Consider the following 49,826-nt stretch of genomic DNA (forward strand, 5'->3'; position numbering starts at 1 on the left):
GTCGCCGGTCGTCAGGGAGAGACTGGCGGCATGAACCTTAAATGGTGTCCAAGAATACTTGACCAGTTCAGCTTGCCAGCGATAGCGGTGTATCAGTCGACGCATGTGTTAACTGACAGACCGCTATCGCCGGCAAGCCGGCTCCTACAGGGGGGGCGGTTAGATGACGAAGCGCGCCACCATCGCGTTCAGGTCCACCGCCAAACGCGACAGCTCATGGCTGGCCGCGCTGGTCTGGTTGGCGCCCGCCGCCGACTGGGTCGCCAGGTCGCGGATGTTGACCAGGTTGCGGTCCACTTCACGGGACACTTGCGCTTGCTCTTCAGACGCGCTGGCAATCACCAGGTTGCGTTCGTTGATCAGGCTGATGGACTGGGTGATCTGCTCCAAGGCCACACCGGCGGCGCGGGCCATTTCCAGGGTGGTCTGGGTGCGCTGGTTGCTCTGCTGCATCGATTGCACGGCTTCACCGGTGCCGTTCTGGATGCCGGCGACCATCTTTTCGATTTCCTGGGTCGACTGCGCCGTACGGTGGGCCAGGGCCCGCACTTCGTCTGCCACCACGGCAAAACCGCGCCCCGCTTCACCGGCACGCGCCGCTTCGATGGCGGCGTTGAGCGCCAGCAGATTGGTCTGCTCGGCAATCGCGCGGATCACGTCGAGCACTTTGCCGATGTCACGGCCTTGGGTGGCCAGGCCTTCGATCATTGCGGCGGTGTTTTGCACGTCCTGAGTCATGGTCTGGATCGCGCCGACGGTTTCCACCACGCGGTCGCGACCTTCGCGGGCGGCCTGGTTGGACTGGCTGGACGCTTCGGAAGTGGACACGGCGTTGCGCGCCACTTCTTCCACGGCAGCGGTCATTTCATTGACGGCGGTGGCCGCCTGGTCGATTTCATTGTTCTGTTGCTGCAGGCCTTTAGAAGCCTCTTCGGTAACGGCGCTCAACTCCTCCGCCGCCGACGCTAGCTGGGTGGCCGAGCCGGCGATGTGCTGGATGGTCTGGCGCAGGTTGGCTTGCATCGACGCCAGGGCGCTGAGCAGGCGGGCCGGTTCATCTTTGCCGTCGTCTTCGATGGCCTTGCTCAGGTTGCCACCGGCAATCGTCTCGGCCACTTCCACCGCTTTGCGCAAAGGGGTGACGATACTGCGGGTCAACAACCAGGCCAGCAACACCGTGAGCAGTGCAGCAGCAACTGACACGGCGATCACCCCGGTAATGGCCCCCTCGTAACTCTGCCCCGCTTCAGCGTCGGCTTCCTTGGCATCGGCCGCGTTGATGGCGATCAGCTTGTTCAACTGCTCGCCCATCAGGTCGGTGCCGTCCTTGATGCGGGTGTTGATCAGCGTGCGCATCTCTTCGACTTTGCCCTGCTTGGACAGGGCTAGCATCTCGGCCTGGGCAGTGAAGTAGTTGTTCAGGGTGGTGACGAACGTCTTGTACAGCGCCGCCTCCTCCGTACCGGCCGGCAACGCCGCGTAGCCGGCCTGGGCTGTTTTCACCTTGTCGGCCAACACAGCCATGCGGGTTTCAGCTTCCTGCAAGCCAGCCGGCTCACGGTTGACCAGCACGCGGAACGACAGGATGCGCAGGCGCAGTACGTTTTCGGTGATGTTGCCAAGGTAGGTCACGCTGGGCAGTTGGGTGGCGCTCATGTCCACCGACGACTGACGGATCTGCGTCATGCGGTTGACCGCAAACACCCCCAGTAAAACCACTAGCAACGCAATGAACGCGAAACCGAGAAATGCGCGTGGGGCGATATTCAGATGACGGAGGGACATAGGGGGTGCTCTCAGAAGTAGTGTTTGCGAGCGTCCCTGCCGCGAAACGATCAGTCGGTGTCAACGCGCCGCTCTGACCTTTGGTCACCACTGTTATCGTTAGTATGTGGGCCTATACGAGGTATCGGCAGGGCTTGCGGTTTCCCGCAGGGCCTTCATAAATATTTTTTTACACTTCTGACGACCGGCAGTTTCTGGCATTCTTCGCCTCCATTTTCTGACCCGAGCCCGCATTTTGTCTGACGCTCAAGCCCCCCGCCCCCGCTATAAATCCGACCTGATCTACGGCCTGGAAGACCGCCCGCACTTCACCGCAGCAATCTTTGCCGCGCTGCAGCACGTGCTGGCGAGTTTCGTCGGCATCATCACCCCGACCCTGATCGTGGGCGGTGTGCTGGGCCTGGAAAGCGAAGTGCCGTACCTGGTGAGCATGGCGTTATTCGTGTCGGGGCTTGGCACCTTTGTGCAAGCGCGCACGTTCGGCCCGGTGGGCTCGGGGCTGCTGTGCCTGCAAGGCACCAGCTTTTCGTTTATCAGCGTGATCCTCAGCGCGGGCTTCATGGTCAAGGCTCGAGGTGGCGGCACCGACGAGATCCTGTCGACCATTTTCGGCATCTGCTTTTTTGCCGCTTTTATTGAAGTGGTGCTCAGCCAGTTCATCGGCAAGCTGCGCAAGCTGATCACCCCGGTGGTGACCGGCACCATCATCACCTTGATGGGCCTGTCGCTGATCAAAGTCGCGGTCACCGACATGGCCGGTGGCTTTGGCGCCAGCGACCTGGGTGCCGCTGGCAATATGGGCCTGGCCGCGCTGGTGCTGCTGACCATCGTGGTACTCAACCGCTTCAGCAACCCGTTCCTGCGCCTGGGTTCGATCGTGATCGGCCTGACCCTGGGCTTTGTGGTGGCCTGGTGGATGGGCCGCGTCGACATGGCCGCCCTGCCCCATGTGCCGTTGATCAGCGTGCCAGTGCCGTTCAAATACGGGTTCTCGTTCGACTGGGTGGCGTTTATCCCGGTGGCGGTGATCTTCCTGATTTCCCCGCTGGAAGCGGCCGGTGACCTGACCGCCAACTCGATGATTTCCCAACAGCCGGTCAAGGGCCCGCTGTACATCAAGCGCATCAAGTCGGGCCTGCTGGCCGACGGCTTGAACTCGGCGATGGCCGCGACCTTCAACAGCCTGCCGATGGTGACCTTCGCCCAGAACAATGGGGTGATTCAGTTGACTGGCGTGGCCAGCCGCTACGTGGCGTACTTCATCGCCGGCCTGCTGGTGCTGCTGGGGCTGTTTCCGATGATCGGCGCGGTACTGCAGTTGATGCCCAAGCCGGTGCTGGGCGGCGCTACCTTGATCATGTTCGGCACCGTGGCCGTGGCCGGTATCAAGATCCTCGCCGAAGCCGGGCTGCATCGACGCAACGTGTTGATCGTGGCAATCTCCCTCGGCATGGGCCTGGGTGTCGCCGCCGTGCCAGAAGTGCTGCGCGACCTGCCCAAGGCGCTGCACAACATCTTCGAATCGCCGATCACCGTGGGCGCGTTCTGTGCAATCCTGCTGAACATTTTCCTGCCGGAAGAGTTCATAGAACTGGAAGAAGATGAATTTGATCCGGAGTCCTCTACCCTCAAGGTGATGCAAGACCCGGACGTCACGAAATAGGGAGCACTGTTAATGCGCAAGCTCATGGTTGTATCGCTGTTACTGCTGACCTTGAGCGCCTGCGCCCTGTTCCCCAACCGCGACCCGGTGAATATCACCGTGGTCGGCATTGAGCCGCTGCAAAGCCAGGACCTGGAAGTGCGTTTCGCCGTGAAGTTGCGGGTGCAAAACCCCAATGAAACGGCGATCGACTACAACGGCGTGGCCCTGGACCTGGACGTCAACGGCCGGCCGCTGGCCTCGGGGGTGAGTGACCAGAGCGGTTCCATCCCGCGTTTTTCCGAGACGGTTTTGATGGTCCCGGTGAGTGTTTCGGCGTTTTCTGTGTTGCGCCAGACGTTGGGCCTGAGCCAGACCCAGAGCCTGAACAACCTGCCCTACGTGCTACGCGGCAAGCTGGCGGGTGGGCTGTTTGGCACCATGCGTTTTGTCGACCGTGGCACGCTCGACCTGCCCAACACGGCCACGTGGTGATCGCCATGCAACCGACGCTCTATACCGAACGCCTGATCCTGCGCCCACTGACCCTGGACCATGCCGACGCGATCCAGCAGATATTCCCCCATTGGGAAGTGGTGCGTTACCTCAACGATGAGGTGCCCTGGCCTTACCCGGCGGATGGTGCGCGCAGCTTCCTGGAGAACGTGGCCTTGCCTGGTATGGCGCGGGGCGAGGAATGGTGCTGGTCGATCTTCCTGAAGGACTCACCTGACACGTTGGTCGGCAACATCAGCCTGTTCGATACCGAAGACGACAACCGTGGCTTTTGGCTCGGCCAGCCATGGCACGGCCAAGGGTTGATGACCGAGGCCTGCGCGGTGGTCACCGACTACTGGTTCAACGTGCTCGAACGCCCGGTATTGCGCGCCCCCAAGGCAGCGCCCAACCAGGGATCGCGGCGGATCTCCGAGCGGGGCGGCATGCGCTTGGTCAAGACGGTAGAAGGTCACTTTGTCGAAGGCACCTTTCCCCGGGAAATCTGGGAAATTACCCGCGAGGAATGGCTGAATTTCCAAAAATCGACACCCACCCTGTAGGAGCCGGCTTGCCGGCGATGGCGGCCTCCCTGCCAATAAATTGAGTGACTGATAGACCGCTATCGCCGGCAAGCCGGCTCCTACAGGTTTAACCGGTGGTGAAGCGAACGCCCGGTTTGGCGCGCTCATCCACGCTCAATTCGAACACATCCGGCCGCGCATAGTGCCCCACAACGTCATAGTCATACCGCGCCCGCACCAAGTCATCGGGGTCGATCTGCGCCGTCAACAGTCCTGCTTCCCCCACCAATGGCCCGGCCAGGATGTCGCCCATGGGCCCGACAATCACGCTGCCTCCGGCGATCAAGGGACGGTCTGACGGCCAGTTGGCCACCTCCACCCCCAACGCCGCCGGCGAGGCCTGTACCTGGCAGGCGCTCACCACAAAGCAGCGGCCTTCATGGGCCACATGGCGCATGCTCACTTGCCACATTTCACGCTCATCCACGGTGGGTGCGCACCAGATGTCCACGCCCTTGGCGTACATGGCCGTGCGCAGCAGCGGCATCATGTTTTCCCAGCACACGGCACCGCCGATACGCCCCACCGCCGCGTCGATCACTGGCAGAGTAGAGCCGTCGCCCTTGCCCCAGATCAACCGCTCGGTGCCGGTGGGCATCAACTTGCGGTGCTTGGCCACCCACCCGCCCGTAGGCTCGAAATACAGCACCGTGCAATACAGGGTGTTGCCACTGCGCTCGATCACACCCACCACCAGGCTGGCGCCGGTGCGCGCCGACAGGCTGGCCAGGGCGTCGGTCTCGACGCCGGGTACATCGACCGCATTGGCAAAGTAGCGGGCGAAGGCTTCGCGACCTTCCGGCAGGCGGTAGCCCAATTGAGTACCGAAGGCTTCACCTTTGGGATAGCCGCCCAGCAGCGCCTCGGGCATCACCACCAGTTGCGCGCCGCTGCGGATGATTGCGTCCTCGTAGCCAAGGATTTGCGCCAGGGTCTCGCCTTTGCCGCCCGGCAAGGATCCGATTTGCAGGGCCGCCACAGTAGAAACAGGCATCACGATCACTCCAGAGTCAGGGGGGTTGCCCATTCTCCGGCCAGCCATGATCATGAATAAAGCCCACCCCAATGCTGAATGATATGAACCAAATGAATATCGCCCAGGTTGACCTCAATCTGCTGAAAACCTTTGAAGCCCTGCATGACGAGTCCAGCGCCAGCCGCGCCGCCGTGCGCCTGGGCGTGACGCAGTCGGCCATCAGTGCGGGGTTGCGGCGTTTGCGCGAAGTGTATGGCGACCCATTGTTCGTGCGCACCGGGCGCGGCCTGGCGCCGACATTGCGTGCCAATCAGTTGAAACCGGTGATCAGCGAGGCGCTGGAGCGCTGCCGGCAAAGCCTGGCCATGGTCAACCCGGATAACCAGCAGTATCAGGGACGCTCCGTGGTGCTGGGGTTGTCGGATGATTTCGAGATTGCCTACGGCCGGCGCCTGATGGAAGCAATCGCCCGGCGCGCGCCGAAACTGCGGGTGATCTTTCGCCAGACCCACAGCCAGATCGTCGCCGGTGCCCTGCTCGACCGTACCCTGGACCTGGCAATCACGGCGGGCGGCTTTGCCCACGGCCGGCTCAGTCGGCAAGTGTTGGGAGAAGGTGATTACCGCTGCCTGGTGGATTCAGACCAGGCCAGCATCAGCCTGGACGAGTTCGTCGCCCGTGAACACGTGCTGGTGTCATCCGGTGGGTTTATCGGGATTACCGATGAGGGTTTGGCGGCACAGGGGTTGAGCCGCCAAGTGTGTGCCTCCACCAGCCACTTCGCGGCGCTGCCGTTTTTGCTCAAGGGCAGCCAGGCGGTGGCGACCATTCCCGGGCACGCGGCGCAGGCTATTGCCGACATGACCGGCCTGCACGTACTGCCCTGCCCGCTGGCGTTGCCGCGCTACCCGGTGGAGTTGGGCTGGCGGACCCAGGCGCAGCTGGACCCGATGTTGCTGAAGGTGCGTGAAGCGATTGTGGCGAGCTTTATTTAGCCGCCGCCATCAACTTGTTGACCTCACTGCGCACCATGTTGGAGAACTCGGGCGGCGACATGCCGTCCAGCTCGGCGCGGACCCACTCGGCCCACTTGCCCTTGCGTTTGGCGCGCTCGCCGAATAACCGTGCCGCTTCGCCCTTGGCCTTGCCCAGGTTGGTTTGCCACAGGTCGTAGAGGCGGGACTTTTCATCTTCCAGCTCGGCGCGTTCGGCGAGGGTCTTGTTGGCCAGATTGAAGCTCATGTTGAATTACCTGCTGCACAAATAGACGACATCTTACACTGTAGGTCGAAATTTCCTGATTCGGATTTTGCCCAGTCGTTGGCAGGCGCAAAAAAACTGCAACTTTTGCCGCTGCCCGGCACTCCATTGTTCACTGTCACATTCACTCGCAAGGAGTCACACAATGGCCCGCAAAACCGCTGCCCAAGCCGTCGAAGACCAAATCAAGGACCAAGCCTTCAGCGAACTGACCGCGCTGATCGAAGAATCGGACAAGCTGCTCAAAAGCAGTGCATCCCTGGTGGGCGAAGAAGGTGAAACCCTGCGCGAGCAGGTCGCCATCAAGCTCAAGCAAGCCCTGGACTCGGTGTCCAATGTACGCGAGCGCAGTAAGCCCGTAGTAGACGCCACCGAAACCTACATCGGTGGCCACCCGTGGCAGACCGTGGCGATTTCCGCAGGTTTCGGCCTGGTGGTAGGCCTGCTGCTGGGCCGCCGCAACTGATACATGAAGGCTGCGCCGGATACGGCGCAGCCTGTTTTATTGCTCGGCCAGCACGCGCAGCCGCGCCAATTCCTCTGCATCAACCTCGATACCCTGCTGGTCCGACCGCGCCCGCGTGCGATGACGTCGGTCCCCTGGCAAACGCCGCAACCCCGCCGCATGCATCTGCCGCACCAGTTCCTGGCTGCGCTCGGCGAAGCTTTGCCCGGCGGTCTTGCTCGGGTCGATCAGAATGAGCAGTTGGCCGGTCCACGGCGTGCGGGCGCCCGGGTGATCGGCCCAGTTGAATTCGAAGGAGAAATTGCCGCCCGTCAGGGCCGCTGCCAACAGCTCGACCATCATCGACAGCGCCGAACCCTTGTGCCCGCCAAACGGCAACAGTGCGCCGCCTTCCAGCACGGCCTTTGGGTCCTGGGTGGGCTGGCCCAGGCTGTCCACGCCCATGCCCGGTGGCAGGCGCTCGCCCTTGCGGGCAGCGATCTGCACATCACCGTGGGCGATGGCGCTGGTGGCCAGGTCGAACACGATGGGCAAGCCATCGGCACGCGGTGCAGCGAAGGCAATAGGGTTGGTGCCAAACAGCGGGCGGTCCGCCCCGTGGGGCACCACGCAGGTCATGCTGTTGACCACGCTCAGGGCCACCAGACCTTGCTCGGCAAACGGCTCGACATCCGGCCATAACGCGGCAAAGTGATGGGAGTTGTGGATGGCCAGCAAGGCGATCCCGGCACTGCGGGCTTTCTCTACCAACAAGCTGCGAGCGGCCTCCAGGGCCGGCTGGGCGAAACCGTTGCCGGCGTCCACTCGTACAAAACCGGAAGCCACGTCGGTGACCACAGGCACTGCCTTGCCATTCACCCAGCCACTGGCCAGGGTGCTGAGGTAACCGGGAATACGAAAAATACCGTGGCTGTGGGCGCCATCCCGTTCGGCGCTGGCGCAATTGTGCGCGAGGATGGCGGCCACTTCAGGTGAAGTGCCGTGACGGACAAAGATGGCGTGGAGCAAGGCCACCAGCTTGGAGAAACCGATGGTGGCACTGGAACTGTCAACAACCGTGGGCTGGGCAGACATCTGAAGCTCCGATTTTATGATTGGAGGGGGCATACAGCGTGAAATCCAGACCTGTGATTAAACAACGCCGCCTGCGGCTACTGTCAATGGCGTTTACGGCAAATATGTAGCCCCATTAGGCAACACCACCGCCCTAGCCTGCTGGCCCGCCCCGAATGCCACAGAGAAAGGTTGATGGTACAGCTCACTCCACCGTATTTTTTTGATGAATTCCTGCGCCCGATCCGTCGCAAACACCCTTCAGAACGGGAACGCGCGCTGGGCTTGACGTTGAACGATCTCGACTGGCTGATGACGATCTACACCGCAACCGATGCCGGGCGCCAAGCGTGTGAGTTTCCGATGATCGTCGAATCGCTGGTGATCGAGAGGTCCGGAGAACCTGCAACAACGCTGGCTGGCGTCTTCATGATGAGCCCGACTCCTGATGCGAGGAAGGCCCTGCTGTACAGCCCCTATGGAGGAATCGAAGTATTCGACAACCGCGCTGTGGCCCTTGCCGCCATCAGAGAACGCCTTAGAAACAAAACGCTACATATTGATTTAATTAGCTTTTTATCCATAAAAGAGCGTCAGGATTTTGCTTTCGACAGCTTATTCGCCCTGACCACTGCACCGGTTGAAGGCATTGTGTTTGTGGAGCAGGAACAGGCGATTGAGGCAAGCCAGCAGCAGAACGTGCAACGTGCCCTGGATGAATTACGCACGACGCCGAGCCTCACCTCAATGCTCGACACGCTGTTGAACATCATGGCGCGCTCTTATTTTCCCACCCTCGATCAACGCTATACGTTGGTAAACACGTTCCTGGTTTCAGCAGGAGATAACGCTGTTGACCGATGGTTAGCCTCGACGCCCCTCAGTGAAACCCTGTTGCAGTACTACCTGAAACCGGAGTGGCCGCCCAACCGTACGCGCACCTTCACCCACCCCAGGCACGATAGAAGCGCCATGACAGAGGAAAGGCTCAAACAGGATTTCGAACGCTGGGAGCGCGTTGTGGAACACACCGCTGGCGTGCTGTCCTCTCTGTTGAGCAGCCGGTTGCAGACGTGGTGGAATGAAACTGTTGACGGCGATCAATCGCGCATGGATCTGTTTGCTCAACTGATGAGTGACAAATTTCGCGCCGACCTGCTGTTCAAGCACCAAAACGGGATTCTTTCATCCGAAGAAGCGCATCGACTGCGCGCGGTTTTCCTTCCCGACAAGGCATCACGCCGCGACTGGCATGCGACCTTGAATATCGAAAAGATCAGCCTCCATGCGCCCTATCAACATTATGTGGAACTGGCCGCGACGCTGTTGATCAGCGGCCAGCATGCCTACCTCTATACCCAATCCCGCGGGCTGCAAGTCTTGAAGGACCTTGAGGACCTGAAAGATGTCCTGCTGAGCATGCTCAAGGCGGCCGGCCATCAGGACGAACTGTTGAACTTCCTGTCCCTGGACGAGCGCAGCCTGTACCTGGCAATGGATGGGGTGCAAGTCAGCGGACTGCCCGTGGGGGGCAGCGTTTTCGCCGGAATGGTCCAAGACATTGCGCGCAAGCAATCGAGCAACGTGGAGCACGCACTCGCGCTGTTTCGCCGCAGCGATGGCGAAGCCGACCTGGCTGCGCTGCTCGACTGCGCACTGGACCTGCGCCACATGCTCGACAGTCGGCTGCTGGCACTGGAAGCCGGAGGGCGGTGGAGCCTGCACCCGGCCAGCAGCGGCAATGGCCGTCCCTCGACGGTACAGGCAGAACGCGCCAAACAACATCTGGTCGCGCTGCGTGCAGCTGAAGCAGCCTTGAAGGCACAACGGCAGAAGCACCCCACGTTGCGCAGCCTGGCCGCGCATGCCCTGAAGCAGGAGTTGAACCTGCGTTTGCTGGACCTGGACCCCACGGATGTGTTTGCCAATACCTACGCCACTGAGGCGCAACAACAAGAGGATCGGGACCCTGTGTCTTCACGAAACATGGTCGATCACCTTGTAGAACGTTTAGCAAACGCAGCAACACCTATCGACGGCTCACCACGCACTGGCCTGTACAACGCTCGCCGTGCCGGGACAGCCACGCGCTGGAATAACCTGGACAGCCTTGGCTTCAATCAGATCATAGAGCGGGCCATGCCACTTTTTGTTGAGCAGGACTTACGCGCACTGCCGCGCGCGTTCCTGGAAAGCCATCGCGCCGACATGAGCGCGGCCTTGATGCAGGGGCTACGCAGCGAGGCTCAATTGCGTCTGCTCAACAAGACGTTGAGCCCCCACCATCACGCCATACTCGATACGGTCCTGCGCCCAGACAGCATGACCCGCGACAAGCGTCATGGGCTTGAAGGTTTCCTGCCCGATGCCTATAGCTTGACACTGACCCTCGGCGATGACGAAACACCCCGCGCCCTGGCCAACTGTTTCGTGTTGACACAGCGCGGTGGGACCGACCCTGACCTTTCAGGTGAAGTCGTCCTCTGGACTCCGCAACAGGGCCACGAGCCCTTTGCCTCACTGAAGGTTTTGCGTCAGGCACTTCAACAGCGCCTGGCATTGCCTGATCGATACCTGCTGCAGAACCTGCCCATCAGTCTTCGCGCGCCCCATCAGGTCTATCGCCTCGGTCCCTTGCAGCGCATTGACGAACACTTCCTGAACAACCGCCAGCAGAGCTACCTGGACTACCACCTGGATACGCTCGACTATTGGCTTGCCATGCCATTGAAGCCCACACGGCTGCAAGACCGTCTGGACGATGAAATGCAACGGCTGGCACCGTCGAATCTGCCGCGCGCCCGTGCAATCGCAGAAGCGATCGTTCACCAGCAGACGCTGCCGGTGTGGCTGGGCATGGCGTCCGCCGAAGAGCAATTGCTCCACGCCGAACTGCTTGAGCAATACCGGCTCAGTGCGCCGGACAATCAGGATTACCTGCATGGGTTGCCCCCCCTGCGCGAGCACGTCGCCAGTGCCTTGACGAACCTGATTAAGGCACGTTATCCGGATGCCGCGCTGGACCCTGAAGCGATCTTGATACCTGCACGCGTGGCGCTCGACGGCCATACTCAAACCCTGACCGATTTTGCCTTGCGCCACCTCCCCGACCTGCTGCCCGACAACCTCACCCCCAGCGCCCTGGGGCTCACGCCGCTGCCAGCGAGCCTGGACGGCATGGCGGTGGTGCAGTTGGTACGCCAACTGGACATTGCCAAAACCTATCGCGAACTGATCACCACCCACCTCAGCGCCGACACCGACGATGCCCGCAAGCGACGTGACCTGTTTTGCCGGCAACTGCCATGGCAACTGTTGCGCCACGCCCATGAGGAAAAACTTGAAGAACGCATCAGCCCCTCGGCCTGGGGCGTTATTCAGCAAATCTTTGACATGCCGGATGCTGTGGCGCGGGATAAAGTCAGCGGCGCCACTGCAATGATTCGCCCTCTGCAAATAATCGCGACTGCCGGGGCGCTACCGGTGACGGTGCCTTGTGTCTACGTCATCGGTCCCCGGGCGCCGGCAACTGGCCCGCTTGTGCTCTATGCGCCGTATGCGCCACTGCGTGTGCTCACCGAATACGCCAACGAAGACGAACTGCTCAGTGAGATTAATCGAGCCGGTGCCCTTCAGGATTGGATCATCCTGCAACTGGGCGATCCCGACCAAGCGATATGGCGCAACCTGCTCAAACAACCAACCCGTCAGGGCAAAAGCGACGCCCGCCTGGCGTCGAATCCGATCAGGCACAATATTTTACTGCGGCTATTCAGTGATAACGTCGCACAACTGCTCAAGATGCTCGCCTGCCAATTCACCCGCGACGGCAAGGATCAATGGGACGGAATCACCAGCCTGTTGCGCAAAGGCATTCCCATGGCGCTGCACTTCATTGCGGGCAAGCTCGAATACCCACTGGTGGTCTGGCGCAGCTACAAACTGTTCAAAGCCTCGGCCGAGGCGCTGCAAGAACAGCATTTCGGGGAGGGACTGCGCACTTTCATCCAGGGCGTAGCGACACTGGCCTCCCTGCGCAAGGAGCTTGATGCATTGATGACGATTGTCACGCCCTCACCTCCCACCGATCTGCCAGCAGACTCACCAGCGCCCGCCATGACCATCGAAGGCCTGGATATCACCGACCCTACACGCACGCGGATGCGCCGCTTTGAAGATGTCGGCGCGTCCCTCGCGGATCTGCAGGAAAGCTCCGCCAACCACCTGTTCACCGACCCGACCCGGAACCGGACGTACGCGCCGGTAGCCGGACGTGTGTACCCGGTCCAAAGGGTGGGTGAACGTTGGCGAGTAAGCCTTGCCCAGGCACTGGGGCCCTACCTCGAACGCAACTCGCAGGGCCAATGGGTGCTTGATCTATCCGAGCGGGAGCCGCGCTTCGGTCCTGCACTGTCGCGCGTCAGAAACCGTACCATTACCCGCAGAACCGAGCGTGATTCGATCAATATTGAAGCGGTAGGAATGCCAGCAATCCGGTCGGCGGCCCCCGCAAGAGCGGCCTGCATTGATGGGGCACTCAATGTTGCGGTTTTCTACACATTCAGATGCGCACGCAATCTGGCGCTATTTGCACTGCAAAGCGATCCCGACTCCCCATGCGGACGTTTCTTGACGGAGATGTTCGGCATACTCAACATTACCCCGGGCCAGTTGCTCAAGATTCAAACGCGCGTCGCAGAAATCTTCAATGGGCTGACCCAGCAAGATTTGATCAGCCTCAACTCACCCCGATTTGTCACTGGCTCCGCCCGGTGGTCGCCCACCCAAACCTATGCTTTTGTGATTCCTGAAGACGCGGATCGAAAAATCTACTTGCTGGAACACTTTTTCAATACACGAATGAGCACCTATCAACCGCATCTCATGGTGCCGTTCGACCTTGACGACCATGCCCGTGCAGCGACGTTGATTCACGAGATGAGTCACTTGGTCTCCGATACTGAAGACATCGCGTATATGGACACGATGCGTCCCTTTCTCGATATCATCAATCGTGGAACCGCTGACGGCCTGCGTAAATACACGGCCCTGTCCAATTTGCAAAGCACCTCGCTGTCTGTATTGACACCGGCAACCATGCTATTCAAAAGCTGGGATGACTTGGCAGAGCGTTGGGAGGACTTCGGCAGCGTCGGCTCGACCAAACTGCGCAATAAAGTGCTGCATCTCACGGGCACGAGGACGCTGGACGACGCCCGGCAAACGTTCATGAGTGATCCAGATCGGCGGCTGGACATCATTCTGGCCAACGCAGATTCGGTGACGTATCTGATCACGCACCTGGGCCGCAGATTGGATCCGGGGGCCTGAGCGGCCCCCGGTGGTGGGTATCAATCTTTCTGGTCGCGCAGGATATTGCCCGACGCACCGTCAATGCGTGCTTCGTACACAGTGCCATCGGACTTGCGCCCCTTGACTTCCCAATAGCCGTTGTCGTCAGCCTCGGCCTGGTAGACCTCGACATACCCGGCCTTGGTCTTGGCGACTTCAATGGCCTTTTCAATGGTGATCCAGCCCGCGCCCGGCTTGTCAGCCAGGGCTGAACCGGCGCCCAGCAAGGCAGAAGTGGCACACAGGGCGATTAACGTTTTCTTGAGCATCTTCGTTCTCCATCAAGGGAATATCGGACTCATGTCCTGAATGTTTTAGGTGTTTCCAAACGAGAATAAGTTCCAATTGATGTGCAATCGCCATGATGGCTGTTCTCGTGGTCCACCCGGGGAGGTTAGAATGTGGGAAATCAGGATGAGTTAATGAGCGAAAAGTCCCTTTCAGAAGCCGAATACGACGCTATCACCGACGCCGCCGCGCATTGGTGCATGCGCCTGCATGCCAGTGATTGCACCGCAGACGAACGTCAGGCTTTTGAGCAATGGCACGATGCTCATCCGCTGCACGCCTTCGAATACGCGGCCATGCTGGAGATCTGGGACGTCGCCGATCACCTCCCGCGCACTGAACCCGCGCCGACCGTGGTGCCGTTCAAGCCTCGCAGCCGCCTGCGCACTTACGCCGTGGCGGCTGCCGTCTGCCTCGCCGCCCTGCCTATTGCGGCCTTTACCGGCTGGGAGGCAGGCTGGTTACCCAGCTCGTACGAACACTTCGAAGCGGCCAATGGCCTGCGCAAAGTCACCCTGGGAGATGGCAGCCAGGTGGAATTGAACCTCGGCACGGAGCTGGTCTATAGCAACTACAAGGACCAACGCCGGGTCACGCTGAAAAAGGGCGAGGCTTTTTTCAAAGTCACCCATGACAGCAGCCACCCGTTTATCGTGCGTGCCGGCGAAGGCCAGGTACGGGTGACGGGCACACAGTTCAACGTCTGGAAATACGAAGACCAGGTGCGGGTGATGCTGCTCGAAGGCTCAGTGCAAATCGCGAGTGACACCGTGCACGGCAGCGTGCCGCTGACCCCAGGGATGCAGGCCAGCTACCAGCATGGTGACTTCACCCCTCGCGTGAATGCATTCAACCCCAATGACACCGCACTTGCCTGGCGCCAGGGCAAACTGGTGCTAGACAACCTGGCACTGGCCGACGCATTGCCGCTGATCAATCGCTACTTGAACAAACCCGTGATGCTGGCGGACGCCAATACCGGTGCAATCCGCATCGGCGGCATCTACAACATTAATGAGGTCAACAACCTCGTCCCCTCCCTGCCCAAGGTCTTGCCGGTCTACCTGACACAGAACCTGGACGGCAACCCTGTACTCAATTCAATCCCGCGTAAAGCCCCGAAAGGCTGAGCCGTACCTGCACGTCTTGGGCGCTCTCGCGCCTGCAGTGTCCATTTTTGAAACACCCTCCTCCCCTGAACCGCCCGCCCTGAGCGGATTCATCGTTTTGTCATACGCACTGTTCCATCGCTGATACAGCCCGGCGAATGCAACGCGGCGTGCCTGCGTATATCCGGCGCAACAATGGCTGTCTCACGGCTGAAACAGCCTCTCGAAGGAATTTTCATAGACCGACCACAACCCATTGAATACATGAGGAAAACAAAAAGCGGCACGCGTTCTGCTCTATCCCTGACAGCGCTGTTTAGGGTCAGCGCGAAGAATAAGGAACACTGCCATGGACACTCACAATCCAGGCTCACTGAGCCTCCTGCTGATCAGCTGTGCACTGAGTGCCAGCGTGAGCATTCCGGTGCTGGCTGCCGGGGATGGCGAGATCATTATCCAGCGCACTGTTCAAGGCCACATGGCTGGCCGCTCTCCGGGTGTTGACCCGAATCCCGTTACCGCCAACGCCAATCCTTCATCCCAAGTCTTCCGCGCCATGAACGGCGAGCTCAGCGATAGCGACATCGCGGGGATCAGCAGCGGCACCAGCATCAACCGTACCCTCATGCCGGGCGGCAACCTCTCGGGTTTGAACACCCTTACCGCCAATGGCACTGGCCTCGGTTCAAGCATGGCTGCCGGGCACGGTGGCGGCAGCAGCGTCTCCGGAACCGTAAACGGCGCGATCTCCCAAGGCCTGCAGCCTCTGAATAACCTCGGCAGCATGGTAGGGGGACGCTGACATGAATCACTCCTTGATCCTGCTTGCGATGCTGGCCTGCTCATCGGCGATGGCCGACAGCAATGACAACGCCACCATCGACAACTCGGGCAAGCAATACAGCGGCGTCGTCACGCTCAACCAGGCCGCAGGCGACCAACAACAGTTGAGCAACAACGTCGCCATCACCATGGGCCACAACGTCCAGGCCAACATCAACGTCACCCAGAAAATCAGCGGCGCACCCGCCGACCGGTCCCTGAACGCCAAGGCGTCGATCCAGGGCAACTCTTTCAGCAATGGCAACGGCGTACTGAGCGTCAATCAGTCGGCCGGGGCCCAGAACCAGATGATCAATGCCGTGCGTATCAGCGTCAACGCTGGCCCGCAGAGCATCGACGACAGTGTCATGTCGCAACAGAACGTTGCGCTTGCAACAGACTCGGGATTGACCTCTACCACTGGCAGCCGCCAGGTCGTTACCAGCGACCAGGCCTTCACCGGTAGCCGTGGAGTGGTACAGGTCAACCAGAGCGCCGGGGTGGGGAACCGAGTGGCTAACACCCTGAATTTACGACTCAACTGATGGAGCTGGGTCGATAGCTAGACCGTACCAACACTTAACCAACTAATAGAAGCAAGGAGATACACCATGAAAACTACAATGGCCCTCAAACCACTGGCTTTCGCTCTCGCTGCTCTCATGGCTGTTGCTGCTCAAGCGGGTCAACCCCATCATCCACAGCCTGCTCCAACCACCAGCGCCAGCGCGACCTCCAATGATGGTCAAAGCAACCATGGCAACGTGGTGATCAATGACAAAACCAAAAATAATGCCTCGGCCAACGACTCGTATAACCACGACAGCGGCGTAACAAACGGCAACGTACTCAGCGGTGCCAACAACCAAGGCAAAAACGATGTCATCGTGCAAAACGCCGATGCTGACTTCGTGTTCGCCACCGTGAACTCGGCACAATCGAACACCGGCAACTTCGTGCTCAACAGCGGCACCAAAAACAACGCATCGCTCAACGACAGCGGCAACAACGCCTCGGGCATCATTCAGTTGAACGCCGCAGCCGGCAACTCCAACCAAGGCAGCAACAGCACCGTTGTTCAGGCTAACAAAGACGGTACTGGTGGTGCTGCAACCATCAACGGCGTGCAGGACGTGTCCGGCAACCTGGTGCTCAACCTGAGCAGCGGCCATGGCTGGAACACCAAACCTGTGGTCAACAACGCCAGCGTGAACAACTCGATGAACTACGGCTCCGGGGTGTCGAACTCCAACGTACTGTCGGGTAGCAACAACCAAGGTCAGAACAACGTAGTCGTGCAATCCACCACTCGCTTCTGATCCAGATAGGGCCTTGGCAACAAGGCCCTTTTTCATTCCAGTGTCCAACAGGTCATACGATCATGCGCCTCGTTGCCTTCCTCCTCCTGTTATCACTCACCGGCCCGACCTGGGCAGGGCAAATGGCCGTGGTCATGCCCGGTGGTGGGCTGATCTACAAAAAGGTTGAGAGCATCCGCGAGCGCAAGTTCGCCAACCTGGTGGAACAGAAAACCGATTTCAGCTGTGGTGCTGCCGCGCTCGCGACCATTTTGCGCCAAGCCTATTGGATGGACGTGGATGAAGACCACGTGATCAAAGGCATGCTGGTCAACGCCGACCAGGACCTGGTGCGTACCCAGGGCTTCTCGATGCTCGACATGAAGCGCTACCTGGAAAGCATCGGCATGCGTGCCAAGGGCTACCGGATCACACCAGAAGTGTTGCTCACGGTGAAAGTGCCCGTTGTGGTGCTGCTGGAAATACGCGGCTACAAGCACTTCGTGGTCATGCAGCGGGCCGATAAGGATTGGGTGTACATCGGCGACCCGGTACTGGGCCACAAACGGTACGCGAAGGACGACTTCGTCAAAGGCTGGAACGGCATCGTGTTCGCTGTGCTGGGCCAAGGCTACGACAAGACCAACGCCCTGCTCGACCCACCCACACCGCTGACCGCCAAGAACAAGCTGAACGAATTCGCCCCAGTGCGGGACAGCGAATTGAAGGACTTCGGTTTCATCCAGAGCGACTTTTTCTAAAAGCGCCACACGGGGCAGGACGCTCCAGGAGCAGACGATGAACACTTACCGTTGGCTGACGGTCATGTGCCTGGCAGCCTCAATGCCCGTTTATGCGTCATCGGCGTTCAAGCCGATCGAACTCAAGGATTCAGAAATGGCCGACCTGCGTGGGCGCTACGTAATGCCCGGGCGGATCATCAGTTTTGGCATTGTCATGAGCAGCACCTGGACCAACGCTGCCGGTGACAGCATCACCGCCAATGCCAGCATGCAGGTCAACTCCTCCACCGTCACACCGCAATTTTATGTCACCACCACCAGCACCGTCGGCAACGGCTCGACACCCAACACGGGCACAGGCACCGTCATCGGCGGCTCCGGCCTGGGCAGCGGCCAGGGTGTGACCCAGAGCGTGCGGGCGGCCGGCGATGGCAATACCGCCAACAATGGCGTTGACATCAATGTGACCCAGAACGGTCTGGCACCGGCCAACATCGTGCAGTCCGGGCAAGCCCTGGTTGCTGGCCAGACCATCACCGGGCAAAGCGGCGCCGGCCAGGTCAGCGTTTCGGCCAAGAATGGCGGGTTGCAAATGGCGATCCTGGCCAACAATAACCAGGGCAATGTGGTCCAGCAGATTGGTGGCGGCAACGTCCTGCAGGGCACGGTTATTCAGGGCAACAGCAACTTTGTGAACAACCTGACTCAGCTCAATGTAGTGCTGGGCAACAACGGTTTGAACAATTTCGCGCAGAACCTCAATTTGAATCAACTCAAGGGCCTACGCACTCCCGGTTATTGAACTACGCTGAGCCTCGACACTTACGCATTAGAAAGGGACGGCTGACTTCATGCATCGATCTTTATCGCTACGTGCCGTGGTTTGTTTGAGTACGCTCCTGCCGGCATCGATGTTGTATGCCGCGCCAGACGCCGATATTGAAACGCTGAAACAGGAACTGCTGGAACTCAAGCAACGCTATGAAGTTCAGCAGAAAGCACTGGCGGTATTGGAGCAACGGGTTCGGCAGGTCGAGGATCAGCCAGCGGCACCACCGCCCAAACGCCTGGCCAAGTCGCCAGCCGACTTCCAGAAAGGTGGCACCACCGTGGCTGGCAATACGCCGGGGGTTGGCGCAGCCGCAGCCTCGGGAGGGGCTGGCGGCGGTGCATCCTATGGCCAATCGCTCAAGGACGACTCGGCGCCCGCGCAGAGCGTGAGCAACTTGTACAACGAAGCCAGCGGTTTCTTCGGCAACGGCAAGTTCAGCTTTGAAACCGGGGTGACCTATTCTCGCTACGATGCCCGTCAGTTGACGCTGAACGGTTTTCTGGCGCTCGATTCGATCTTCCTCGGCAACATCAACCTGGACCGGATCAAGTCGGATAACTGGACGCTGGACCTCACCGGTCGCTACAACCTGGATAACCGTTGGCAGTTCGACGTGAACGTGCCGGTGGTTTACCGCGAGTCGACGTATCAGTCGGGCGGCGCCAACGGTGGCAGCGGCACCGCCACCTCCGAACAGTCGGTGACCCGTGACCCAACCATTGGTGACGTCAACTTTGGCATTGCCTACAAGTTCCTCGACGAAAGCGTCAACCTGCCGGATGCGGTGGTATCGGTGCGGGTGAAAGCGCCTACCGGCGAGGATCCATTTGGTATCAAGCTGGTCCAGTCGCCGACCAACACCAACCTGTATGTCCCGGAAAACCTGCCGACCGGCAACGGTGTGTGGTCGATCACGCCGGGGATCTCCCTGGTCAAGACCTTCGATCCGGCGGTGCTGTTCGGCTCGCTGTCCTATACCCACAATTTGGAAGACTCGTTCAGCGACATCAGCTCCAACGTCGGCCAGAAAGTGCCGGGCAAGGTCAAACTGGGTGACAGCTTCCAGATCGGTGCAGGCGTGGCCTTTGCACTCAACGAGAAGATGAGTATGTCGTTCTCGGTGTCGGACCTGGTGCAACGCAAGAGCCAGCTCAAGCCGGATGGCGGCGATTGGCAGTCGGTGGTTTCCAGCGATGCCAACGCCGGCTATTTCAACGTCGGCATGACGATCGCGGCCACCGACAACCTGACGATCGTGCCGAACTTGGCCATCGGGATTACACCGGACGCGCCGTCGTTCAGCTTTAGCCTGAAGTTCCCTTACTACTTCTAGTGGCGTGATTTAGGGCCTCATCGCCGGCAAGCCGGCTCCTACAGGGGAACGCATTCAAACTGTAGGAGCCGGCTTGCCGGCGATGGCTGCCTAATGGTCGCAATTAACGGCAGCAAAAAGGAAAAGCCCCGCAACGATAAGGGTCGTTGCGGGGCTTTTCGGTTTACCCGCCCTAGCGGATCTGGTGTTTGTGCAGCAACCGGTAGAACGTCGGCCGGGAAACCCCCAGCACCCGGGCGGCGACACTCAGGTTGTCGCTGTGCCGGTTGAGCACGTCGCACAGTGCCTGACGCTCGGCACGGTGCTTGTAATCCTCCAGTGTAGCCATCGGTGGCGCAATTGCCTGTTCACCCTGCAATCCCAGATCAACGGCTTCGATTTGTCGCCCTTCGGCCAATACCAAACCACGACGAACACGGTTGGCCAGTTCGCGCACATTGCCCGGCCACGGGTGTTGCCCCATGGCCACCAGGGCATCTTCACTGAAACTGCGGGGGCGGCGGCCGGTTTCCTGGCTGTAGAAGCGTGAAAAGTGATTGGCCAGCATGGCCACATCGCCATGGCGCTCACGCAGGGGTGCGGTGATCACTTGCAGTACATTGAGCCGGTAGTACAAGTCTTCGCGAAAAGTGCCCTTGGCCACGGCGGCCTCCAGGTCGACGTGGGTGGCGGCCAGCACCCGCACGTCCACGGGAATGGGCTGGCTGCCGCCGACACGTTCGATCTGTTTTTCCTGGAGAAAACGCAACAGGTTGGCTTGCAACTCCATCGGCAAATCACCGATTTCATCGAGGAACAGCGTGCCACCGTGAGCCGCTTCGATACGCCCGACTTTGCGCTGATGGGCGCCGGTGAACGCGCCTTTTTCGTGGCCAAACAGTTCGGACTGGATCAGGTGCTCGGGAATGGCGCCGCAATTAATCGCGACAAATGGCTTGGCATGGCGCTGAGACTGGCGATGCAGGGTTTTGGCCACCAGCTCTTTACCGGTGCCACTGTCGCCGCGAATCAACACCGGGGATTCCGTCGGTGCGAGCTTGGAAAGCAATTTACGCAATTCGCGAATCGGTCGGCTATCGCCCAGCAGTTCATGTTCAGGCTCGTCAACCTGGGCAAAACCCTTGCCCCGCAGGCGTGCCATGCCGAACGCGCGCCCCAGGGTAACCTGCACCCGGGCCACGTCGAACGGCAAAGTGTGGAAGTCGAAAAACCATTCGCAGACAAAATCGCCGACATTCTGCAGACGCAGCACGTCCTGGCTGAGCACGGCGATCCACTCGGTACCACTGCGCCCGATCAACTCCTTGACGGCTTCCGGGCGTTCCAGGTGCGAGGGCTGCAGGCGCAACAGACCGACATCACAGGAACGGTCACCGACGGAGGCCAGGGTGCAACTGTCCACTTCCCACCCGGCGGTGCGCAGGCCTGGCAATAGTTCATGGCAGTCGTCACAAGGATCGACCACAAGCAGACGGCGCTGCACAGGTGTAACAACCATGACTATTCCTTGGCGCCAAAATTGTTAAAGTTATTTAGAAACAACGGTTTGTGGCGCCTGTCGCTAACACTAGCAAGGTCTTGACGCTTTCCTTGTACCGTTTCGCTATAAGTGTTGGCAAAAAGCCACACCCCTGCACTCTCACACAAAAAAGTTAGGGATCGGCGAAACTTTCATTCAGCTTTCAAAACAGGCGCTTACATGACATCAGTCACGGAAAGTCGAAATTTCTTACACTAACATGTGACCCGTACCCTGCCTTCGTGCATCAGTACAAGTAACCCGCCGCACGGTCAGCCCAACCGACGGCACTCACTTGAATGGGCAATGAGAGAGAACCCAACATGAACGCCCCGCTCCGCATCAACGAAGCTCTTTTGATCGCAGACCGTGCCTTCCAGCCCTTTCAGTGCGTGGCCTGGCACGATGGCCATGGCGCCCTCAGCCTGAGCGTTATCGACCGTACCAATACCCGTATCGGCAGCAAACAGCTGTCTTCGAGCGACTATACCGACCCGGCTCAACTGGAAGGTTTGTTGTTGCAGGCGCGCGCTGAACTCGACAAAGATGGCTATCAGTTGCAGTCCTGGGCCATGCCGAAGTAATACCGCACTGTAACTTCCGCCCGTGGATTAAACGGGCGAAAGTTCAGTGTTAGTGCGTAAGGATTTTATTGCGCAGTGAGAATAAAACGCTCGATGGCCTCTGCCGCGCCGTCCTCGACGTTACTGCCGGTCACAACATTGGCTTGGCGTTTAACCGTTTCTTCGGCTTGGCCCATGGCAATCGACAATCCGGCCACATGAAACATCGCCGGGTCATTGCCGCCATCACCAATTGCCATGGTTTGCTCAAGCGGCACGCCAAGGTGCGCCGCCAATGTCTTCAGCGCCTCCCCCTTGTTGGCCAGCATGGCGGTCACGTCCAGATATACCGGCTGTGAACGCGACACCTGCGCCAGGCCTTGCACCTTGGGTTGCAACTGCGCTTCGAGTTCGACCAGCAACTGGGTGTTGTTGCTGGCCGCGACGATCTTGTCGACGCGGTCCAGGTACGGCTCGAAACTCTCGACCACGCGCGGCCCGTATCCCAGGCCGTCCGCTTCGCGCTTGACCATCGGACCAGGCGGATCACGGCGCAGCCATTCCCCATCAGCAAACAGCCAGACTTCCACATCGGATTCCGGTGTAAACAGCGCCAACGTCACCAACGCCGCTTCTGCCGGCAGGTAATGGGCGACGAGCACGCTGCCGTCGGGGTTGATCAGGGTGCCGCCATTGAAACCCGCCACCGGCACATCGATGCCAAACGCCTCGACCATCTGCAACATGGCACGCGGCGGTCGCCCGCTGGCCAGGCTGAAGAACACCCCGGCGTCGCGCAGGGCGCGCACCGTGTCGAGGGTGCGCTGGCTGGGCGTGTGATCGGGGTGCAACAGGGTGCCGTCCATGTCACTCAGCACCAACCGGATGGGATGGATCGCTGCGTCACTCATCCGAGGCTGTGCCAGGTACGGCCATCGCGGGCCAGCAACGCATCAGCGGCCGCCGGGCCATCCTCACCCGCCTTGTAGGCCTGGATACCGTCGTCTTCCTTCCACACATCGAGGAACGGCTGCACCGCACGCCAGCCGTTTTCGATGTTGTCGGCACGCTGGAACAAGGTCTGGTCGCCGGTCATGCAGTCGTAGATCAGGGTTTCGTACCCTGTCGACGGTTGCATCTCGAAGAAGTCCTTGTAGTCAAAACCCAACTCGATATTGGCCATTTCCAGGGTCGGCCCAGGCTTTTTCGCCAGCAGGTCGAACCACATGCCTTCATTGGGCTGGATCTGGATTTTCAGGTAGGTGGGCTTGAGCTCGTCCACATCGGTATCGCGAAACTGTGCGTACGGCGCGGGCTTGAAGCAAATCACGATTTCGGTGTCGCGGATGCTCATGCGCTTGCCGGTGCGCAGGTAGAACGGCACGCCGACCCAACGCCAGTTGTCGATCATCACCTTGAGCGCCACGAACGTCTCAGTGCTGCTGTCCGGCGCCACGTTGGCTTCTTCGCGGTAACCGGGCAGTTGCTTGCCACCGATTTCACCCGCGGTGTACTGGCCGCGCACCGAGTTCGCCCGGGCGTCTTCCAGCGACCATGGCCGGATCGCACCGACTACCTTGGCCTTTTCACCGCGCACCGCATCGGCACCAAAGGCCGCAGGCGGCTCCATGGCCACCATTGCGAGCAGTTGGAATAGGTGGTTTGGCACCATGTCCCGCAGCGTGCCGGTCTTCTCGAAGAAATTGCCCCGGGTTTCCACGCCGACGGTTTCGGCGGCGGTGATCTGCACGTGATCGATGTAATGGTTGTTCCAGAACGCTTCGAACAACACGTTGGAGAAACGGCTGATCAGGATGTTCTGCACCGTCTCCTTGCCCAGGTAATGGTCGATCCGGTAGATCTGCTTCTCGCTCATCACCTTGAGCAGGCAGGCGTTGAGCGCCTCTGCGGTGGCCAGGTCGGAACCGAAGGGTTTTTCGATGACCACGCGGCGAAAGCCGTCTTCGGTTTCCGCCAGCAAGCCAGCGCTGCCCAAGCGCTGCACCACTTCACTGAAGAAGCGCGGTGCAGTGGCCAGGTAGAACACGGCATTGCCGGTACCGCTGTCGGCGATTTTCTTGCCGATGTCGACATAGGTGCTGTCGTCGAGGAAATCACCCTCGACGTAGCTGATGCCTTTGGCCAACTGCGCCCATATTTCCGGGTCCAGGGCGTTCTCGGCATTGCCGCGCACCTTGCTCGCGGCCTCAGTGCGAATGAAGTCTTCGAGCTTCTTGGCGAAGTCGGCATCGCTGATGGCGTTGTGATCAACGCCAACAATGCGCAGGCCATCGCCCAGCAGCCCGTCACGGCTGAGGTTGTACAGCGCCGGCATGAGCAGGCGCTTTACAAGATCACCATGGGCACCAAACAGAAACAGTGTGGTGGGCGGAGCAGGTTCGGCCTCTGGTTTCTTGCCGTTGGCGGTCATTTTTTGGAAGTCTCCACATGGCCGCCAAAGCCGAAGCGCATGGCAGAAAGCATTTTGTCGCCGTAGGTGCTCTGCTGGCGCGAACGGAAACGGGCAAACAGCGAGGTGGACAGCACCGGTACCGGCACCGCTTGCTCCATCGCCGCTTCGATGGTCCAGCGACCTTCACCGCTGTCAGCCACGGAGCCGGAGTAACCGTCGAGTTTCGGATCGGTGGCCAGGGCGTCGGCGGTCAGGTCCAGCAGCCAGGACGACACCACGCTGCCACGGCGCCACACTTCGGCGATGTCGGCCACGTTAAGGTCAAAGCGCTGGTCTTCCGGCAGGTTGTCCGAGTTCTTGGTCTTGAGGATGTCGAAGCCTTCGGCGAACGCCTGCATCATCCCGTACTCGATGCCGTTGTGGATCATCTTGACGAAGTGCCCGGAACCGGCTGGGCCAGCATGGATGTAGCCTTGCTCGGCACGCGGGTCGGCGCTGGCGGAACGGTCCTTGGTGCGCGGGATGTTACCCAGGCCTGGTGCCAGGCTCTTGAAGATCGGGTCGAGGCGCTGCACGGTCTCGGTGTCGCCACCGATCATCATGCAGTAGCCACGCTCCAGGCCCCACACGCCGCCGGAAGTGCCGACGTCGACATAGTGCAGGCCCTTTTGCGCCAGGGCTTTGCCGCGACGTACGTCATCCTTATAGTTGGTGTTGCCGCCGTCGATGATCACGTCACCGTCTTCCAGCAGCTCGCTCAGTTCATTGATGGTGTCTTCGGTGGGTGCGCCAGCGGGCAGCATGACCCAGACAGCGCGAGGCTTTTGCAGCCCGGCGACCAGGGCTTTCAGGTCGGAAACGCCGGTGGCGCCCTCTTCGCTCAAGCCTTTCACAAACGCTTCGTTACGGTCGTATACAACGGTGGTATGCCCATTGAGCATCAGGCGCCGCGCAATGTTACCGCCCATGCGGCCTAGTCCGATAATCCCCAGTTGCATGTGCTGATGCTCCTAACTACCAAATAAATGTGTGACATAGTTTATAGCGCAATGAGGCTAATGAGGGTTAGTCCAGAGCGGATACGTGGAGTTTCATGACAAAAAAGTTGCCATCGTTTCACCATCACTGCATCAAAAGTCACACGACCATCAAAAATAAAAAAGTTCCATTGCCACACAAAAGAATTCAGAATTGCTTCCGACTGCTGCCGAGAACCTCGACTCAAGCGTTCTGGCACACCGCGACACACCGGCTATTTGCGAGGTAAGCAATGACCACTGCACAGATGACCCGTCCGCCACAGACCCTCTACGTCACTATCCGTCGCGATGAGTTGCGCCAGTTGAAAGACGAGCGCGATCAGCTGCAGCAGGAAGTCATGCGCCTGCGCTCATACCTGCAAGCCCAGCTCGAACAGCCTTCCGGTTCGCAGCCTGCACTCTGCTAAACCCCGCCGTCAGAGGTTTGTAAGGTAATCACCACATAAATCTCACGAAGTTTTCACACCCCTGTCACGATACTCCTGCCCGAAGGGCCACCCCATGCAAGGGTGGCCTCTGTTGCGTGCACCCTTGCGCGTCAGCTGAGAATTTTTGGGTTGGAGCGCTGGATGGCGATGTTCAAACGCAGCACCACGTCTGCGAAAGGTTTTGATTGGGCCGGCCTCGGCTGGATGTTCCTGTTCTTCTGGTACTTCTCGGGTATTACCCAACTGCTTATCCAACTGACCGGCACTTCCGGCTTCAGTGGTTTTCGCCAAGCATTCTTCATGAGCGCGTTGTGGCTGGCGCCGATGCTGTTGTTCCCGCGCCGCACCCGTTTGCTCGCCGCCTTGATCGGCATGGTGCTGTGGGCCTGCTCCATGGCCAGCCTGGGTTATTTCTTTATCTACCAGCAGGAATTTTCGCAAAGCGTCATCTTCATCATGTTCGAGTCGAACATCTCTGAAGCCGGCGAGTACGCGACTCAATATTTTGCCTGGTGGATCGTCCTGGCGTTCATCGCCCATACCGCCATGGCGGTGTTCCTGTGGAGCCGCTTGCGCCCGGTGTACTTGCCGCGCGGCCAGTCTATGCTCGCGGCGGCAGCGATTGTTTTGGCCGTGGTGGGTTACCCGCTGGTCAAGCAGATCGCTACCAGCGACACCATGGAACAGGCCATCGACCGCTTCGAAACCCGCATCGAACCTGCCGTGCCTTGGCAGATGATCGTTGCCTACCGCCGCTACACCGAACAGTTGGACAACATGCAAGGCATGCTGACCAGCGCCAGCCAGATCCCGCCTCTGAAGAACCTCAAAGACACCATGGCCGGCCAGCCGTCGACCCTGGTGCTGGTGATCGGCGAATCCACCAACCGCCAGCGCATGAGCCTTTACGGCTACCCACGTAACACCACGCCGGAACTGGACAAGCTGCGCGACCAACTGGCGGTGTTCGACAACGTCATCACCCCGCGCCCCTACACCATTGAGGCGCTGCAACAGGTGTTGACCTTCGCCGACGAAGAAAACCCGGACCTGTACCTCAAGACGCCGTCGATCGTCAGCGTAATGAAGCAGGCCGGCTACAAGACGTTCTGGATCACCAACCAGCAGACCATGACCAAGCGCAACACCATGCTCACGACCTTTTCCGAACAGGCTGACGAGCAGGTGTACCTCAACAACAACCGCAACCAGAACGCGCGCCAATACGATGGCGATGTCATCGAGCCGTTCTCCAAAGCCCTGGCCGACACGGCCGAACGCAAGTTCATCGTGGTGCACCTGCTGGGTACGCACATGAGCTACCAGTACCGTTACCCGCCGACCTTCGACAAGTTCACCGACCGCCAGGGCGTGCCAGCCGGTATCAGCGACGAGCAGTTGCCGGTGTACAACAGCTATGACAACGCGGTGCTGTACAACGACTTTGTGGTGTCGAGCCTGATCAAGGATTACGCCAAGACCGACCCCAACGGCTTCCTGCTGTACCTGTCCGACCACGGCGAAGACGTCTACGACTCGGCGGGCCACAGCACCCTGGGGCGTAACGAAGGCAAACCAACGGCGCCGATGTACACCATTCCGTTCATGGCCTACGCATCGCCGAAATGGCGCGAAACCCATGACTGGAGCTTTGCCAGCGATTTGCAGCGCCCTTACAGCAGCTCGCAATTGATCCACACTTGGGCCGACCTGGCCGGGCTGAGCTTCGATGAATGGGACCGCAGCAAGAGCCTGGTCAACGACAGCTTCAAGCCGCGACCGCTGATGATCGGCAACCCTTATGAACGCCAGCAGAAAGGCCTGATCGATTTCAGTCTGATCAAGCCGAAGAAGGCTGATGCATCAGAAGTCGTCCTCAAGTAACCGCGGCGCTTGGTAACAGAAAGATAACAATCATTCTCGTTTAAACCTAAAGTTCCCCGCCTCCTTTCGTCTTTGAGCCAAGGCCTTTCTTTCCTGGAAGGCCGCAAAGACGACAAGGAGTCTGCCGCGATGTTCGCGCCTTTTACCCGTTCCATGACGATCTCCCTGAGCCTGGCCGGCGCCCTGCTGAGCCCGGACCTGCTGGCCGAAACCGACCCTGAACACGCCCCGGCCAAAGCGCTGGAGCTGGGCAGCACCAACATCACCGCCGAAGGCCTGGGCGCCATCACCGAGCACACCGGCGCCTACACCACCGGTGTCATGAGCACCGCCACGCGCCTGAACCTGTCCCTCAAGGAAACCCCGCAATCCGTCTCGGTGATCACCCGCCAGCAGATGGACGATTTCAACCTCAATACCCTGACCGACGTGCTGCGCCAGACCACCGGGGTCACCGTCCAGCACCTGGATTCGGACCGCGCCGGCTACTCTTCCCGGGGCTATTCGATCAGCAACTACCAGGTCGACGGCATGCTCAGCACCTTTGGGCGCATGAAGTCGGATGCCGACACCATCATCTACGACCGCATTGAGGTGGTGCGAGGCGCCACCGGCCTGACCACCGGCGCCGGCGACCCATCGGCCACGGTCAACATGATCCGCAAGCGCCCCACCGCACAGTGGCAGGCCAAGACCGGCGTGAGCGGTGCCAGCCATGACAACTATTACAGCTACGTGGATGTGGGTGGCCCCCTGGCCTTTGACGGGCGACTGCGCGGGCGTACGGTGCTGGCGTACCGGGACAGCCAATCGTTTCGCGACAACTATGCGCTGCAACGGGAAGTGGGCTACGGCATTCTTGAAGGCGACCTGACAGACGACACCGTGCTGGCTGTAGGCTTCGACTACCAGAACAAGCATGTGCAAGGCACCTCGTGGGGCACCCTGCCCTACTGGAACAGCGACGGCAGCAAGGCGCGGCTATCACGTTCGGCCAACATGGCGGCTGACTGGAGTTCCTGGCCGCTCAAGGACAAGACCACCTTTGCGTCGATCGACCACCGGCTGTCCCCGGACTGGCGCTTGAAAGCCGCCTACACCCACCGGCAAAGCGACACCGACGGCAAGGTCTACTACGGCGGCGCCGGGTTCCCCAACCCGGATGGCAGCGGAATGACCGCCTGGGCCAGCCAGATGGTGGGCACCTCGAAAATGGACGTGGCAGACTTCAGCCTCACCGGCACCTACGCGCTGCTCGGGCGCGAGCATGAACTGATGGTGGGCTACGGCGAGTCCGAACAGCGCGACAGCGCACCGTACCAGCGCAACGGCATGCCCGCCGGCTACCTGACCATCGAAGACTGGCGGCACATGGGCGGCATCGGCAAATTCGCCGACCGCACCACCGGCCTCAAGGGCGCGCACAGCAGCAAGACCCAGAAAGCCGGCTACCTCGCCACCCGCCTGAGCCTGACCGAGCGCCTGCACGCGGTGCTCGGCAGCCGTTATGGCAGTTGGGAGATCGAGAGCGTCGAGCCCGCGTACAACAGTAACAACCAGTTGAGCAGTTCCAGCAAAACCAGCCAGACCCACAACGACATGCTCACGCCCTATGCGGGCCTGCTCTACGACATCACGCCCGAGTACACGGTGTACGCCAGCTACACCGATATCTTCAACCCGCAGGACGAGCGCGATGCCAACCGCAAGTACCTGGAACCGGTGGTGGGCAGCAACTACGAGGTTGGTCTCAAGGGCAGCCTGCTCAACGAACGCGTGAACCTGGCCACTGCGTTCTTCTGGAGCACCCAGGACAACGTTGCCGAACTCGACAGCACAGCGCAACCGGACAAGGACACCGGGGAGCAGTTCTACAAATCCGGCGGCAAAGGCACCAAGGTGCAAGGGTTTGAAGCGGAAGTGTCAGGGGAAGTCATGCAGGACTGGAACCTCACGGCGGGCTACACCTACACCCACTCGCGCAACGGCGATAACACGCGCGCCAACACCGCCCAGCCGTTGAACCTGTTGAAGGTCTCCACCGCTTACCGCCTGCCGGGAGAATGGCGTGCATTGACAGTGGGTGGCGCAGTGAACTGGCAGAGCGACTTCTATGATTTTGCCGAGCGCCCTGTCGGTGGTCGCGACGCCGATGGCTACCTGCTCACCGAGTCCACCAAGATCACCCAGCAGGCTTACACCGTGGTCAACCTGATGTCGCGCTATCAATTTGACGAGCACTTATCGGCATCGCTTAACGTTAATAACCTATTTGATAAAAAATATTACGAGCGCGTTGGTTTTTACAATGGCGTGTATTGGGGAGAACCGCGCTCCGTCACGCTTGCACTGGATTGGAGGCTTTAACCCCACGACCGGAAGTTAACGAAATCGTTAACTTCCGGGTGCGTGTGCGTTAATTCCCACTTAATAAGGTCACCCCACAATCGCCCCATGAATCTGATCAAGGACAGAGCGGATACCGATCACTCTTAATGGGAACACTGCCATGAAACTCTCTACCTTGATGCTCGCCAGCCTGATGACCCTGACCTCCGTCGCCGCCTTTGCAGAAGGCGGCTCAGAGCGCTCGAAGGAGTTCTACAACAACTTCACCTTCGTTCAGCAGAAGCTTCACGGCACTACCGATCAAACGGCCATCGCCGATGGCAAGAGCATGAAAAAAGACAGTGCAGATCAATCCAGCACCGAGCAACAACCGAACTCCTGATTTAACCGCACTACCCTCTGCCATTCCGCTCCTATGGCTAAGGTCTACTTGGCGCCACTAAGTGGCGCCTTTTTTTTGAGTGTTATTTATTAAAGCGGCTTATTCCAGAACAACATGCGGCCGTAGGCGGGATCAAACTTGGAATCATCGAAACCAAACTTACGATAAGCGGCCTGAGCCACCTCATTACCCTCCAGCACTTCCAGGGTGATCTTGCAGCAACCGCGTTGGCGGGCGATTTCCTCGACCTTCTGCAACATCTTCTGGCTCAGCCCCAGGCCACGAAATTTATCCATCACCACCACATCGTGGACGTTGACCAGCGGGCGACAAGCGAAGGTGGAAAACCCCTCGAAGCAATTGATCAACCCAGCCGGCTCACCGCCGATAAACGCCAGCACGCTGAATGCATGGGGGCGCTTGGCCAATTCAGCGGGTAATTGCTGCAACAGGTCAGCCGGCAAGGCATGGCCGCCACCCATGGGGTCTTCTGCATAGTGGTTGAGTACCAGCCCGATAGCATCGGCGTGCACAGTGTTGGTGTAGCTGGCTTGCAGCACCAGAATGTCTGGGGTGTCCATTGCCTTCCTCGATAACGACAACCAGGGAGTCGGTTCCCTTGAAGGGGCACGATTGTAAGCGTGGAGTCAGCAGTAGATGAAGGAGATTAACTACAAATAGCCGTCAGAAAGTGCGAAAGCTGGGCGTATCAAAAAAGCACATTGTGCAGTTCAAATCGACTTTTCCGAGGCCCCGAAGCGCTGTAGCTGCATCTCTTGCAGGCGGCTCAAGGTGCGCCGGAACGCAAACTCCAGATAGCCTTCGGTATAGAGTTTTTCCAGCTCGACCCTGGCCTCGATGAACAGCGGTACCTTGCGGTCATAACACTCGTCCACCAACGCAATAAAACGTCGCACGCTGTCATCGTGCACCGACAGCTCCGGCAGTTCACGGTCGCCAGCCACCACTCGCTGGGCGCCGTCCTCGGTACCCCGGGCAATCCGGCCCGGGCGTTTTTGCGCACTCAGGTTGGGCACTTCCCCCAACAGGATCGCCTTGAACCGGTCACACACCAACATGAAGTCCATGGCCGCCAAGGGTTGCTCGCACAGGTCGGCGTAACGGCACCACAGCACTGAGTCGCTGGCCTGCACAACCGTGATCGTGCGATAGCCGACAGTGACCGGCCCGCTGCTCACAGCCTGGCCTTGGGTCAGTTGCTGGAATACCGTGGCGAGAGCGTCCGGGCCGTTCACCCAATAACGCTGCACGCCCAGCCCCGGATGCAGGCGGTGGTCTTCATCACCGTCGACCGCCACTACCTGCATATGCTGCTTGATGGCCGCGATCCCCGGCAGGAAGCGCTCGCGGTTGAAGCCATCGGCGTACAGCTGGTCAGGCGGTTGGTTGGAGGTACAGACCATCACTACGCCTTCGTCGAACATCACCTGGAACAAGCGACCGAGGATGATCGCATCGCCGATGTCGTTGACGAACAGCTCATCAAAACACAGCACGCGCACCTCTCGGCTCAACTCGCGGGCCAGCGCCTGCAGTGGATCCTTGATGCCCGTGAGCTGGAACGAACGCTGGTGCACCCAGCCCATGAAGTGATGAAAGTGCTGACGCCGCGCGGGCACCCGCAGGCTTTGGTAGAACTGGTCCATCAACCAGGTCTTGCCACGCCCCACCGGCCCCCACAGGTAAACCCCGTTGATCGGTGAGCGCCCTTGGTGCAAAGCCTCATGGCAGGCTTGCAGGGCCTGCACCGCCCGGCGCTGGGCGTCGTCGGCAACGAAGCCCTGCTGGGTCATGGCGTGTTGGTAAGCGGCGAGCGGGGAGTCAAAAGTCATGGGCGCCAGTATGGCTTACAGGGAGATGTCCAGTCGCGAAATCTTGCCCTGCTCGTTCAGGCGAAAGGTGTAGCGCAACTCCAGCGGGCTGCCGGGAAAATTGCCGGAGACCACGTTGCTGACCAACACTTTGCCGGTGCGATGCTGCACGTTGAGCACTTCAACCCGTGGCTGGTAACGGCGGCCCGTGTCCTCCATCCAGCGTGCAATGGCGGCTGTACCGACCTGATGCTCGCCCTCGTCGAACACATTGGCATCGTCGGCAAAACACTGGGCAATGGCTGAGGTGTCGCGTTTATTGGTCGCCGCTATATAGGCCACGATGGCCGGGGCCAATTCGGGAAGGGACATGGCATTGCTCCTTTTTGATGATTTATGACGCCATGCTAAGCCAGGGTTGTGTCAGTTTTTGTCAGGAGTAAAGGGGCCGTTCTGCTGCTGTTCCATCAGCTTGCGCCAGCCCCGCAACAGGTCGCTGCGCCGCCCCGGGTAGCGCTCACCGGTAGCGTCGGCGGCGGCCACCCGGTCGGTGCGAAAGGTGCGATAGGCACCGCGCAATTCACACCAGGCCACAATCACACGCACCTCATTGAGAAAGCCCAGGGCCAACGGCCACACCAGGCGCTGGCTCTGGGATTGGCTGGCGTCTGCATAGTCGATATGCAGCTTGGACTGGTCGCGAATGGCTTCGCGGAAAACGTTGAGCGGCACGCGGTTCTCCGGGTAGCCAAAACCCGGCGGGCCGGGCAGCAACGTCGGGTTGCGCAGGGCTTCCTGGGCGGCGGGATCAAGCACATCGGCGATCTTCGCCAGCGCATTCGCGGCGGCACGGCTCAGCACGTCATCGCCGCGTTGGTCCACATAGCGCAAGCCGAGCACGATGGCCTCGGTTTCCTCGGCGTTCAGCATCAATGGCGGCAGGAACAGCCCACTGCGCAACACATACCCTACCCCGGCCTCACCGAAGATCGGCGCACCCAGGGCGGTCAACTCGGCAATGTCGCGGTACAGCGTGCGCTCGGACACTTCCAATTGTTCGGCCAATACGGCGGCCGTCACCGGGCGTTTTTTGCCGCGCAGGGCCTGGAGCAACGTCAGCAATCGTGTAGTACGTGACACGGTGATCCCGCCGAGAAGAAAAACGTGTCGCAGCTTATCAGAGCGCCCTGTCAAAAAATGTCAGCAGCAAAAAAGCCCCTTGACCGAATAAATTACCGCGATCATATTATTTAAATGTCACCAGACATTTAAACAACACCTGAGCGTCAAGGAGTGTGTATGCGCAACAAAGTTTTTGGCCGCCGCAGCGGTCTCCAGGTCTCGGAACTGGCACTGGGCACGGGGAATTTTGGTACAGGCTGGGGGCATGGCGCCGAGCGTGACGAAGCCAAACAGATGTTCGATGGCTACCTTGAGGCCGGCGGCAACTTCCTCGATACCGCCAACGGCTACCAGTTCGGCCAGGCGGAAGTATTGCTGGGCGAGTTTATCGCCTCCGAGCGTGACAACCTGGTGGTCGCCACCAAATACACCCTGCGCACCCAACCGGCCGATGCCGACACGATCAAGCTCGGCAACAACCGCAAGAACATGGTGCGCGCCGTCGAAGAGAGCCTCAAGCGCCTGAACACCGACCACATCGACCTGCTCTGGGCGCACATGAGCGACAACGTCACGCCGATGGAAGAGATCCTGCGCGGCTTCGACGACCTGGTGCGCGCAGGCAAGATCCACTACGCCGGCCTGTCCAACTTCCCCGCTTGGCGCATTGCCCGCGCCGACCTGCTGGCGGAAGTGCGCAACTTTTCTCCGATCATCGGCATCCAGGTGGAATACAGCCTCGCCGAACGCACCGCCGACCGCGAATTGCTGCCGATGGCCGAAGCCCTGGGCCTGGCTGCCACGCTGTGGTCACCACTGGGAGGCGGTTTTCTGACCGGCAAGTACCGTGAAAGCCAGGGCGATAACCGCGCCAACAAACTTGGGATGCTGATCCACGCCGAAAAAAGTGCCCGCGAAACGGCAGTGCTCGACACCTTGCTGGCAGTGGCCGCCGAGCTGGACGCCACGCCCACCCACGTCGCCATCGCCTGGCTGCGCGAGAAGGCCCGACGCTCCACCACCGCGCTGATTCCGATCCTCGGCTCGCGCACCCGCGCTCAGCTGGACGCCACCCTCGGCGCCCTGAATGTGGTGTTATCCGCCGAGCAGGTGGCGCGCCTGGATACCGCCAGCGCGATCCCACTGGGCGTACCCCACGGCATCATCGCCGAGCGTTTCCCGGTCGACAACCTGCTGGACACCCCACGGCCACCGGTTATTTGAGGCAAAAAAAACGGCCCGAACGGGCCGTTTTTCATTACACGGAATGCTTAGGCAAGGCTCTTGCTGACCACCTCAAACACATCGCTGGACAGCTCACCCGAGCCACGAATGCGCTCCAGTTCGGCCTTCATCAAGGCCTGGCGCGCAGCGTCGTATTTGCGCCAGCGGGTCAGCGGCGCCAGTTGGCGCGAGGCGATCTGCGGGTTGAACCCGTTCAACTGGATCACCAGGTCCGCCAGGAAGCGATAGCCCGAGCCGTCGGCCGCATGGAAGTTGATCAGGTTCTGCCCGGCGAATGCGCCCACCAGTGCCCGTACCTTGTTCGGGTTCTTGATGTTGAACGCTGGGTGCTCCATCAACGCCTTGACCCGTGCCAGCCCGCCCGGCAACACACTGCCGGCCTGCACGCTGAACCATTGGTCCATGACCAGCGGGTTGTCCTTGAAGTTCTCGGCAAATACCGCCAGGGCCTGGGCTTTTTCCGTCTCGAACGGCGAATTCACCAGCACCGCCAGTGCCGTCAGGCGCTCGGTCATGTTGTCGCTGGTGTCGAACTGATCCAGGGTGGCGGCCAACACTTCAGGCTTGCCACTGAGCATCAGGTAAGACAGCGCGATGTTCTGCAAGGCGCGACGGGCAAAGTGCTCGGCAGCGGCCACGTACGGGGTCGTCTTCGACAGTTCGCGATTGGCCTGGTAACGCAGCCACAAGCCTTCGAACAGCTGATCGGCCAATTGCTTGCGGGCGAACTCGCGGGCGGTATGAATCGCTTCTACATCCGCCACTTCGCTGATTTCGGTGAGGTAGGCTTCGCTCGGCAGCGAGAGCATTTCGGCAACCATCGCCTGGTCCAGCGACTCATCACTGAGCACCGTGCGCAATGCGTCGATCAGGCGCTGGTCCAACTTCAGCGGCTGGCCGGCCTGATGGTGGCCGATCAGCTCCTGCAACACTTGCACCGACAGTTGCTGGCCCGCATCCCAGCGGTTGAAGCCATCGCTGTCGTGCTGCATCAGGAACATCAGTTGGTCGCGGTTGTACGGGAAGCTCAGCTTCACCGGTGCCGAGAAGCCTCGCAGCAACGACGGCAACGGCTGTTCGACGATGTCGACGAAAGTGAAGGTCTGCTCGGCCTCGGTTACGGAGATCACACGGGACGTGCCACCCGCCGCCGCTTCACCGGCCAGGCGCAAGGCGATACCCGCGCCCGTGCCGTCCAGCAAGCCCAGTTCGACGGGAATCACGAACGGCAGTTTTTCCACTTTGTCCGGCGTTTCCGGGCAGCTCTGGCGGAAGGTCAGGCTGTAGGTCTTCGCCGCAGCGTCATAGGACTCGCTCACCGCCAAACGTGGCGTACCCGCCTGGCTGTACCAACGCTTGAACTGGCTCAGGTCGGCGCCATTGGCGTCTTCCATGGCCTTGATGAAATCGTCGCAGGTCACCGCCTGGCCGTCGTGACGTTCGAAGTACAGGTCGCTGCCTTTGCGGAAGCCTTCGGCGCCGAGCAAGGTGTGGATCATGCCGACCACTTCCGAACCCTTTTCATACACGGTGAGGGTGTAGAAGTTGGAGATCTCGATAAAGCTGTCCGGGCGCACCGCGTGGGCCATCGGGCCGGCGTCTTCGGCGAACTGGTGGGTACGCAGGTACGCCACGTCCTGGATACGCTTGACCGTGGCCGAGTTCATGTCGGCAGAGAAGCCCGAATCACGGAACACGGTGAACCCTTCCTTGAGCGACAGCTGGAACCAGTCGCGGCAGGTCACGCGGTTGCCCGACCAGTTGTGGAAGTATTCGTGGGCGACGATCGCCTCGACGCGCTGGTGCGCGGCGTCGGTGGCGGTTTCGGCGCGGGCCAGCACGGCGCTGGAGTTGAAGATGTTGAGGCCCTTGTTCTCCATGGCGCCCATGTTGAAGTCGTTGACCGCGACAATCATGAAGATGTCGAGGTCGTACTCGCGGCCGTAGGTTTCTTCGTCCCAGCGCATGGATTTCTTCAGGCTGGTCATGGCGTGCTGGCACTTGTCGATGTTTTCCGGCTCGACGTAGATGCGCAGCGCCACCGTGCGGTTGGTCATGGTGGTGAAGCTGTCTTCGACGCACCACAGGTCACCGGCCACCAGCGCAAACAGGTACGCCGGTTTCTTGAACGGGTCTTCCCAGGTCGCCCAGTGGCGGCCGTCTTCGCCCGGGCCGCTGGCGATCGGGTTGCCGTTGCTCAGCAACACCGGGTAGCTGTGCTGCTCAGCGATCACCGTGGTGGTGAAGGTGCTCATCACGTCCGGGCGGTCGAGGTAATAGGTGATCTTGCGGAAACCCTCGGCTTCGCACTGGGTGCAGAACATGCCGCTGGACTTGTACAAGCCTTCCAGCGCCGTGTTGGTTTCCGGGTGGATTTTTACCGTGGTGTCCAGGGTAAAAGTCTCACTTTGCGGATGCACCGTCAGGTGGCTGTCGGTCAACTGGTAGTCAGCGGCCGTCAGTTCCTGGTCGGCCAGGTTCACGCTTAACAGCTCCAGCTGCTGGCCATCCAGCACCAACGGCGGCAAGCCTGCGCCGCGCGCCGGGTTGCGGCGCATCACCAGCTGCGCGTGGACCAGGCTGTGGTCCTCGAACAACTCGAAGGTCAGGTGCGTCTCGTCGATCAGGTAGTCCGGCGCCTGATAGTCCTTCAGGTAGATCATCTTCGGTTGTTCGGTGCGCATGGATAGCATCCTTCTACTGATGCACGGCGAGCTGGTAGGCCGTGTACTTACGAATGTTGATAACGCCGGTGTCGAAGATCAGGTACTGGCCCTTGATCCCCAGCAGCGTGCCCTCGGCAATCGGGTTCTTGTCCAGGTTGAAGCTGACGATCTTGGCCGGATACTGCTCCACCGGGTAGCGGATTTCGATCGGCTCCAGGTCGATTACCGGCTGGATCGCTTGCAGGCCAAAACGCGCCTGCAAACCCAACAGGCCTTCGGCGCACGAGGCGAACAGCTCATCGCGCACTTGCTTGAGGTCGACCGATTGAGCATCGCCCTTGAGCAGCGCGCGCCAGTTGGTCTTGTCCGCCACCTGGCTGCGGAACAGGTCTTCCACGAAGCCGGACTGTTGGCGGGTGGCCACACGCATGATCGGCAACGCCTGGCTCGCGCCCTGGTCCAGCCAACGCGTTGGCAACTGGGTGGCGCGGGTGATGCCGACCTTGATCCCCGACGAGTTGGCCAGGTAGACCACGTGATCGGTCATGCAGAACTTCTCGCCCCAGCCTGGATCACGGCACGTGCCGGCGTCGTAGTGGCAACGCTCGGGGCTCATGATGCACAGGTCACACTGGGCCAGCTTGGTCATGCACGGGTAGCAATACCCTTGGCTGAAGCTGGTCTTGGTCTTGCGGCCGCAATGGCTGCAATGGATGGCGCCGAGGTATTCCAGGCGCACGTGGGTGCCGATCATGGGGTTGACCGGCACCTCGGTTTCGCCGAGGCGAAACGCGTATTGAACGGTCGGCTCACCGAGTTGCGCCGACATCTTGCTGACTGCACCACGACCGATTTCAATCAATGGATCGCATCCGACTTGAACAGGATGTTCGGCACCGGCGCCGACTTGGACGCGCATTCCTGCGGGCCCATGTAGCCGGTGCGCTCTTCTTCCGGCAGGTTCTGGATTTCCCAGGCAATCACCGCCTGCAGGGACAACTCGCGCTGTTCGGCGGTGAGCTTGCGGCCATCGGACCACTTGCCGATTTCCACGGCCAGCTTGAGGCTCTCGTAGATATCCGGGGTGATGTTTTCGATCATTTCAGCAAAAGAGGACATAAGGCTCTTCCTTATCAAATAGAGGCTTTGCGGCGGTTGTACAGCCCGCCCAGCAAACCCGTCAGGCAACCGATGAGCAACCCGCTCACATGCGCCGCGTTGGCGATTTCGCCGAAGCCGATCATCGAGATCAGCCCCGACATGCAGAGCACCAGCCAGATCAGCATCATCGCCAGCACGCCACGGGGCAGACGATAAGCCGGGTTAGGCGATAACAACTGGAAAATCCAGCAATGCCCGAGCAGGCCATACAACACGCCGGACAACCCGCCAAACAGGCTCGGGCCGCCATAGGCGTATTGCGCGTAATTGGAGACCAGGCTGAACAGCAAGGTCAGGCCAAGCAGGTTGATGCTGCCCTGGCGCACTTCGATGCGCCGGCCCAGTTCCCAGTACCACATGCCGTTCATGGCCAGGTGCAGGATGCCAAAGTGAATCAGCATCGGCGTGACCAGCCGCCACCACTGCCCCGACGCCAGGCTATCGGCCAGCGGCGTAAACTGGATGTACTCACCCAGCACGCGGAACGGCAGGAAGGTCAGCCAACCCATGGTCTGCAGGTTTTCACCGAGCAACGTCACCGCGCCCACGATGATGCTCGCCAACAGTACCAGCGCGGTCACGGGGCTCATGCGCAATTGCTGGGCGAAACTGGGGCGGCTCTGCGGCGCCTGGAACTGTTCGGGAATATCCAGTTGCTGGTCCGGGTCACCGGCAGGAAAGCGCTGATACAGCACGCGCACATCATCGCTGATGGTTTCGGGCACCCACAGCACCTGCTCCCCGGCTTCTTCGCTGACGCGATGGGGTACCTGCATGCGTTGCAGCAACTTGACGAAACCGCCCAGGTCGACGCTCAGGGGCAAGCGCAATACAGCTACGGTACTCATGAGATAACCTCGGGGCGCTCAACGTCGACCCATACAAATTTACGCGGATCCAATTGGGTTTCCTGGTCCAGGCGATATGCCACCAGCTTGCCGTACAGCACGGCGCTGTAGTCCAGGCAGGCCAGGTTCTCGCGAATCGGTGCCGGCTTGCCGCTGCGCCAATAGTGGCCGACGAACAACAACGGTTCGTCCACGCCGTAGCGCAGCAAGGAATTCTTTTGTGTAGACGACAACGGCGTACGGGCCACCGGCTCGGGCAGCGCGTCGGGTTGGAACACGATGTCGCCGTAGGTCTTCGGGTCGTCTTCCCAGAACTTGGTGCGGAAGAACGAGCGCGTCAGGCCATCGCCACCGGTCAGCGTCAGGCCATCCGGCAGGCGCATGTCGGTGCCGCGCAGCAGGCGATCGAAGGCGTTGCAGGCAAAACTGCCCGGCACCGCGGCGGCCTGCAGGAAGTGCTGGTCGATGCAGCCGTCCGGGAAGGTGGCGCGCAAAGGCTGGATAAAACCGTCGTCCCAGCACGCGTGCACCACGCGGAAACGCCCGGCGTCGACAAACAGCGGCATGTCGTAGAACCAGCCGAGGAAGTCATGCCAGTCGCCCGGGTGCTGCTCGAACTGAGTCAGGGTTTCGTGGATCAACCGCGCATGCCGTGGGTTGTGCTCGCGCACGAACTGCTTGCCACTGCCCGGCGGCGCAGGCGTGGTCCAACCCAGTGCATTGAATTCATGGTTGCCCATGATGCACAGCGCCTGGCCGGCCTCGACCATGTCATGGACGATATGCAGCGCCTCGCGGATGCGCGGGCCACGGTCGATGATATCGCCGAGGAACACCGCCATGCGCGACGGGTGCCGCCAGACGCCGCCGATCTTGTGGTAGCCCAACTGGTCGAGCAAGTGCTCAAGGGTATGAGCGCAACCGTGCACGTCACCAATCAGGTCGTAGCTACGCGCGGGATCGAGCATCAGTCGCCTCCACCCCCCAAGCGGCTGCCCCAGCCCAGCTTGGTGCGGCACACTTCGTAGTAGTTGTGATCCAGCGGGTGGATCAACCGCAACTTCTGCGCCTTTTTGCTCACGGTGATGGTGTCACCGGGGGCACAGGTGAAATGGTTCTGCCCGTCGCAGGACACCTGCGGGTAGATCTGCATGTCTTTGGACACCACGATTTTCAGCTCGCTGTTGCCGTCGACCACAATCGGCCGGCTGGACAACATATGGGGGTACATCGGCACGATCACAATGGCATCGAGCTTGGGATGCATGATCGGGCCACCCGCCGACAGCGCATACGCCGTGGAACCGGTAGGCGTGGCGACGATCAGGCCGTCAGCCTTTTGGCTGCACACGAACTGGCCGTCGATGTACAGCTCGAACTCGATCATGCGCGTGGATTTGCCCGGGTGCAGCACCACGTCGTTCAGTGCATCGCCCTGGCCGATGGCTTCGCCGTGGCGACGCACTTCGGCTTGCAGCAGGAAGCGGTTTTCCACCAGGTAATGGCCGTCGAGCACCTTGGCCACTTCGACTTCCAGCTCATCCGGGCGGATATCGGTCAGAAACCCCAGGCTGCCCCGGTTGATCCCCAGCACCGGCACGTTATGCCGTGCCAGGGCGCGGGCGGCGCCCAGCAGGCTGCCATCGCCGCCGACCACAATCACCATGTCACACACTTCGCCGAGCATCTTGCGCGACGAGGTTTGCAGACCGTGGCCGGGGAGAATCTCGGCGATGGTGTCTTCGAGGATCACATGCAGGTGGCGTTCCAGCAGGAATTTTTTCAGCCGGCGGACGGTGTCCAACACCTGGGTACTGCCCAGGCGACCGATAATGCCGATATTGCGAAATTGCTCCATGGGGCTCCTGCGGGATTTGGGGTGTGGCAAAAAAGAACGATTATGGGCGAAAGGCCGCGTCAGGCAAAACCCTTTGTCGCCGTCAGGCCTTGATGACAACGGTTCTCAGCCACCTGCACCGCACGTAAAAGGCTATGCTCGGACCATGACTGTGTTCCCGGATCTGCACAACCTGCCCCGCCAACTGCGCCACCCGGAGGTGCGCGACCTGGCGTGGGTGATGCTCGCTCCGCCGATGCTGGCGCAGACGCCGTGGCCGCAACGCCACCCGCTGGCCGGCAGCGACTGGGTGCAGGCGCCCCATCTTCTCGAACACTGGTTGCGCACACTCGATCAAGACAGCAGCGCCTTGCAGCACTGGCTGAGCCAGGCGCGCACCCGGCGCCTGGGTCTTTATTACGAGCGGCTATGGCAATTTGCGGTGCAGCATGCGCCGGGGGTGGAGCTGATCGCCGCCAACCTGCCGATCCGCCGCGCCGGGCACACCCTGGGCGAGTTGGATATGCTGATTCGTGATCGCGACGGCGTGCATCACCTGGAACTGGCGATCAAGCTCTACCTGGGCCCACAAGACGGCAACGGCAGGGACGCGGCCCTGTGGCTGGGCCCCGGCTGTCATGACCGACTCGACCGCAAGCTGGCCCACTTGGCCCAGCACCAACTGCCGATATCTGCACGCTCTGAAAGCCGTGAAGCGCTGGCGGCGTTGGATATCCAGCAGTTCGATGCGCATTTGTGGTTGGGCGGCTATTTGCTGTACCCCTGGCCTGGATTATCGGAGTCACCGAATGGCGCCCACCCACAGCACTTGCGTGGCCGCTGGCTGCATCAGCGGGATTGGCAGGCATTTGCCAACGCCAGCGCGCCCGGCCGCTGGCAACCCCTGCCCCGCCATGCCTGGCTGGCACCGGCGCATTACCCGGAGGATGAAGTCTGGAGTGAGGAGCACATGCAAGGCTGGTTGGCAGACCTGGACCCAATGGCGCCGGCGCAGTTGCTGGTGCGGATGGTTCAGGTGGGTGAGGATTGGGAAGAGGCGGAACGGCTGTTCCTGGTGGCGGATCTTTGGCCGAATGTACCGGGCAACACCTGATCCGCACGGTACAAACCTGTAGGAGCCGGCTTGCCGGCGATGAGGCCCTAACCGCTATGCAACCCTCAAGGCAGCCATCGCCGGCAAGCCGGCTCCTACAGGGTGTCGATATGCTGATAATCCAGCTGCAACCCAACGGCCAACTCCTGGGCCCGGGCTAACCTGATCGGCCCGCGCTCGATATCCACCAACAACCCTGGGCACTCCAAATGCGGCAGCCCGGCAATATCCTTGAGGCGCCCATCCGTGATCACCAGCAACCGTTGCTGCTCCGCCGGATAACGCTTGCGCCGCACCGCCAACCAATGCCCGGCCTCGGTCAGCGCTTCCAGTAACGGTGTACCACCGCCCGCGCCTAGTTGATCCAGCCACCCCGCCAACCCCTTCGCCGCCTTCAACCCCTGCACCTGCCACTTCGGCGCCTGCCCGCTGGCCGTCAGCAACGCCATGCGCGCCCGCTGGCGGTAGGCGTCATCAAACAGTTGGGCCAACAAGCCTTTGGCATCGGTCAGTGCTCGGTGGCGCCGAGTAGACGCCGACGCATCAACAATCACCAGCCACAGCTCATGCGCTGCCCGGCTGCGCAGGTGAAACAGCAAATCCTCTCGCAATTGTGGGCGGCCGCCCAGCAACGTGCCGGGCCAGTTGATCGCGCCCTGCCTGGCGCTGCGTGCCTTGCCGTGCCTGCCTCTCTCCACTCGCCCAGCCTTGGGCCGGGCATCCGCCCCCGCGTCAGGTCGAGGGCGAATGCCTAGGGCTTTTTTGGCCAGGTGGGGACTTCGCGGCGTGCGCCTGTGGGCAGGGCCGGCGCGGGCATGTCGCCCCATTGGCCCTGACCTTGGCCCGGCGAGGTATCGGAGGGCTTGGGCGATTGCCCTTCGCTCGGCGGGCTCGCCGGTGGCGTCTGCACCTGCCGACGATGGCGCAGGGCAAACTCGGCGACCGCTTCGATATCCTCTTCAGCGATGGCACCTGCGCCACGCCATGCCGCATGGGCCCTCGCGCCGCGCAACCACACCAGGTCCGCACGCAGGCCATCGACACCGGCCGCGAAACAGCGCTCGGTGATCTGCGCCAACGCCTCATCATCCAGCGCAATGCTGTCGAGTCGCGCCCGCGCCTGGGTGCAACGCTCACGCAGTACGGCCTGTTCTGCGGCCCAGCGTGCAAGGAACGCCACGGGGTCACTGTCGAAATCCAGGCGGCGGCGGATGATCTGCCCCCGCTCGGCCGGCAAGGTCTGCCCGCTCAACGCCACATTGAAGCCGAAGCGATCGAGCAGTTGCGGGCGCAACTCGCCCTCCTCCGGGTTCATGGTGCCGATCAGCACAAACCGCGCCGAATGGCGGTGCGAAATGCCGTCGCGCTCGATCAGGTTGGTGCCGCTGGCGGCCACGTCGAGCAGCAGGTCCACCAGGTGATCGGGCAGCAAGTTGACTTCATCGACGTACAACACGCCGCCGTCGGCCTTGGCCAGCACGCCGGGGGAAAACTGCGCACGGCCTTCGCCGAGGGCTGCGTCCAGGTCCAACGTGCCGACCAAGCGCTCTTCGGTAGCGCCCAGCGGCAAAGTCACAAACTGCCCGCTGGCCAGCAGGTCTGCCAGGCCCCGCGCCAGGGTGGACTTGGCCATGCCCCGTGGGCCTTCGATCAGCACACCGCCGATCTTCGGGTCGATGGCGGTCAGGCACAGCGCCAGTTTCAAGTCGTCGGCGCCGACCACGGCGGACAGCGGAAAATGCGGCATATCAGTCATCAGCTGTCTTCTTCTATATCCAGCAACAGGTTTTCCAACGCGTCCTTGTAAGCCCCGGGCTCCTGCCACAGGCCGCGCTGCTGAGCTTCGAGCATGCGCTCGGTCATGTCGCGCAAGGCATCGGGGTTGTGCTGTTGCACAAAGGCCCGGGTGTCAGGGTCCAGCAGGTAGGCGTCGGCGAGCAACGCGTATTGATGATCGTCGATCAGCGCGGTGGTGGCATCGAACGCGAACAGGTTGTCCACGGTGGCGGCCATTTCAAACGCGCCTTTGTAGCCATGGCGCTTCACGCCTTCGATCCACTTAGGGTTGGCGGCGCGGGAACGGATCACCCGGTTCAGCTCTTCCTTCAAGGTACGGATCTTCGGCAAGTCCGGCTGGCTGTGGTCGCCATGATAGCTGGCAGCCTTGTCGCCACTCAGGGTTTCCACGGCGGCGAGCATGCCGCCCTGGAATTGGTAGTAGTCGTTGGAGTCGAGCAGGTCGTGCTCACGGTTGTCCTGGTTCTGCAAAACGGCCTGAACCTGGCTCAGACGCTGGGCGAATTGTTCACGGGCAGCCGTGCCTTCGTCGGCACCGCCATAGGCGTAGCCGCCCCAATTGAGGTAGACCTCGGCCAGGTCTTCACGGGTTTGCCACAAACGACCATCGACTGCCCCCTGCACCCCGGCGCCATAGGCACCGGGTTTGGCACCAAAGATGCGCCATCCGGCTTGCTTGGCAGCGGTTTCATCGTCTAGGCCGGACACACGCAACGCCTCCCGCTCGCTGCGCACCTTGGCCGCCAGCGGGTTCATATCGTCCGGTTCATCCAACGCGGCCACCGCCTGCACCGCCGCATCGAACAGGCGGATCAGGTTGGCAAACGCATCGCGGAAGAACCCCGACACACGCAAGGTCACGTCGACACGCGGACGATCCAGCAGGCTGATCGGCAGGATCTCGAAGTCATCCACCCGCTGGCTGCCCGTGGCCCACACCGGGCGTACGCCCATCAGCGCCATGGCCTGGGCGATATCGTCGCCGCCGGTGCGCATGGTGGCCGTGCCCCACACCGACAGGCCCAACTGGCGCAGGTGGTCACCGTGGTCTTGCAGGTGGCGCTCAAGAATCAGGTTGGCGGACTGGAAACCAATGCGCCATGCCGTCGTGGTGGGCAGGTTGCGCACGTCGACGGTGAAGAAGTTGCGACCGGTGGGCAGCACATCCAGGCGCCCACGACTGGGGGCGCCACTCGGCCCTGCGGGTACAAAACGGCCGGATAATGCATCGAGCAAGCCGCGCATTTCGGCCGGGCCGCAGGCATCCAGGCGCGGCGCGACGACGATGCGCAGGCTCTCGATCACCGCCTTCACGTCTTCCCAGCCGGGTTCTTCCAGCTGCTCCAGCGGCCCTTCCAGCGCCTGCTCGATCAACCGCGCGGCGTACAGCTCCAAACGCTCACGGGTGTCGCCCGCGGTGCGCCACAACTGTGGGTCGATCTTCTGCAACACCAGTGGACGGCGCCCGGTCCAGGGCTCGGCCAGGGCGCAGTCCAACGGGTCGAAGCCGAGGTCGAATGCCTTGGCCAGCACCCGCAGCAGGCTCGATTGCGGGCCGCGCCCATCGCCACGCGGGATACGCAACAAGGCCAGCAAGGTGTCGATACGCAGGCGACCTTCAGGCGACTCGCCGAAAACATGCAGGCCGTCGCGGATCTGCGATTCCTTCAAGTCACACAGGTAAGTGTCCAGGCGCGGCAGCCAGACGGCGGCGTCCGCGTCGCTATCCAGCTCGAGTTCCTGGTCGATGCGGGTTTCGCGCACCAGCTTGAGGATGTCTTTCTGTAATTCCAAGGCGCGGCGCGGGTCGAGCAACTGTGCTTCGTAGTATTCGTCCGCCAGCAACTCCAGGTTGCGCAACGGCCCGTAGGTCTCGGCGCGGGTCAGCGGTGGCATCAAGTGGTCGATGATCACCGCCTGGGTGCGTCGCTTGGCCTGGGCGCCCTCGCCCGGGTCGTTGACGATGAACGGGTAGATATTCGGCAACGGCCCCAGCAACGCATCGGGCCAGCAGTTTTCCGACAGGCCCACGCCCTTGCCAGGCAGCCATTCAAGGTTACCGTGCTTGCCCACATGGATCACGCCGTGGGCGCCGTAGGTGTGGCGCAGCCAGAAGTAAAACGCCAGGTAGGCGTGAGGCGGCACCAGGTCCGGGTCGTGATAGACGGCGCTGGCGTCCACTTGATAGCCACGCGCCGGCTGGATGCCGATAAAGGTCAGGCCCAGGCGCAGGCCGGCGACCATCAAGCGACCGTCGCGGAACATCGGGTCGTTCTGCGGCGCGCCCCATCGCGCCAAAACAGCTTGGCGGTTGGCTTCAGGCAGGCGGCTGAACATCGCCTCGTAGTCGTCCAGGCTCAGGCTTTGATGGCAGGGGCGCAGGTCGAGGCTGTCGAGGTCGTTGGAGACGCCGCCGAGCAAATCGTGGATCAGCGCAGTGCCGCTCTCGGGCAGCGCGTTCGGCAGCGGATAGCCTTCGGCTTGCAGCGCACGCAGGATATTCAGCGCAGCCGCTGGCGTATCCAGGCCCACGCCGTTGCCGATACGGCCGTCGCGGGTCGGGTAATTGGCGAGGATCAGCGCGATGCGCTTGCCGGCATTCGGCACCCGCGCCAGCTCGACCCAACGCCGTGCCAGTTCGGCGACAAAATCCATGCGTTCAGGCGCTGCGCGGTAGCACACCACGTCCGACTGGCTGCGCTCACTGCGCCAGGCCAGGTCCTTGAAACTGATCGGCCGGCTGATGATGCGCCCGTCCAGCTCCGGCAAGGCAATGTGCATCGCCAGGTCGCGCGGGCCCAGGCCTTGTTCGCTGGCCTGCCAGCCGGGCTCGTTGTCTTGGGCGCAAATCGCCTGGATTACCGGGATATTGCGGCGAAACGGTCGCAAATGCGGCGCTTCGGGGCTGGATTGAGCAAAGCCGGTGGTGTTCAAAATCACCGCCGCGCCCACTTCATCCAGCAGGTCCTCGACCACCGTCAGGCAGCCGGGTTCTTTCAAACTGGCCAGCGCAATCGGCAGCGGGTTAAGGCCCGCTGCCTGCAAACGCTGGCAGAACACATCGATAAAACCCGTATTGGCCGCCTGCAAATGGGAGCGGTAGAACAGCACCGCCGCCACCGGCCACTCAGGGTTCCAATCCGCCAGCCAGTCGTTCAGGCGCGGGTTGGCTTTATGCGGGTGATAAATCGCCGTGCGTGGCAAGGTTTGCGGCTCAGCCCAGGCGTAGTCGCGGCCCAGGTAAGCGCTGGCCAGGCAGCGATAGAAATCCAGCGCGTTGCCCAGGCCGCCCTGGCGCAGGAAATGCCACAGGCGGTCGCGGCTTTCGGCGTTTACCGTACTCAGGCTGCTGAGTTCCGGGTCCGGGCGATCGTCCCCCGGCACCAGGATCAGCTGCACGCCGCGCTCGGCCAATTCCACCAGGCGCTCGATGCCGTAACGCCAATAACCAATGCCGCCGTGCAGCGAAATCAGGATGACCTTGGCGTGGCGCAGCACTTCATCGACGTACAGGTCGACCGACGCGTGGTTCTGCACCTGCATCGGGTTGGCCAAGCGGAAGCTGGGGTAGTCGTCGGGCAATTGCTGGGCCGCTTCGGCCAGCAAGGCCAGGCTGGAATCACCGCTGCACAGGATCACCAGGTCAGCGGGGGTTTGGCCAAGGTCGGCAATATTGTCGTCCGAGACGAAACCACCGGGCTGGGTCCTGAGCAGGTGCATGGGTCAGACGCTGAGGGCGGCGCGCAGTTGCGCTTCGAGGCCAGCGGCGTCGAGGTCCTGACCGATCAGCACCAGGCGCGTGATGCGCGCTTCGTCAGCGCCCCAGGCACGGTCGAAGTGCTTGTCGAAACGCGTGCCCACACCCTGGATCAACAGGCGCATCGGCTTGTTCGGGATGGCCGCGAAACCTTTGACGCGCAGGATGCCGTGTTGCACCACCAGCTGGGTCAGGGCGTCGAGCAGCAGGGCTTCGTCGGCTTGCGGCAGGTCGATGGAAATGGAATCGAACGCGTCGTGGTCGTGATCGTCGTCCTCACCTTCGTGGTGATGATCGTGATGGCTGTGGCGACCGTCGATGTGCTCTTCGGAGCCGGCACCCAGGCCGATCAGCACGTCCAGTGGCAAGCGACCGCTGCTGGCTTCGATGATCTTCACCGCAGGCGGCAACTCTTCAGCGACTTCCAGGCGCACGCGGGCCAGGTCTTCCGGGTTGATCAGGTCGGTTTTGTTGAGGATCACCAGGTCGGCGCTGGCCAGTTGGTCGGCGAACAACTCGTGCAGCGGCGATTCGTGGTCCAGGTTCGGGTCCAGTTTGCGCTGGGCGTCGACCTGGTCCGGGAAGGCGGCGAAGGTGCCCGCCGCCACGGCCGGGCTGTCGACCACGGTGATCACCGCGTCAACGGTGCAGGCGCTGCGGATTTCCGGCCACTGGAAGGCTTGTACCAAGGGTTTTGGCAGGGCCAGGCCCGAGGTTTCGATGAGGATGTGGTCGAGGTCACCGCGACGGGCGACCAGTTCGCGCATCACCGGGAAGAACTCTTCCTGCACGGTGCAGCACAGGCAGCCGTTGGCCAATTCGTAGACGCGGCCGTTGGCTTCTTCTTCGGTGCAACCGATGGAGCACTGCTTGAGGATTTCACCGTCGATGCCCAGCTCGCCGAATTCGTTGACGATTACCGCAATGCGACGGCCCTGGGCGTTGTCGAGCATGTGGCGCAGCAAGGTGGTTTTGCCCGAGCCGAGGAAGCCGGTAACGATGGTGACGGGGAGTTTGGCCAGTGTTTTCATCGGATGCCCTTGGGGGCGGGCATACGGGACGATAGGCCCTGCGACGGCGCGCAGCAGCGGATTTCGTCACCGGATCACCCCGCCCGGTTGAATTGAAAATCGGTTGCGAGGCAGGTCTCCTGGCTTGGGGCGTGCGGGTCTTGCGACCGGCGCTGGCTGCGCCTTCCCGCCGATTTGGCAGTGGCGTGGCAGTCAGTTGAACCCTTTACAGTTGCGGGGGCAGCCGCGGCTTGGACCGCGTTCCCTTCTTAGCTCCGGCCTGGGCTGGAGAACCTCGAGGGTGCAAGGCTACGCAGTGCTTGGGGGATGGTCAATGATGGGGTTCGGTTGGTGAGCATATCCGTTGCTGCGGTAACGGCGACTATTGGTTCCGCTCTTACAGCGGGTCACTTTTGGAAAAGAGCCCGGAATGCCGGCCCAGCCAAAAGTAACCATGGGCCTGTCCCGTGACAACGGACGCCAAGAAGCGATACTTAAATCGCTCTCTTGGAGGTTGCCATGTATCCATCTACTCGCCGTAACTACACCGATGAGTTTAAGACTCAAGCGGTTGCGCTAGCTGAAAGCGTTGGCAGAGCCGAAGCCGCCCGCCAACTAGAGATGTCCGTCAAAACGCTCGACAACTGGGTGAACGCCACGCGCAAGGGCCAACCGTTGAGTTCGCCCGAGCGCAAACCCATCACAAAGGAATGCAGTGAGCTTGCCCGCCTACGAGCCGAGGTTGCCGAACTGAAAATGGAGCGTGAAATCCTAAAAAAGGCGGCGGTATTCTTCGCCAGAGAGTCCAGGTGAGATACGCC

44 protein-coding genes and 1 riboswitch are annotated in these 49,826 nt (G+C 61.0%); of the genes, 21 read left to right on the forward strand and 23 right to left on the reverse strand.

Annotated features, from left to right (window positions below; all coding sequences use genetic code 11):
- Positions 1 to 159: 159 nt before the first annotated feature.
- Positions 160 to 1,785 carry a methyl-accepting chemotaxis protein gene (locus tag AC07SU_RS26825; protein WP_494998758.1) on the reverse strand — a complete coding sequence of 542 codons (1,626 nt, stop codon included), beginning with the start codon at positions 1,783 to 1,785 and terminating at the stop codon, positions 160 to 162.
- Positions 1,786 to 2,020: 235 nt separating this feature from the next.
- Here AC07SU_RS26825 and AC07SU_RS26830 point away from each other — a divergent pair, with 235 nt between their 5' ends.
- From AC07SU_RS26830 to AC07SU_RS26840, 3 genes are read left to right on the forward strand one after another with little or no spacing between them, the layout of a single operon-like run.
- On the forward strand, positions 2,021 to 3,448 hold the full coding sequence (locus AC07SU_RS26830) for a nucleobase:cation symporter-2 family protein (protein WP_457409025.1): 1,428 nt from the start codon (positions 2,021 to 2,023) through the stop codon (positions 3,446 to 3,448).
- Positions 3,449 to 3,460: 12 nt separating this feature from the next.
- On the forward strand, positions 3,461 to 3,922 hold the full coding sequence (locus AC07SU_RS26835; protein WP_494998759.1) for an LEA/WHy family protein: 462 nt from the start codon (positions 3,461 to 3,463) through the stop codon (positions 3,920 to 3,922).
- 5 nt (positions 3,923 to 3,927) lie between these two features.
- Positions 3,928 to 4,485: a GNAT family N-acetyltransferase gene (locus tag AC07SU_RS26840; RefSeq protein WP_176997752.1), complete on the forward strand. Its 558-nt coding sequence runs from the start codon at positions 3,928 to 3,930 to the stop codon at positions 4,483 to 4,485.
- 88 nt (positions 4,486 to 4,573) lie between these two features.
- On the opposite strand, the gene AC07SU_RS26845 is transcribed toward AC07SU_RS26840, so the two are convergent.
- The gene (locus AC07SU_RS26845) at positions 4,574 to 5,500 is read right to left on the reverse strand and encodes a carbon-nitrogen hydrolase family protein (protein ID WP_494998760.1); all 927 of its coding nucleotides are present in this window, start codon (positions 5,498 to 5,500) and stop codon (positions 4,574 to 4,576) included.
- Between the two features lie 83 nt (positions 5,501 to 5,583).
- Between AC07SU_RS26845 and AC07SU_RS26850 the strand changes: the two genes are divergently transcribed.
- Positions 5,584 to 6,477, forward strand: coding sequence for a LysR family transcriptional regulator (locus AC07SU_RS26850; protein ID WP_494998761.1), 894 nt, complete (start codon positions 5,584 to 5,586; stop codon positions 6,475 to 6,477).
- Here AC07SU_RS26850 and AC07SU_RS26855 read toward each other — a convergent pair.
- Positions 6,470 to 6,724, reverse strand: a complete 255-nt coding sequence (locus AC07SU_RS26855; RefSeq protein WP_003190904.1) for a hypothetical protein — start codon at positions 6,722 to 6,724, stop codon at positions 6,470 to 6,472. The two genes, AC07SU_RS26850 and AC07SU_RS26855, sit on opposite strands and share 8 nt — an antisense overlap.
- Before the next feature lie 163 nt (positions 6,725 to 6,887).
- Between AC07SU_RS26855 and AC07SU_RS26860 the strand changes: the two genes are divergently transcribed.
- A complete protein-coding gene (locus AC07SU_RS26860; protein ID WP_016979401.1) occupies positions 6,888 to 7,208 on the forward strand; it encodes an ElaB/YgaM/YqjD family protein in 321 nt (106 codons plus the stop codon).
- Between the two features lie 36 nt (positions 7,209 to 7,244).
- Here the strand turns inward: AC07SU_RS26860 and AC07SU_RS26865 are convergent, their stop codons facing one another.
- Positions 7,245 to 8,282 (reverse strand): Ldh family oxidoreductase, encoded by a 1,038-nt coding sequence (locus tag AC07SU_RS26865; RefSeq protein ID WP_494998762.1) that lies wholly within the window; start codon positions 8,280 to 8,282, stop codon positions 7,245 to 7,247.
- 174 nt (positions 8,283 to 8,456) lie between these two features.
- Here AC07SU_RS26865 and AC07SU_RS26870 point away from each other — a divergent pair, with 174 nt between their 5' ends.
- On the forward strand, positions 8,457 to 13,592 hold the full coding sequence (locus AC07SU_RS26870; protein ID WP_494998763.1) for a dermonecrotic toxin domain-containing protein: 5,136 nt from the start codon (positions 8,457 to 8,459) through the stop codon (positions 13,590 to 13,592).
- A 20-nt stretch (positions 13,593 to 13,612) separates the two neighbouring features.
- Here AC07SU_RS26870 and AC07SU_RS26875 read toward each other — a convergent pair whose 3' ends face one another.
- Positions 13,613 to 13,882, reverse strand: coding sequence for a PepSY domain-containing protein (locus tag AC07SU_RS26875; protein WP_494998764.1), 270 nt, complete (start codon positions 13,880 to 13,882; stop codon positions 13,613 to 13,615).
- 153 nt (positions 13,883 to 14,035) lie between these two features.
- On the opposite strand from AC07SU_RS26875, the gene AC07SU_RS26880 reads away from it, so the two are divergent.
- From AC07SU_RS26880 to fapF, 7 genes are all read left to right on the forward strand, one after another.
- Positions 14,036 to 15,031, forward strand: coding sequence for a FecR family protein (locus tag AC07SU_RS26880; protein WP_494998765.1), 996 nt, complete (start codon positions 14,036 to 14,038; stop codon positions 15,029 to 15,031).
- A gap of 328 nt (positions 15,032 to 15,359) precedes the next feature.
- On the forward strand, positions 15,360 to 15,812 hold the full coding sequence (fapA, locus tag AC07SU_RS26885; protein WP_494998766.1) for a fibril amyloid chaperone protein FapA: 453 nt from the start codon (positions 15,360 to 15,362) through the stop codon (positions 15,810 to 15,812).
- Between the two features lies 1 nt (position 15,813).
- Positions 15,814 to 16,377, forward strand: a complete 564-nt coding sequence (fapB, locus tag AC07SU_RS26890; RefSeq protein ID WP_494998767.1) for a fibril amyloid subunit FapB — start codon at positions 15,814 to 15,816, stop codon at positions 16,375 to 16,377.
- A gap of 66 nt (positions 16,378 to 16,443) precedes the next feature.
- Positions 16,444 to 17,151, forward strand: a complete 708-nt coding sequence (fapC, locus tag AC07SU_RS26895) for an amyloid-like fimbrin subunit FapC (protein ID WP_494998768.1) — start codon at positions 16,444 to 16,446, stop codon at positions 17,149 to 17,151.
- A gap of 62 nt (positions 17,152 to 17,213) precedes the next feature.
- Entirely contained in the window at positions 17,214 to 17,891 is a 678-nt protein-coding gene (gene fapD / locus AC07SU_RS26900; RefSeq protein ID WP_176997762.1) for a fibril amyloid maturation endopeptidase FapD, read from the forward strand.
- Between the two features lie 37 nt (positions 17,892 to 17,928).
- A complete protein-coding gene (gene fapE, locus AC07SU_RS26905; RefSeq protein WP_494998769.1) occupies positions 17,929 to 18,675 on the forward strand; it encodes a fibril amyloid subunit FapE in 747 nt (248 codons plus the stop codon).
- Between the two features lie 49 nt (positions 18,676 to 18,724).
- Positions 18,725 to 20,038: a fibril amyloid transporter FapF gene (gene fapF, locus AC07SU_RS26910; protein WP_176997764.1), complete on the forward strand. Its 1,314-nt coding sequence runs from the start codon at positions 18,725 to 18,727 to the stop codon at positions 20,036 to 20,038.
- Positions 20,039 to 20,210: 172 nt separating this feature from the next.
- On the opposite strand, the gene AC07SU_RS26915 is transcribed toward fapF, so the two are convergent.
- The gene (locus AC07SU_RS26915; protein ID WP_176997765.1) at positions 20,211 to 21,536 is read right to left on the reverse strand and encodes a sigma-54 dependent transcriptional regulator; all 1,326 of its coding nucleotides are present in this window, start codon (positions 21,534 to 21,536) and stop codon (positions 20,211 to 20,213) included.
- 344 nt (positions 21,537 to 21,880) lie between these two features.
- On the opposite strand from AC07SU_RS26915, the gene AC07SU_RS26920 reads away from it, so the two are divergent.
- Positions 21,881 to 22,141: a hypothetical protein gene (locus tag AC07SU_RS26920; RefSeq protein ID WP_176997766.1), complete on the forward strand. Its 261-nt coding sequence runs from the start codon at positions 21,881 to 21,883 to the stop codon at positions 22,139 to 22,141.
- Positions 22,142 to 22,206: 65 nt separating this feature from the next.
- Here AC07SU_RS26920 and AC07SU_RS26925 read toward each other — a convergent pair whose 3' ends face one another.
- Genes AC07SU_RS26925 through gnd form a run of 3 tightly spaced genes read right to left on the reverse strand, consistent with a single transcriptional unit; the run spans position 22,207 to position 25,531 of the window.
- Positions 22,207 to 23,031, reverse strand: a complete 825-nt coding sequence (locus tag AC07SU_RS26925) for an HAD family hydrolase (RefSeq protein ID WP_494998770.1) — start codon at positions 23,029 to 23,031, stop codon at positions 22,207 to 22,209.
- Positions 23,028 to 24,551, reverse strand: a complete 1,524-nt coding sequence (gene zwf / locus AC07SU_RS26930; protein WP_494998771.1) for a glucose-6-phosphate dehydrogenase — start codon at positions 24,549 to 24,551, stop codon at positions 23,028 to 23,030. Before zwf ends, AC07SU_RS26925 begins: the two co-directional genes overlap by 4 nt.
- Entirely contained in the window at positions 24,548 to 25,531 is a 984-nt protein-coding gene (gnd, locus tag AC07SU_RS26935) for a phosphogluconate dehydrogenase (NAD(+)-dependent, decarboxylating) (RefSeq protein WP_176997769.1), read from the reverse strand. The genes zwf and gnd overlap by 4 nt, the downstream gene beginning before the upstream one ends.
- A gap of 272 nt (positions 25,532 to 25,803) precedes the next feature.
- Between gnd and AC07SU_RS26940 the strand changes: the two genes are divergently transcribed.
- The 4 genes from AC07SU_RS26940 (at position 25,804) to AC07SU_RS26955 (ending at position 30,616) form a co-directional block, all read left to right on the forward strand.
- A complete protein-coding gene (locus AC07SU_RS26940; RefSeq protein ID WP_176997732.1) occupies positions 25,804 to 25,980 on the forward strand; it encodes a DUF6026 family protein in 177 nt (58 codons plus the stop codon).
- 162 nt (positions 25,981 to 26,142) lie between these two features.
- Entirely contained in the window at positions 26,143 to 27,885 is a 1,743-nt protein-coding gene (locus tag AC07SU_RS26945) for a phosphoethanolamine transferase CptA (RefSeq protein ID WP_494998772.1), read from the forward strand.
- Positions 27,886 to 28,014: 129 nt separating this feature from the next.
- Positions 28,015 to 30,252: a TonB-dependent siderophore receptor gene (locus tag AC07SU_RS26950; RefSeq protein ID WP_494998773.1), complete on the forward strand. Its 2,238-nt coding sequence runs from the start codon at positions 28,015 to 28,017 to the stop codon at positions 30,250 to 30,252.
- A 142-nt stretch (positions 30,253 to 30,394) separates the two neighbouring features.
- Positions 30,395 to 30,616 (forward strand): hypothetical protein, encoded by a 222-nt coding sequence (locus AC07SU_RS26955; RefSeq protein ID WP_176997772.1) that lies wholly within the window; start codon positions 30,395 to 30,397, stop codon positions 30,614 to 30,616.
- A gap of 89 nt (positions 30,617 to 30,705) precedes the next feature.
- On the opposite strand, the gene AC07SU_RS26960 is transcribed toward AC07SU_RS26955, so the two are convergent.
- From AC07SU_RS26960 to AC07SU_RS26975, 4 genes are all read right to left on the reverse strand, one after another.
- On the reverse strand, positions 30,706 to 31,197 hold the full coding sequence (locus AC07SU_RS26960; RefSeq protein WP_494998774.1) for a GNAT family N-acetyltransferase: 492 nt from the start codon (positions 31,195 to 31,197) through the stop codon (positions 30,706 to 30,708).
- Between the two features lie 150 nt (positions 31,198 to 31,347).
- Positions 31,348 to 32,469: a cell division protein ZapE gene (gene zapE / locus AC07SU_RS26965; protein WP_494998775.1), complete on the reverse strand. Its 1,122-nt coding sequence runs from the start codon at positions 32,467 to 32,469 to the stop codon at positions 31,348 to 31,350.
- A 15-nt stretch (positions 32,470 to 32,484) separates the two neighbouring features.
- The gene (locus AC07SU_RS26970; RefSeq protein WP_176997775.1) at positions 32,485 to 32,820 is read right to left on the reverse strand and encodes a nuclear transport factor 2 family protein; all 336 of its coding nucleotides are present in this window, start codon (positions 32,818 to 32,820) and stop codon (positions 32,485 to 32,487) included.
- 51 nt (positions 32,821 to 32,871) lie between these two features.
- Positions 32,872 to 33,588, reverse strand: a complete 717-nt coding sequence (locus AC07SU_RS26975; protein ID WP_494998776.1) for a helix-turn-helix transcriptional regulator — start codon at positions 33,586 to 33,588, stop codon at positions 32,872 to 32,874.
- A 159-nt stretch (positions 33,589 to 33,747) separates the two neighbouring features.
- Here AC07SU_RS26975 and AC07SU_RS26980 point away from each other — a divergent pair, with 159 nt between their 5' ends.
- Positions 33,748 to 34,794 (forward strand): aldo/keto reductase, encoded by a 1,047-nt coding sequence (locus AC07SU_RS26980; RefSeq protein ID WP_176997777.1) that lies wholly within the window; start codon positions 33,748 to 33,750, stop codon positions 34,792 to 34,794.
- 47 nt (positions 34,795 to 34,841) lie between these two features.
- On the opposite strand, the gene pepN is transcribed toward AC07SU_RS26980, so the two are convergent.
- The 6 genes from pepN to AC07SU_RS27010 are packed head-to-tail and all read right to left on the reverse strand — an operon-like array spanning position 34,842 to position 41,348.
- Positions 34,842 to 37,499, reverse strand: coding sequence for an aminopeptidase N (pepN, locus tag AC07SU_RS26985; protein WP_494998777.1), 2,658 nt, complete (start codon positions 37,497 to 37,499; stop codon positions 34,842 to 34,844).
- Between the two features lie 13 nt (positions 37,500 to 37,512).
- Entirely contained in the window at positions 37,513 to 38,343 is an 831-nt protein-coding gene (locus tag AC07SU_RS26990) for a DUF2797 domain-containing protein (protein ID WP_494998784.1), read from the reverse strand.
- Positions 38,340 to 38,600, reverse strand: coding sequence for a YeaC family protein (locus AC07SU_RS26995; RefSeq protein ID WP_176997779.1), 261 nt, complete (start codon positions 38,598 to 38,600; stop codon positions 38,340 to 38,342). Before AC07SU_RS26995 ends, AC07SU_RS26990 begins: the two co-directional genes overlap by 4 nt.
- A gap of 14 nt (positions 38,601 to 38,614) precedes the next feature.
- On the reverse strand, positions 38,615 to 39,490 hold the full coding sequence (locus AC07SU_RS27000) for a rhomboid family intramembrane serine protease (protein ID WP_494998778.1): 876 nt from the start codon (positions 39,488 to 39,490) through the stop codon (positions 38,615 to 38,617).
- On the reverse strand, positions 39,487 to 40,461 hold the full coding sequence (locus AC07SU_RS27005) for a metallophosphoesterase (protein WP_371319376.1): 975 nt from the start codon (positions 40,459 to 40,461) through the stop codon (positions 39,487 to 39,489). The genes AC07SU_RS27000 and AC07SU_RS27005 overlap by 4 nt, the downstream gene beginning before the upstream one ends.
- Positions 40,458 to 41,348 (reverse strand): NAD(+) kinase, encoded by an 891-nt coding sequence (locus tag AC07SU_RS27010; protein ID WP_003217892.1) that lies wholly within the window; start codon positions 41,346 to 41,348, stop codon positions 40,458 to 40,460. The genes AC07SU_RS27005 and AC07SU_RS27010 overlap by 4 nt, the downstream gene beginning before the upstream one ends.
- 145 nt (positions 41,349 to 41,493) lie before the next feature.
- On the opposite strand from AC07SU_RS27010, the gene AC07SU_RS27015 reads away from it, so the two are divergent.
- A complete protein-coding gene (locus AC07SU_RS27015) occupies positions 41,494 to 42,441 on the forward strand; it encodes a DUF1853 family protein (RefSeq protein WP_494998779.1) in 948 nt (315 codons plus the stop codon).
- 95 nt (positions 42,442 to 42,536) lie between these two features.
- Here the strand turns inward: AC07SU_RS27015 and AC07SU_RS27020 are convergent, their stop codons facing one another.
- The 4 genes from AC07SU_RS27020 to cobW are packed head-to-tail and all read right to left on the reverse strand — an operon-like array spanning position 42,537 to position 49,026.
- Positions 42,537 to 43,139, reverse strand: a complete 603-nt coding sequence (locus tag AC07SU_RS27020; protein WP_494998780.1) for a vWA domain-containing protein — start codon at positions 43,137 to 43,139, stop codon at positions 42,537 to 42,539.
- Between the two features lie 53 nt (positions 43,140 to 43,192).
- Positions 43,193 to 44,197, reverse strand: a complete 1,005-nt coding sequence (locus AC07SU_RS27025) for a magnesium chelatase ATPase subunit I (protein ID WP_494998781.1) — start codon at positions 44,195 to 44,197, stop codon at positions 43,193 to 43,195.
- Entirely contained in the window at positions 44,197 to 47,958 is a 3,762-nt protein-coding gene (gene cobN, locus AC07SU_RS27030) for a cobaltochelatase subunit CobN (protein WP_494998782.1), read from the reverse strand. The genes AC07SU_RS27025 and cobN overlap by 1 nt, the downstream gene beginning before the upstream one ends.
- A gap of 3 nt (positions 47,959 to 47,961) precedes the next feature.
- A complete protein-coding gene (gene cobW, locus AC07SU_RS27035; protein WP_178919588.1) occupies positions 47,962 to 49,026 on the reverse strand; it encodes a cobalamin biosynthesis protein CobW in 1,065 nt (354 codons plus the stop codon).
- A 92-nt stretch (positions 49,027 to 49,118) separates the two neighbouring features.
- Positions 49,119 to 49,318, reverse strand: a riboswitch (cobalamin riboswitch).
- A gap of 206 nt (positions 49,319 to 49,524) precedes the next feature.
- Here cobW and AC07SU_RS27040 point away from each other — a divergent pair.
- Entirely contained in the window at positions 49,525 to 49,818 is a 294-nt protein-coding gene (locus tag AC07SU_RS27040; protein ID WP_494998783.1) for a transposase, read from the forward strand.
- Positions 49,819 to 49,826: the final 8 nt, after the last annotated feature.

It is taken from the genome of Pseudomonas sp. GW821-FHT05H12 (assembly GCF_059419385.1).

Excerpts from the sequence above, each read along its gene's own strand:
- AC07SU_RS26875 (WP_494998764.1), bottom strand. The coding sequence starts at position 13,882 with ATGCTCAAGAAAACGTTAATCGCCCTGTGTGCCACTTCTGCCTTGCTG.
- AC07SU_RS26980 (WP_176997777.1), top strand. The coding sequence starts at position 33,748 with ATGCGCAACAAAGTTTTTGGCCGCCGCAGCGGTCTCCAGGTCTCGGAA.
- AC07SU_RS26955 (WP_176997772.1), top strand. The coding sequence starts at position 30,395 with ATGAAACTCTCTACCTTGATGCTCGCCAGCCTGATGACCCTGACCTCC.
- AC07SU_RS27015 (WP_494998779.1), top strand. The coding sequence starts at position 41,494 with ATGACTGTGTTCCCGGATCTGCACAACCTGCCCCGCCAACTGCGCCAC.
- AC07SU_RS26845 (WP_494998760.1), bottom strand. The coding sequence starts at position 5,500 with ATGCCTGTTTCTACTGTGGCGGCCCTGCAAATCGGATCCTTGCCGGGC.
- AC07SU_RS26970 (WP_176997775.1), bottom strand. The coding sequence starts at position 32,820 with ATGTCCCTTCCCGAATTGGCCCCGGCCATCGTGGCCTATATAGCGGCG.
- AC07SU_RS27040 (WP_494998783.1), top strand. The coding sequence starts at position 49,525 with ATGTATCCATCTACTCGCCGTAACTACACCGATGAGTTTAAGACTCAA.
- AC07SU_RS26915 (WP_176997765.1), bottom strand. The coding sequence starts at position 21,536 with ATGGTTGTTACACCTGTGCAGCGCCGTCTGCTTGTGGTCGATCCTTGT.
- AC07SU_RS26835 (WP_494998759.1), top strand. The coding sequence starts at position 3,461 with ATGCGCAAGCTCATGGTTGTATCGCTGTTACTGCTGACCTTGAGCGCC.
- zwf (WP_494998771.1), bottom strand. The coding sequence starts at position 24,551 with ATGACCGCCAACGGCAAGAAACCAGAGGCCGAACCTGCTCCGCCCACC.
- pepN (WP_494998777.1), bottom strand. The coding sequence starts at position 37,499 with ATGCGCACCGAACAACCGAAGATGATCTACCTGAAGGACTATCAGGCG.
- AC07SU_RS26945 (WP_494998772.1), top strand. The coding sequence starts at position 26,143 with ATGGCGATGTTCAAACGCAGCACCACGTCTGCGAAAGGTTTTGATTGG.
- fapA (WP_494998766.1), top strand. The coding sequence starts at position 15,360 with ATGGACACTCACAATCCAGGCTCACTGAGCCTCCTGCTGATCAGCTGT.
- AC07SU_RS26880 (WP_494998765.1), top strand. The coding sequence starts at position 14,036 with ATGAGCGAAAAGTCCCTTTCAGAAGCCGAATACGACGCTATCACCGAC.
- AC07SU_RS26960 (WP_494998774.1), bottom strand. The coding sequence starts at position 31,197 with ATGGACACCCCAGACATTCTGGTGCTGCAAGCCAGCTACACCAACACT.
- AC07SU_RS26850 (WP_494998761.1), top strand. The coding sequence starts at position 5,584 with ATGAACCAAATGAATATCGCCCAGGTTGACCTCAATCTGCTGAAAACC.
- AC07SU_RS26825 (WP_494998758.1), bottom strand. The coding sequence starts at position 1,785 with ATGTCCCTCCGTCATCTGAATATCGCCCCACGCGCATTTCTCGGTTTC.
- AC07SU_RS26950 (WP_494998773.1), top strand. The coding sequence starts at position 28,015 with ATGTTCGCGCCTTTTACCCGTTCCATGACGATCTCCCTGAGCCTGGCC.
- AC07SU_RS26865 (WP_494998762.1), bottom strand. The coding sequence starts at position 8,282 with ATGTCTGCCCAGCCCACGGTTGTTGACAGTTCCAGTGCCACCATCGGT.
- AC07SU_RS27010 (WP_003217892.1), bottom strand. The coding sequence starts at position 41,348 with ATGGAGCAATTTCGCAATATCGGCATTATCGGTCGCCTGGGCAGTACC.
- AC07SU_RS27025 (WP_494998781.1), bottom strand. The coding sequence starts at position 44,197 with ATGACTGATATGCCGCATTTTCCGCTGTCCGCCGTGGTCGGCGCCGAC.
- fapF (WP_176997764.1), top strand. The coding sequence starts at position 18,725 with ATGCATCGATCTTTATCGCTACGTGCCGTGGTTTGTTTGAGTACGCTC.
- zapE (WP_494998775.1), bottom strand. The coding sequence starts at position 32,469 with ATGACTTTTGACTCCCCGCTCGCCGCTTACCAACACGCCATGACCCAG.
- AC07SU_RS26925 (WP_494998770.1), bottom strand. The coding sequence starts at position 23,031 with ATGAGTGACGCAGCGATCCATCCCATCCGGTTGGTGCTGAGTGACATG.
- AC07SU_RS26870 (WP_494998763.1), top strand. The coding sequence starts at position 8,457 with ATGGTACAGCTCACTCCACCGTATTTTTTTGATGAATTCCTGCGCCCG.
- fapB (WP_494998767.1), top strand. The coding sequence starts at position 15,814 with ATGAATCACTCCTTGATCCTGCTTGCGATGCTGGCCTGCTCATCGGCG.
- AC07SU_RS26940 (WP_176997732.1), top strand. The coding sequence starts at position 25,804 with ATGACCACTGCACAGATGACCCGTCCGCCACAGACCCTCTACGTCACT.
- fapC (WP_494998768.1), top strand. The coding sequence starts at position 16,444 with ATGAAAACTACAATGGCCCTCAAACCACTGGCTTTCGCTCTCGCTGCT.
- AC07SU_RS26995 (WP_176997779.1), bottom strand. The coding sequence starts at position 38,600 with ATGTCCTCTTTTGCTGAAATGATCGAAAACATCACCCCGGATATCTAC.
- cobW (WP_178919588.1), bottom strand. The coding sequence starts at position 49,026 with ATGAAAACACTGGCCAAACTCCCCGTCACCATCGTTACCGGCTTCCTC.
- AC07SU_RS26840 (WP_176997752.1), top strand. The coding sequence starts at position 3,928 with ATGCAACCGACGCTCTATACCGAACGCCTGATCCTGCGCCCACTGACC.
- cobN (WP_494998782.1), bottom strand. The coding sequence starts at position 47,958 with ATGCACCTGCTCAGGACCCAGCCCGGTGGTTTCGTCTCGGACGACAAT.
- gnd (WP_176997769.1), bottom strand. The coding sequence starts at position 25,531 with ATGCAACTGGGGATTATCGGACTAGGCCGCATGGGCGGTAACATTGCG.
- AC07SU_RS26920 (WP_176997766.1), top strand. The coding sequence starts at position 21,881 with ATGAACGCCCCGCTCCGCATCAACGAAGCTCTTTTGATCGCAGACCGT.
- AC07SU_RS26860 (WP_016979401.1), top strand. The coding sequence starts at position 6,888 with ATGGCCCGCAAAACCGCTGCCCAAGCCGTCGAAGACCAAATCAAGGAC.
- AC07SU_RS27000 (WP_494998778.1), bottom strand. The coding sequence starts at position 39,490 with ATGAGTACCGTAGCTGTATTGCGCTTGCCCCTGAGCGTCGACCTGGGC.
- AC07SU_RS26855 (WP_003190904.1), bottom strand. The coding sequence starts at position 6,724 with ATGAGCTTCAATCTGGCCAACAAGACCCTCGCCGAACGCGCCGAGCTG.
- fapE (WP_494998769.1), top strand. The coding sequence starts at position 17,929 with ATGAACACTTACCGTTGGCTGACGGTCATGTGCCTGGCAGCCTCAATG.
- fapD (WP_176997762.1), top strand. The coding sequence starts at position 17,214 with ATGCGCCTCGTTGCCTTCCTCCTCCTGTTATCACTCACCGGCCCGACC.